The sequence below is a fragment of the Pacificoceanicola niger genome, from assembly GCF_048553275.1.
Lineage (GTDB): Bacteria > Pseudomonadota > Alphaproteobacteria > Rhodobacterales > Rhodobacteraceae > Pacificoceanicola.
On sequence record NZ_JBLZMW010000015.1, the window covers coordinates 1 to 56,417 of the forward strand.

General features: G+C 62.0%; 55 protein-coding genes and 2 tRNA genes (1 of these 57 running past the window's edge). 28 read left to right on the forward strand and 29 right to left on the reverse strand.

Annotation, left to right across the window (positions count from 1 at the left end; genetic code table 11):
* The first annotated feature begins 230 nt into the window (after window positions 1-230).
* The 12 genes from ACN2XU_RS17290 to ACN2XU_RS17345 all read left to right on the forward strand — a co-directional run bounded on the left by ACN2XU_RS17290 (window position 231) and on the right by ACN2XU_RS17345 (window position 9,149).
* On the forward strand, window positions 231-824 hold the full coding sequence (locus ACN2XU_RS17290) for a hypothetical protein (RefSeq protein ID WP_419411712.1): 594 nt from the start codon (window positions 231-233) through the stop codon (window positions 822-824).
* Between the two features lie 88 nt (window positions 825-912).
* A complete protein-coding gene (locus ACN2XU_RS17295) occupies window positions 913-1,122 on the forward strand; it encodes a helix-turn-helix transcriptional regulator (RefSeq protein WP_419411713.1) in 210 nt (69 codons plus the stop codon).
* Window positions 1,123-1,267: 145 nt separating this feature from the next.
* Window positions 1,268-1,963 carry a bifunctional DNA primase/polymerase gene (locus ACN2XU_RS17300; RefSeq protein WP_419411714.1) on the forward strand — a complete coding sequence of 232 codons (696 nt, stop codon included), beginning with the start codon at window positions 1,268-1,270 and terminating at the stop codon, window positions 1,961-1,963.
* A 98-nt stretch (window positions 1,964-2,061) separates the two neighbouring features.
* Window positions 2,062-3,300, forward strand: a complete 1,239-nt coding sequence (locus ACN2XU_RS17305) for an AAA family ATPase (RefSeq protein ID WP_419411844.1) — start codon at window positions 2,062-2,064, stop codon at window positions 3,298-3,300.
* A gap of 231 nt (window positions 3,301-3,531) precedes the next feature.
* Window positions 3,532-4,461: a terminase large subunit domain-containing protein gene (locus tag ACN2XU_RS17310; protein WP_419411715.1), complete on the forward strand. Its 930-nt coding sequence runs from the start codon at window positions 3,532-3,534 to the stop codon at window positions 4,459-4,461.
* A 19-nt stretch (window positions 4,462-4,480) separates the two neighbouring features.
* The gene (locus tag ACN2XU_RS17315) at window positions 4,481-5,065 is read left to right on the forward strand and encodes a terminase TerL endonuclease subunit (RefSeq protein WP_419411716.1); all 585 of its coding nucleotides are present in this window, start codon (window positions 4,481-4,483) and stop codon (window positions 5,063-5,065) included.
* Window positions 5,066-5,123: 58 nt separating this feature from the next.
* On the forward strand, window positions 5,124-5,381 hold the full coding sequence (locus ACN2XU_RS17320; protein WP_419411717.1) for an HNH endonuclease: 258 nt from the start codon (window positions 5,124-5,126) through the stop codon (window positions 5,379-5,381).
* 4 nt (window positions 5,382-5,385) lie between these two features.
* Complete coding sequence (locus ACN2XU_RS17325; protein ID WP_419411718.1) at window positions 5,386-6,684, forward strand: phage major capsid protein; 1,299 nt, start codon at window positions 5,386-5,388, stop codon at window positions 6,682-6,684.
* Window positions 6,684-7,295, forward strand: a complete 612-nt coding sequence (locus tag ACN2XU_RS17330) for an HK97 family phage prohead protease (RefSeq protein WP_419411719.1) — start codon at window positions 6,684-6,686, stop codon at window positions 7,293-7,295. The genes ACN2XU_RS17325 and ACN2XU_RS17330 overlap by 1 nt, the downstream gene beginning before the upstream one ends.
* Before the next feature lies 1 nt (window position 7,296).
* Window positions 7,297-7,836: a hypothetical protein gene (locus ACN2XU_RS17335; protein ID WP_419411720.1), complete on the forward strand. Its 540-nt coding sequence runs from the start codon at window positions 7,297-7,299 to the stop codon at window positions 7,834-7,836.
* A 112-nt stretch (window positions 7,837-7,948) separates the two neighbouring features.
* Window positions 7,949-8,890 (forward strand): phage portal family protein, encoded by a 942-nt coding sequence (locus tag ACN2XU_RS17340; protein ID WP_419411721.1) that lies wholly within the window; start codon window positions 7,949-7,951, stop codon window positions 8,888-8,890.
* A 1-nt stretch (window position 8,891) separates the two neighbouring features.
* A complete protein-coding gene (locus tag ACN2XU_RS17345) occupies window positions 8,892-9,149 on the forward strand; it encodes a hypothetical protein (protein WP_419411722.1) in 258 nt (85 codons plus the stop codon).
* An 87-nt stretch (window positions 9,150-9,236) separates the two neighbouring features.
* Here the strand turns inward: ACN2XU_RS17345 and ACN2XU_RS17350 are convergent.
* Both ACN2XU_RS17350 and ACN2XU_RS17355 read right to left on the reverse strand, forming a co-directional pair.
* Window positions 9,237-9,311, reverse strand: a tRNA-Asn gene (locus ACN2XU_RS17350).
* Between the two features lie 80 nt (window positions 9,312-9,391).
* Window positions 9,392-10,306 (reverse strand): MBL fold metallo-hydrolase, encoded by a 915-nt coding sequence (locus ACN2XU_RS17355; RefSeq protein ID WP_419411723.1) that lies wholly within the window; start codon window positions 10,304-10,306, stop codon window positions 9,392-9,394.
* Between the two features lie 157 nt (window positions 10,307-10,463).
* Here ACN2XU_RS17355 and ACN2XU_RS17360 point away from each other — a divergent pair, with 157 nt between their 5' ends.
* Both ACN2XU_RS17360 and ACN2XU_RS17365 read left to right on the forward strand, forming a co-directional pair.
* Window positions 10,464-11,756, forward strand: a complete 1,293-nt coding sequence (locus ACN2XU_RS17360) for an ATP-binding protein (protein WP_419411724.1) — start codon at window positions 10,464-10,466, stop codon at window positions 11,754-11,756.
* Between the two features lie 225 nt (window positions 11,757-11,981).
* Complete coding sequence (locus ACN2XU_RS17365) at window positions 11,982-12,260, forward strand: hypothetical protein (protein WP_419411725.1); 279 nt, start codon at window positions 11,982-11,984, stop codon at window positions 12,258-12,260.
* A 30-nt stretch (window positions 12,261-12,290) separates the two neighbouring features.
* Here ACN2XU_RS17365 and ACN2XU_RS17370 read toward each other — a convergent pair whose 3' ends face one another.
* The 5 genes from ACN2XU_RS17370 to ACN2XU_RS17390 form a co-directional block, all read right to left on the reverse strand.
* Complete coding sequence (locus ACN2XU_RS17370) at window positions 12,291-14,498, reverse strand: hybrid sensor histidine kinase/response regulator (protein WP_419411726.1); 2,208 nt, start codon at window positions 14,496-14,498, stop codon at window positions 12,291-12,293.
* A 3-nt stretch (window positions 14,499-14,501) separates the two neighbouring features.
* Window positions 14,502-15,677, reverse strand: coding sequence for an FIST N-terminal domain-containing protein (locus ACN2XU_RS17375; protein WP_419411727.1), 1,176 nt, complete (start codon window positions 15,675-15,677; stop codon window positions 14,502-14,504).
* A 36-nt stretch (window positions 15,678-15,713) separates the two neighbouring features.
* Entirely contained in the window at window positions 15,714-16,415 is a 702-nt protein-coding gene (locus ACN2XU_RS17380) for a response regulator (RefSeq protein WP_419411728.1), read from the reverse strand.
* 164 nt (window positions 16,416-16,579) lie between these two features.
* Entirely contained in the window at window positions 16,580-16,696 is a 117-nt protein-coding gene (locus tag ACN2XU_RS17385) for an entericidin EcnA/B family protein (protein ID WP_419411729.1), read from the reverse strand.
* Window positions 16,697-16,731: 35 nt separating this feature from the next.
* Window positions 16,732-18,561: an extracellular solute-binding protein gene (locus ACN2XU_RS17390; RefSeq protein ID WP_419411730.1), complete on the reverse strand. Its 1,830-nt coding sequence runs from the start codon at window positions 18,559-18,561 to the stop codon at window positions 16,732-16,734.
* Between the two features lie 327 nt (window positions 18,562-18,888).
* Here ACN2XU_RS17390 and ACN2XU_RS17395 point away from each other — a divergent pair, with 327 nt between their 5' ends.
* Window positions 18,889-19,662 (forward strand): 3-hydroxybutyrate dehydrogenase, encoded by a 774-nt coding sequence (locus ACN2XU_RS17395; protein WP_419411731.1) that lies wholly within the window; start codon window positions 18,889-18,891, stop codon window positions 19,660-19,662.
* 69 nt (window positions 19,663-19,731) lie between these two features.
* Window positions 19,732-20,772 (forward strand): patatin-like phospholipase family protein, encoded by a 1,041-nt coding sequence (locus ACN2XU_RS17400; protein WP_419411732.1) that lies wholly within the window; start codon window positions 19,732-19,734, stop codon window positions 20,770-20,772.
* A gap of 72 nt (window positions 20,773-20,844) precedes the next feature.
* On the opposite strand, the gene ACN2XU_RS17405 is transcribed toward ACN2XU_RS17400, so the two are convergent.
* The 10 genes from ACN2XU_RS17405 to ACN2XU_RS17450 form a co-directional block, all read right to left on the reverse strand.
* A complete protein-coding gene (locus ACN2XU_RS17405) occupies window positions 20,845-21,543 on the reverse strand; it encodes a DUF502 domain-containing protein (RefSeq protein ID WP_419411733.1) in 699 nt (232 codons plus the stop codon).
* Between the two features lie 68 nt (window positions 21,544-21,611).
* Window positions 21,612-22,544 (reverse strand): pseudouridine-5'-phosphate glycosidase, encoded by a 933-nt coding sequence (locus ACN2XU_RS17410; protein WP_419411734.1) that lies wholly within the window; start codon window positions 22,542-22,544, stop codon window positions 21,612-21,614.
* Entirely contained in the window at window positions 22,541-23,434 is an 894-nt protein-coding gene (locus ACN2XU_RS17415; RefSeq protein ID WP_419411735.1) for a PfkB family carbohydrate kinase, read from the reverse strand. Before ACN2XU_RS17415 ends, ACN2XU_RS17410 begins: the two co-directional genes overlap by 4 nt.
* Before the next feature lie 107 nt (window positions 23,435-23,541).
* Complete coding sequence (locus ACN2XU_RS17420; RefSeq protein ID WP_419411736.1) at window positions 23,542-24,417, reverse strand: FAD:protein FMN transferase; 876 nt, start codon at window positions 24,415-24,417, stop codon at window positions 23,542-23,544.
* Window positions 24,414-26,522, reverse strand: coding sequence for a 4Fe-4S binding protein (locus ACN2XU_RS17425; RefSeq protein WP_419411737.1), 2,109 nt, complete (start codon window positions 26,520-26,522; stop codon window positions 24,414-24,416). The genes ACN2XU_RS17420 and ACN2XU_RS17425 overlap by 4 nt, the downstream gene beginning before the upstream one ends.
* Window positions 26,523-26,607: 85 nt before the next feature.
* Complete coding sequence (locus tag ACN2XU_RS17430; protein WP_419411738.1) at window positions 26,608-27,642, reverse strand: TonB family protein; 1,035 nt, start codon at window positions 27,640-27,642, stop codon at window positions 26,608-26,610.
* Window positions 27,639-28,025 carry an ExbD/TolR family protein gene (locus ACN2XU_RS17435; protein ID WP_419411739.1) on the reverse strand — a complete coding sequence of 129 codons (387 nt, stop codon included), beginning with the start codon at window positions 28,023-28,025 and terminating at the stop codon, window positions 27,639-27,641. The genes ACN2XU_RS17430 and ACN2XU_RS17435 overlap by 4 nt, the downstream gene beginning before the upstream one ends.
* Window positions 28,022-28,411: an ExbD/TolR family protein gene (locus ACN2XU_RS17440; RefSeq protein ID WP_419411740.1), complete on the reverse strand. Its 390-nt coding sequence runs from the start codon at window positions 28,409-28,411 to the stop codon at window positions 28,022-28,024. Before ACN2XU_RS17440 ends, ACN2XU_RS17435 begins: the two co-directional genes overlap by 4 nt.
* Window positions 28,404-29,063, reverse strand: coding sequence for a MotA/TolQ/ExbB proton channel family protein (locus tag ACN2XU_RS17445; RefSeq protein ID WP_419411741.1), 660 nt, complete (start codon window positions 29,061-29,063; stop codon window positions 28,404-28,406). The genes ACN2XU_RS17440 and ACN2XU_RS17445 overlap by 8 nt, the downstream gene beginning before the upstream one ends.
* Entirely contained in the window at window positions 29,060-29,476 is a 417-nt protein-coding gene (locus ACN2XU_RS17450; RefSeq protein WP_419411742.1) for a hypothetical protein, read from the reverse strand. The genes ACN2XU_RS17445 and ACN2XU_RS17450 overlap by 4 nt, the downstream gene beginning before the upstream one ends.
* 448 nt (window positions 29,477-29,924) lie before the next feature.
* On the opposite strand from ACN2XU_RS17450, the gene ACN2XU_RS17455 reads away from it, so the two are divergent.
* Window positions 29,925-30,461, forward strand: a complete 537-nt coding sequence (locus ACN2XU_RS17455) for a hypothetical protein (RefSeq protein ID WP_419411743.1) — start codon at window positions 29,925-29,927, stop codon at window positions 30,459-30,461.
* 369 nt (window positions 30,462-30,830) lie between these two features.
* Here ACN2XU_RS17455 and ACN2XU_RS17460 read toward each other — a convergent pair.
* Window positions 30,831-30,907 (reverse strand) — tRNA-Ile (locus ACN2XU_RS17460).
* Between the two features lie 221 nt (window positions 30,908-31,128).
* Between ACN2XU_RS17460 and purM the strand changes: the two genes are divergently transcribed.
* Window positions 31,129-32,175: a phosphoribosylformylglycinamidine cyclo-ligase gene (gene purM, locus ACN2XU_RS17465; RefSeq protein WP_419411744.1), complete on the forward strand. Its 1,047-nt coding sequence runs from the start codon at window positions 31,129-31,131 to the stop codon at window positions 32,173-32,175.
* On the forward strand, window positions 32,172-32,759 hold the full coding sequence (gene purN / locus ACN2XU_RS17470) for a phosphoribosylglycinamide formyltransferase (protein ID WP_419411745.1): 588 nt from the start codon (window positions 32,172-32,174) through the stop codon (window positions 32,757-32,759). The genes purM and purN overlap by 4 nt, the downstream gene beginning before the upstream one ends.
* On the opposite strand, the gene ACN2XU_RS17475 is transcribed toward purN, so the two are convergent.
* Window positions 32,742-32,936 carry a hypothetical protein gene (locus ACN2XU_RS17475; RefSeq protein ID WP_419411746.1) on the reverse strand — a complete coding sequence of 65 codons (195 nt, stop codon included), beginning with the start codon at window positions 32,934-32,936 and terminating at the stop codon, window positions 32,742-32,744. The genes purN and ACN2XU_RS17475 overlap by 18 nt on opposite strands.
* A gap of 233 nt (window positions 32,937-33,169) precedes the next feature.
* On the opposite strand from ACN2XU_RS17475, the gene rnd reads away from it, so the two are divergent.
* The 5 genes from rnd (at window position 33,170) to ACN2XU_RS17500 (ending at window position 38,924) form a co-directional block, all read left to right on the forward strand.
* Entirely contained in the window at window positions 33,170-34,327 is a 1,158-nt protein-coding gene (gene rnd, locus ACN2XU_RS17480) for a ribonuclease D (protein ID WP_419411747.1), read from the forward strand.
* An 83-nt stretch (window positions 34,328-34,410) separates the two neighbouring features.
* A complete protein-coding gene (locus tag ACN2XU_RS17485; protein ID WP_419411748.1) occupies window positions 34,411-35,709 on the forward strand; it encodes a HupE/UreJ family protein in 1,299 nt (432 codons plus the stop codon).
* Between the two features lie 236 nt (window positions 35,710-35,945).
* A complete protein-coding gene (rpsB, locus tag ACN2XU_RS17490; protein WP_419411749.1) occupies window positions 35,946-36,713 on the forward strand; it encodes a 30S ribosomal protein S2 in 768 nt (255 codons plus the stop codon).
* A 94-nt stretch (window positions 36,714-36,807) separates the two neighbouring features.
* Window positions 36,808-37,683: a translation elongation factor Ts gene (gene tsf, locus ACN2XU_RS17495; RefSeq protein ID WP_419411750.1), complete on the forward strand. Its 876-nt coding sequence runs from the start codon at window positions 36,808-36,810 to the stop codon at window positions 37,681-37,683.
* Window positions 37,684-38,411: 728 nt separating this feature from the next.
* Window positions 38,412-38,924: a GNAT family N-acetyltransferase gene (locus ACN2XU_RS17500; RefSeq protein WP_419411751.1), complete on the forward strand. Its 513-nt coding sequence runs from the start codon at window positions 38,412-38,414 to the stop codon at window positions 38,922-38,924.
* A gap of 60 nt (window positions 38,925-38,984) precedes the next feature.
* On the opposite strand, the gene ACN2XU_RS17505 is transcribed toward ACN2XU_RS17500, so the two are convergent.
* Both ACN2XU_RS17505 and ACN2XU_RS17510 read right to left on the reverse strand, forming a co-directional pair.
* The gene (locus ACN2XU_RS17505; RefSeq protein ID WP_419411752.1) at window positions 38,985-39,749 is read right to left on the reverse strand and encodes a LuxR family transcriptional regulator; all 765 of its coding nucleotides are present in this window, start codon (window positions 39,747-39,749) and stop codon (window positions 38,985-38,987) included.
* Between the two features lie 300 nt (window positions 39,750-40,049).
* Window positions 40,050-41,009 carry a Hint domain-containing protein gene (locus ACN2XU_RS17510; protein ID WP_419411753.1) on the reverse strand — a complete coding sequence of 320 codons (960 nt, stop codon included), beginning with the start codon at window positions 41,007-41,009 and terminating at the stop codon, window positions 40,050-40,052.
* Between the two features lie 570 nt (window positions 41,010-41,579).
* Here ACN2XU_RS17510 and ACN2XU_RS17515 point away from each other — a divergent pair.
* Window positions 41,580-42,920, forward strand: a complete 1,341-nt coding sequence (locus tag ACN2XU_RS17515; RefSeq protein ID WP_419411754.1) for a hypothetical protein — start codon at window positions 41,580-41,582, stop codon at window positions 42,918-42,920.
* Window positions 42,921-43,188: 268 nt separating this feature from the next.
* Here the strand turns inward: ACN2XU_RS17515 and ACN2XU_RS17520 are convergent, their stop codons facing one another.
* On the reverse strand, window positions 43,189-44,106 hold the full coding sequence (locus ACN2XU_RS17520; RefSeq protein ID WP_419411755.1) for a LysR family transcriptional regulator: 918 nt from the start codon (window positions 44,104-44,106) through the stop codon (window positions 43,189-43,191).
* A gap of 145 nt (window positions 44,107-44,251) precedes the next feature.
* On the opposite strand from ACN2XU_RS17520, the gene chvE reads away from it, so the two are divergent.
* From chvE to mmsB, 3 genes are all read left to right on the forward strand, one after another.
* Window positions 44,252-45,304: a multiple monosaccharide ABC transporter substrate-binding protein gene (gene chvE, locus ACN2XU_RS17525; protein WP_419411756.1), complete on the forward strand. Its 1,053-nt coding sequence runs from the start codon at window positions 44,252-44,254 to the stop codon at window positions 45,302-45,304.
* A 185-nt stretch (window positions 45,305-45,489) separates the two neighbouring features.
* Window positions 45,490-47,010, forward strand: a complete 1,521-nt coding sequence (gene mmsA / locus ACN2XU_RS17530; RefSeq protein WP_419411757.1) for a multiple monosaccharide ABC transporter ATP-binding protein — start codon at window positions 45,490-45,492, stop codon at window positions 47,008-47,010.
* Window positions 47,011-47,022: 12 nt separating this feature from the next.
* The gene (gene mmsB / locus ACN2XU_RS17535) at window positions 47,023-48,243 is read left to right on the forward strand and encodes a multiple monosaccharide ABC transporter permease (protein WP_419411758.1); all 1,221 of its coding nucleotides are present in this window, start codon (window positions 47,023-47,025) and stop codon (window positions 48,241-48,243) included.
* Window positions 48,244-48,348: 105 nt separating this feature from the next.
* Here mmsB and ACN2XU_RS17540 read toward each other — a convergent pair whose 3' ends face one another.
* The 7 genes from ACN2XU_RS17540 to ACN2XU_RS17570 form a co-directional block, all read right to left on the reverse strand.
* Window positions 48,349-49,692: an NAD(P)H-dependent oxidoreductase gene (locus ACN2XU_RS17540; RefSeq protein WP_419411759.1), complete on the reverse strand. Its 1,344-nt coding sequence runs from the start codon at window positions 49,690-49,692 to the stop codon at window positions 48,349-48,351.
* 101 nt (window positions 49,693-49,793) lie between these two features.
* On the reverse strand, window positions 49,794-51,026 hold the full coding sequence (locus tag ACN2XU_RS17545) for an acyl-CoA dehydrogenase (RefSeq protein WP_419411760.1): 1,233 nt from the start codon (window positions 51,024-51,026) through the stop codon (window positions 49,794-49,796).
* A gap of 135 nt (window positions 51,027-51,161) precedes the next feature.
* The gene (locus tag ACN2XU_RS17550; protein ID WP_419411761.1) at window positions 51,162-51,953 is read right to left on the reverse strand and encodes an FAD binding domain-containing protein; all 792 of its coding nucleotides are present in this window, start codon (window positions 51,951-51,953) and stop codon (window positions 51,162-51,164) included.
* A gap of 104 nt (window positions 51,954-52,057) precedes the next feature.
* Window positions 52,058-54,418: a xanthine dehydrogenase family protein molybdopterin-binding subunit gene (locus ACN2XU_RS17555; protein ID WP_419411762.1), complete on the reverse strand. Its 2,361-nt coding sequence runs from the start codon at window positions 54,416-54,418 to the stop codon at window positions 52,058-52,060.
* A gap of 94 nt (window positions 54,419-54,512) precedes the next feature.
* Window positions 54,513-54,998 carry a (2Fe-2S)-binding protein gene (locus ACN2XU_RS17560; RefSeq protein ID WP_419411763.1) on the reverse strand — a complete coding sequence of 162 codons (486 nt, stop codon included), beginning with the start codon at window positions 54,996-54,998 and terminating at the stop codon, window positions 54,513-54,515.
* Between the two features lie 62 nt (window positions 54,999-55,060).
* On the reverse strand, window positions 55,061-55,582 hold the full coding sequence (locus ACN2XU_RS17565) for an SRPBCC family protein (protein ID WP_419411764.1): 522 nt from the start codon (window positions 55,580-55,582) through the stop codon (window positions 55,061-55,063).
* An 87-nt stretch (window positions 55,583-55,669) separates the two neighbouring features.
* On the reverse strand, window positions 55,670-56,417 hold the 3' portion of the coding sequence (locus tag ACN2XU_RS17570; RefSeq protein WP_419411765.1) for a transporter substrate-binding domain-containing protein. It continues 161 nt past the right edge of the window; only the last 748 of its 909 coding nucleotides appear in the window; its start codon lies beyond the right edge, outside the window; its stop codon occupies window positions 55,670-55,672.

Sequence of the window (56,417 nt, forward strand, 5' to 3'; positions counted from 1 at the left end):
GTGGCGACACGCTATGATCGTTGTCCCAGGGTCTTCCTCTCAGCCATCGCTCTGGCCGCAACCGTCATCTATTGGTTTTGAATCCTGACCCTAGCGGGACCGGCGGTGGGATCGTGGGCGTTTATCAGCGACATGATTATGCAGATGAAAAGCGGCGGGCGCTTGAGGCATGGGCGCAGTTTGTCCTGTCCGAAAGAAATGACAACGTGGTGAGTATAGGGGCTTAGAAAGTGAAATCGCATACGCAAATGATCAGGATTGTGGCCGCTATGCTGGAGGAAAAAGAGGCCCTTGACCTGATAATGTCTGAACACCCGGCGGACACACTTGGCGCGGACTCATATGCCTTTCATAAAGTTATGGGGTTTAGCGATAGTCTGGATTTGAACGAAGCAACGGGGACGCACCTCGACGCCAAAGCGCAAGTGTTAGTGGGATATGCACAAAACTACGGTGGCGCTTATGACTTGGCCGTAAAAGTGTGCAGCACTTATCTTCACAATGATTGGCCTATGCCTGAGGCGCTAAGGTATTTTTCGGCAAGTGTTATGAACGGCGACGTCGAAAGGCCGAAAACTAGAATTTTTAATTCGGCGAAAGATCCGCTTTGGATGAGGAACGAGATTTTTGTTCGATACATGCGATTTCTTATAGAGAAATGCGAATACAAAGCCCAAAGCAATCCGGCTTCTGGCACGACAAGTGCCGCTGACGTTCTCGCGGCGGCGTTTAATGAAAATGGTTATCACATGGTAACATCCGACATGGTTTTGAATGTCTGGAAGAATAAGAAGCTACGCTCGGAAATGGATGCGTTGATGTAGGTTTTTCGTCGGCAGGTTTTACCTGCGACGGGGTATGTTTGTCGCGATTATCTGAGGCCACCAAACGTTCAAGCACGAGGTGGCCCAAATGACTACACAAGGCAGCGCACATCCGCACAAGCGGATCAATGCGGCTCAAGTCTGCGAACTCTGCGGCGGCGTTTCCGATATGTCGCTGCACCGCTGGCTCAATAATCCCGAACTGGCTTTCCCCAAACCCATTTACATCGCTCGACGCCGCTACTGGCGCGAGGCTGATATTATCGAATGGCTGGACGCCCGCGAGGTGGTGGCATGATACAGAAGTCGACCCAAAAGACAAACGAAAACCCCGGCGCGACGGCAATCGCAACCGGGGCTAAAGACGTTGTGCAAGGCGTCTGTTCGTTGCCCGAGTATACCGCACTTTTCCCGATCTTGGCAATGCATTGGGGGGCGCTGGTATGAACGCTCTGCCCCCCCAAGCGATGCTTTCCGCGCCGTGGCCCTACCTGGGCACCCCTGAGGAACGCGCGGCGCTCTTTCGCAAGGAACTGTTGAGCGCGGCCCTGGGCTACGTTGCCAAGGGCTATCCCGTGTTCCCGGCTATGATGATTGACGGGCAGAAAAAGCCGCTTGTCAAATGGGGCAAGGGCGAGGATGGCCACCCGGACCTGACCAAGCGGCGGGCCACGACTGACCCCGAGACGGTCAAGGCGTGGTGGGCGCGCTGGCCGCTTGCTATGATCGGAATGCCCACGGGCAAGCCGTCTGGCGTGGTGGTGCTGGACATTGACCGCAAGAACGGGGTGGACGGGCTGGCCAATCTGCGGGCGGTCGGGATCGACCCCTATTCATTGTCCCCGGTCATTTCCATCACCCCGAGCGGCGGCTTGCATGTGTTCATGCGCCACAACGGTCCGCTCAAGAACTCTGCGGGCCTCTTGGCGGCAGGCGTCGATATGCGGCTATGTCGTCCTGCCCCCGTCTCTACCTTCCATCACCCGCGACGAATACCAATGGGAAGGGGGCAACTATGGGTGCCTGTAACCTTCCCGAGTATCCCCCCGATCTGCGGGTGCTTGAGGATACCAAGCGCGGCGAGAAATTGGCGCGGCGGGCGCTGGACGCTGAGGCGGCGATTGTGGCGGGCGCGATGAACGGCACTCGCAACACGACGCTGAACAACGCGGCGCTCAAGCTGGGCCACAAGGTCGCGACGGGATACCTGCAAGCGGCTGAGGTCGAGGCGGCGCTAATGGAAGCGGCGCAACGGTCGGACCTTGCTCAAGAGGACGGCCCCGAGGCGGTGCGCGCCACGATCAGGAGCGGCTTGACGGCTGGACTGCAAGAACCTGAGCACCCGCAAGACCGGCCCGACTATAGGTCGGCACCGCGCGGCCCGACGATCATTCAACCGGCCCCGGCGCGTGAAAGCCAATTCTATTCGGCGGCATCACTCAAGGGGAAAGCCGTCCCGCCCCGGGAATGGCTGGTGCACGGGCTGGTGCCCCAAAAGACTGTCACGCTTTTCAGCGGCGACGGCGGCACGGGCAAGAGCCTCTTGGCGCTGCAACTGGCGGTCGCGGTCGCGGCGCAAACGGCATGGATAGGCAAGACGGCGAATACCGGGCGCGTGATCTTCCTGAGTGCCGAGGATGACGACGACGAATTGCACCGGCGCTTGGATGACATTCTGAGGGCCGAGCATCGGGACTATGACGATCTGTCGGGCCTCACCCTGCGGTCACTGGCAGGCGAGGATGCGTTGCTGGCGGTCGAGACGCAAATTGCCCTGATGCAATCCGCGCTATTCGAGGAACTGGACAAGCGGGCGGCTGAGGAAGCCCCGGCGCTGATCGTCATTGACACCCTGGCGGACGTGTATCCGGCCAATGAGAACGACCGGGCCAAGGTGCGGAAATTCGTGGGCATCCTGCGCGGTCTGGCGATCAAGCGGAAATGCGCGGTCATGTTGCTGGGCCACCCGTCCCTGACCGGCCTCAATAGCGGCACGGGAACGTCAGGATCGACGGCATGGAACAATTCTGTCCGGTCGCGGCTCTACCTGTCACGGATCACCGACAACGGCTTTGAGCCTGACCCTGACGCGCGGGTGCTGTCCACCAAGAAAGCCAACTATGGGCGCACAGGTGGCGAGATCAACCTCAAGTGGGAAGCGGGCGTATTCGTCGCCGAGGCACAGCCCACGGGGCTTGATGCGCTGGCGGCGGGGGCACGGGGCGAACGGGTATTCCTCAAGCTGCTGGACACCCTGACTGCGCAAGGTCGCTACGTTTCTGCCAGCCCCGGCCCGACAAACGCCCCAACACAATTCGCCAGCCACCCCGAGGCAGAGGGCTGCACAAAGCGGGCGCTCAAGAGCGCGATGGATGCGCTTTTCGGGCGTGGCGAGATCGTCATTGCCAGCCACGGCAGCGGCGCGAAAGCCCGGTCACACATTGCCAGAAAGGGGGCCGATCATGGTCAAGAGTGAGGGTGCAACCCCCGGTGCAATACTTAGTGCAACCCCCCGCCAACGCCCGGTAAACGGGGGTGCGACACATACCCCTTATACCCCGAGCGTTGCACCCGCCCTTGGCGGCTGGGTGCACGCCGAACTTGGCGGGCGAAATCTGGTCCCAATGCCCCCGTCTTGGGAGGGGGGTGTGGTCGCGGGGCGGGATCTTTCTTTCTCTCTCCCAAAAAAATCCGGGTTGTGCTGCTGATGGCAAGAGCATCCAAAGAGGCGGCGGCGGCGCTGCGGTTCCTTCCCAAGCTGATCGTTCCCGAGGGACGCACGGCGGGCAAGCCGCTCAAACTCGCCAGCTATCAAAAGGACTTTGTGCGCGGGGCCTATGCCAAGGACGTTGCGGTGGGCCTGTTGTCCATCGGGCGCGGCAACGCCAAGACCGCGCTTTCTGCGGGCATCGCATTGGGGCATCTGATGGGCGAGATTGCACCCCAGCCCAAGCGCGAGATCATCTTTGCGGCACGGAACCGGGATCAGGCAAAGACCGCATTCGGGTTCCTTGTCGGGTTCATCGAGGGGTTGCCCGAGGACGAGCAGGAGCAATTCACGATCCGGCGCGGCTCCAAGCTGGAAGTCGAGACGGCAGAGAACGGCGGCGGGCTGGCGCGAGTTATCGCGGCGGATGGCAAGTCTATCCTGGGCGGCGCGCCTACGCTGGCAATTCTGGACGAATGCGCGGCTTGGGAGCGTGAGAAGGGCGACAATCTCGAAAACGCTATCCTGTCCGGTCTGGGCAAGCGTGATGGGCGGGCGCTGATTATCAGCACCAGCGCGCCCGACGATACGAACACATTCAGCCGGTGGTTGGATGAACCGCCCCCCGGCACCTACGTGCAAGAGCATCGACCCGAACCGGGCTTGCCGCCCGACGATCTGGAAAGCCTATTGGTGGCAAATCCCGGCGCGGTGGATGGCATTGGCTCAACCCCGGAATGTTGGTGGCACAGGCGCGGCGGGCGATTGCGCGCGGTGGATCTGCGCTGTCGTCGTTCCGCAACCTCAACCGCAATGAGCGTGTCGCGGCGGATGATCGGTCGGTTCTGGTCACGGTGGACGAGTGGCTGGGGGCCGAGGTCGCACCCGACGATATGCCCGAACGCGGGGGCCGGTGGTTCTTGGCGTTGACCTGGGCGGCTCCCGTAGCATGAGCGCGGCGGCGCTCTACTGGCCTGAGACGGGCCGTCTTGAGGCTGTCGGGGCCTTCCCTTGCAAACCTGGGCTTGCGGATCGTGGCGCGGCGGATGGCGTCTCCGGGCGCTATTCCGAAATGCACGAGCGCGGCGAACTGGTGACCATGGGCGAAACGACCGTTCCGGTGGGCCGGTTCATCGGTGACGTTGTGGCAATGCTGGACGGGCAAGCCCCGGCGGCAATCGTGGGCGACAGGTTCCGCCATGCCGAGTTTCTGGAAGCCTTGCGGGACGCGGGCCTGGACCGTGTGCCGTTCATCTGGCGCGGGTTTGGATGGAAAGACGGCTCCGAGGACGTGGAGCGATTCCGGCGGGCATTGTTCGAACAGAAGATCCGAACCGTGCCGTCCCTGCTGCTGCGCTCTGCCTTCGCGGATGCAATCACGCTGGTTGACCCGGCGGGCAATCACAAGCTGGCGAAAGCCCGGTCAACGGGCCGGATCGACCCGGCGGCGGCAACCGTCCTGGCGGTGGCGCAAGGCGTCCGAATGACGAGCGCGCCAAGGGGCAACGGGGGCGCATCGCATGGGGTTGATTAACGAATACAAACGCCATTCTGCGCGCATCACGCGCGGGCCACGGTGGAAGGCGCTGCGAATGCAGGCGCTGGACCGTGACGGCTGGCAATGCGTCCAGTGTGGCGAGCGGCGGCGGCTGGAAGTGGACCACGTTCTGCCCGTCCGTGATCGGCCTGACCTCGCCTATGCGTTGGCAAATTTGCAGTGCCTTTGCGGGCGCTGTCACTCCCGAAAAACACGGATCGAGATCGGCTTGGGCCGACCCGACCCCAAGCGTGATGCTTGGAAAAAGCTGGTCCGAGACACGAGCCAAAACACAGTCGAGCACAAAGGATAGCGACATGTTGACATCGAAAAAGCTGGAGTTGCGCCGCTCCGAAATCCGGCAGTCTCTTGCCGAACTTGCGAGCATCGAAACCCCGTCTGACGACGAGGTGCGCAAGATGGGCGCTCTGGATATGGAATACCGCGCCAAGGAAACCCAATATCGCGCGGCCTTGATTGCCGAGGATGAGGAACGCCGGGACGCCGGGGCCGAACTGGAAACCCGTTCCGGACGTGAGTGGTCCGAGATCATGGCAGGCTTTGAGGTGCGCCAAGTCGCGGCTGCGCTGGATCACGGGGCGCAACTGACCGGCAAGACGGCGGAAATTGTGACCGAACTGCGCGACAAGGGCGCATACCAGGGCATCCCGGTGCCGTGGGAAGCGCTGGAAATCCGGGCGGGTGAGACCATTGCCAGCGGGACGCCTGACCCGATCCAGACGCGCCCGATCATTGACCGGCTGTTCCCGGAAAGCGTTGCCGCCAAGATGGGTGCGCAAATGATCAATATCGGCGTCGGTGAAGCCGAATGGCCGGTGACTACGCAAGGCGCGTCGGTGGGTTGGCAATCCAGTGAAACCGGCAGTGTCGGTGCTGCGCAGGCGTTCCAGACCTCGGACAAGGCGCTTGCCCCGGATCATACCTTGGGCGTTCAAATGAAGATCACGCGCAAGAGCCTGAAACAGTCGGGTTCTGCCATGGAACAGGCAGTCCGCCGCGACATGCAATCCGCAATGGCGCAGGAGATTGATCGGGTGGTGTTCCTTGGCTCTGGATCCAGTGGTGAGCCGCTGGGCATTGTCGCTGGCGCTGCAACCTACGGGATCACGGCAACGGATGTTTCTGATGAACCGACCTATCAGAACTTTCTCGATGAGATCGTCGCCTTCATGACAGCGAACGCGATCAGCAATCCCGGCCAGGTTCGCGCGCTGATGCGCCCGGAACTGTTCGGAAAGCTGGAAGGCACACTGAACAGTGTGACCCAGACGACCGAGTATTATCGCTTGGCCTTTCTGCTGGCTGGTCGTGATGCAACCGGCACTTTCCCGGCGAATATCAATGTGTCTGCAAACTCTCTCGCAGCCCCGACCGGCAGTCCGCTTGCAACGTCCATGGTTCTGAGCACCAGCACTGGCGGGGTTGCACCCGTCTTTGTCGGGACTTGGGGCGCTGTTGATATGATCCGCGACCCGTACAGTGATGCGGCTTCGGGTGGTCTGAGGATAACGGCGCTTTCGACAATGGATGTTACCGTCGCGCGACCGGCTCAAACCCGCATTCTCAATGACATTCAGTTGGCGGCGGGTGCCTGATGCTTTGGGGCGGTCATAGCGGCGGGCTGGAACTCCGCAAGCGGGCATCCGGCGCTTTGGCGCTGCATGGCCGTTTTCCCTATAACAAACGTGCGGTCCTCAGTGATGGGGGCCGCACCGGCAGGCCGCGCAAGGAAGTCATTGCATCGCGGGCCTTTGCCTATCGGGTGGAGCGTCCCGAGGAGGGTATTCACTTTCTTGTCGGGCATTCCTATGATCGGCCTCTTGCATCGCGCGGTGCTGGTACGCTGGACCTGACGGATACCGACGACGCGCTGTCGATTGTCGCCACGATCACGCCAGAAATGCAGGAAGTGAGTTACGTGGCCGACTTTCTGCGTGGCTTTACGGCGGGCTTGATCATTGGTCTTTCGCCGGGGTTCCGCATTCCGCCTCCGCGAACGGTGCCGGATGCAGAGGAAGTGACCGAGGAAGATCCGGCAGAGGGTAACGCTCTCATTCGGACGATCTTTCAGGCGCTCTTGTACGAAATCAGCGTCGTGACGCGGCCAGCGTACGACGAAACGCAGCTAGAGGCGCGTGATTGGAAATTGACCGGCGACGGGCTGGTCATGCCCAAAATGCGACCTGCGCAGCGATGGAGGCTCTGAAATGGCTCATGTTCTGAAACAGACTGAGGAAATCCCGGCGAGTTATCCGTCAGCGACCGGCCTTTCGACGGCGGCGGCGGCGCTGGATGGTGACGTGCTTTGGCAACGGATCGAGGCATATACGGCGCGGCGCTGGACGGCGCGCAATGTGGTGTGGATCGTGGAAGCGAAAGGTGGCGAATGCTGGGAGCCTCCGCTGTCGCCTGTCGTGTCGCTCTCTGGCGCTTGCTGGAACGAGAACACGTTGGAATGGGAAGCCGTGACCGTGGTTGACCATGCTTTAGGGTACATCCTCACCTTTGACGCAACCTACAAGATCACCGCGAGCGTGGGCGGCGGTGATCTTCCGGCGGCTGTGGCTGAGGCATTCCGGCGCTTGGCTGAATATTCGACGGCGCATGAGGACCGCGCCGGGGTATCGCAATCGACTGTGACCGTTGGCCCGATTCAAACCAGCTATTCCCGCAACCCGGCCTTCATGGCGAAGGCGCTTATCAATTCCGGCGCGGCGGATCTTCTGCGCCCATATCGGAGGGCCTGATATGTTCGGATGGTTCAAAAGAAAGCCCGAAACTGAAACCCGATCCAGCGGCACCAACTACACGGCGCAAATTGTGGCGGCGCGGTCTGACTACATCGCCGGGACTAGCGGATTGGCTGAACTGACAAGCACGGTGCAAAGCAGTGTGAGCCTCTGGGAAAGCGGTCTGAGTGTCGCGGACGTTGACGGCACCGACCTGCTGACCAAGCGCGCCTTGGCCCTCGCGGGCCGCGCTTTGGCGCTGCGTGGCGAGGCTGTTTTTGTGATCGAGGAAAACGGGCTGTTGCCCTCTTCCGATTGGGACATGACAACCCGCTTTTCCAAGCCGACCGCCTATCGCGTCGGCATCCCGGGTGCAGGCGGCGGGACCACGCGAACGGTGCTGGCGGCGGAGGTGCTGCACTTTCGCACCGGGGCAGACATGAACATGCCCTACCTGGGCCAATCGCCTTTGCGCCGATCCGGCTTGACGGCGGGCTTGCTGCATCACGGCGAAAGCGCGCTTTCCGAGGTCTACAGGGACGGGCCGATTGGCTCCAGCGTCGTGCCATTCCCTGAAAGCCCGGATACGGACATGGGCGCGATTGCACGGGCGTTCCGGGGGTATCGCGGCAAGGTACAGGTGCGGGATTCAGTCAACGTCACGGCGGCGGGCGGGCCTGCGCCGCAAACCGATTGGAAGCCGCAAAACGTATCGCCTGACATTCAGGGGGCCATGCCTAAAGAAGCTTTGGACGCGGCGCGCTCTAGCGTCCTGATGGCCTTTGGCGTCCTGCCGGGGCTGGCGTCGGCAGCGACCACGGGGCCGCTTGTACGCGAGGCTCAGAGGCACCTTGCTCAATGGGCGCTGCAACCGCTGGCCGAAGGCATAGCCGAGGAATGCGCGGACAAGCTGGGAACGGTGGTCACGCTGGACGTGATGCGACCCCTTCAAGCCTTCGATGCAGGCGGAAGGGCGCGGGCCATGACGGGCGTCATTCAGGCTTTGGCGATGGCGAAAGAGGCGGGCGTTGATCCTGCCGCTGCACTGAAACTGGTAGACTGGGATGGTTGATATGGAACTCGATGTGAAATGCGTTGACTGGACCTTCAAGGTGCAACCGGACAAGACCCGTTCCGGTTTCGAGGTTCACGCAGGGTTCAAACTGTTGAGTTTTCCGCTGCGGATCGAGGATTGCAAGCTGGTGAAGACCCCGAAAGGCACCTGGACGATTTGGACGCCAGACGCGCGGCTCAAGATCAATAAGCGGTCACTGCACGATCTGACCGCCTTTGTGTTCGAGGAATACGAAAAGGCGCGACAGTTGCTTTGAGCGTTCCCCCAGCGTTCCCCCGATCCAAAACGAGAAAAGCCCCCTTGCGGGGGCTTGCTCTTAAATCCCTGTATTTTCAGGGATTTTTGGCTCCGGCGGTAGGGATCGAACCTACGACCAATTGATTAACAGTCAACTGCTCTACCGCTGAGCTACGCCGGAACATGGGGGCCGTATAGCAATCTCGATTCCGGGCGTCCAGAGGCTTTTGTAACAAAATTGGCAATTTTCGACATTCTGTTTCAGCGTAGCGAAAAAACACTCTCGGCGGACAGCTCTCCAATCGGTGTGACGGAGTTTTTTGACGTAAGATCAATTAGGTGGCTCAGGACGTTGCGCTCTGCGGCGGGGAGAAGCGCTGTGGGAGTTTGGGTATAGATCCGGGCTGCCAGGCTGGCGGCCGTGGCGGGGCCGGATTCCAAAGCGGTCAGGATGGCGCGCTCGCGTCCGAGACGATGCGCGAGCAGGTCCGACAGGCGGGCTTCGGGGGTGTCGATCGGGGCGCCGTGGCCGGGATGGAATCGGCGCCATGGCCGACTTTGCAGGCGGCGCAGCGAAGTCATGAAGTCGGTCAGGTCACCGTCCGGCGGCGAGACAAGCGACGTGGCCCACCCCATGACGAGATCACCGGAAAAGAGCACATCCCCAAGGGCGAAACTGAGATGGTTGGCCATGTGTCCCGGTGTGTGAACCGCCTTGAGGGACCAGCCGTCGCCGTCGACACTCTGTTCATCAGCCACTAATACATCCGGCGTGAAAGCATGATCGACACCTTCGCCGCCGCCGACCAGCCCCTGCGACGCCAATCTGTGCATGACCTGCGACCTCCCGGCGGTTGCCGGTCCAAAACCCAGAATCGGCGCGCCGGTGCGCGCGGCCAGTGGGCGTGCGAGGGGAGAGTGGTCCAGGTGTGCGTGGGTGACGAAGATGTGGCTGACGTGCTGGCCCGGTTCCAACGCCGCGAGAATGCGATCAAGATGTCCGCTGTCGTCCGGGCCGGGGTCGATCACCGCAATACCGCGCGTCCCGACAAGATAGGTATTGGTGCCGCGAAAGGTCATTGGCGATGGATTGGGCGCCAGAATGCGGCGCACTCCGGGTTCAAGCGGGTCCGCGACGCCGGGCGCCGGGGTGAAGTCGGGTTGCGGATCAATCACGGGTCGGCTCCTTTGCAAGACGCCCACGGCGGCGGCACAAGACATAGGGTTTCGCGGATTGCCAGAAAGTTCAACCATTCGAAGGGAGCAAGGCCAGTGGATTGCCTGCCCGTCATTTGCGATTCAGTTCCGGTTTGAAAGACGATAGGCTCCGCACATGGATTTCGATTGGCTCAAACGCTACATGCCGCGCAGCCTGTATGGCCGCGCCGCGCTCATTCTGGTGCTGCCGGTGGTGACACTGCAGCTCGTTGTTTCTATTGTCTTTGTTCAAAGACATTTCGAGGGGGTCTCCGTTCAGCTCAGCCGGGATCTGGCGCGCTCTGTGAACCTCGCGGTTTATGAGGCGGCGCGCGGAGAGGATGTGGCGGCGGCGCTTGATCTTCGGATCGTGCCGGTGCCGCGCGACAGCCTGCCCGCCATGGATCAGCGGCGTTGGTTCGATTTCACCGGGATTGCCGTATTGCGCACCCTGCGCGCCCGGGTGACAGGGGTGGAGCAGATCGCCCTGCCGAATGATGAGGATGTCGTGATCTACGTCTCCGACGGCGACAGCACGTACCGGGTCACCGCGGCGCGGGGGCGGGTTTCGGCCAGCAACCCGCACCAATTGCTGGTGAATATGTTGGTGTTCGGTATGTTGATGACCGTGATCGCCTTCCTTTACCTGCGCAATCAACTGCGACCGATCACCCGCCTTGCGCAGGCAGCGGAGGCCTTCGGGCGTGGACGCAACGTGCCGTATTCGCCCTCCGGAGCGATAGAGGTGCGCGCCGCCGGTCATGCATTCCTCGACATGCGGGCGCGGATCGAGCGACAGATCGAGCAGCGCACGATGATGCTGTCGGGGGTCAGCCATGACCTGCGCACGCCGCTCACGCGCATGCGGCTGGGGCTGTCCTTGCTCGACGACGAGGATCGCGAACCGCTTGAGCGCGATGTCGACGATATGCAGCAACTGATTGATGCCTTTCTGGAATTTGCCCGTGGCGACGCGGAATCGGCGGCAGTTGAGCCAACGGATCCCGTGGTGTTGGCCGAAGAGATCGTCGCCAGCGCGCAGCGGACCGGGCAGGCGGTTGCACTGGCAGAGGTCTCGGGCGAGGGCAGTTTTCCCCTGCGGCCCCGCGCCCTCAGACGGGCCATCGAAAATCTGGTGAGCAATGCGCGCCGGTACGGGACGCGGTGCGAGGTCTCCGTGATGATCACGGGCAAATCCCTACGGATCCGGGTAGAGGACGACGGGCCGGGCATTTCGGCGGAAGATCGCGACGATGCGCTGCGCCCCTTTTTCCGGCTCGATCCGGCGCGCAATCAGGACAAGGGAACCGGTGTGGGCCTTGGTCTCGCGATCGCGGCGGATATCGCGCGGGCACATGGCGGCGTGCTGCGTCTGGGCGAAAGCGAGCGGTTGGGCGGGCTCAGGGCCGATATCGTGATTGCGATCTGATCGCCGCGCCGACCGAACGTCTGCCTTGGTTGCAGGACGGGGGCGGTGTCGCGGATACTCTGTGTTTTTGCTGAAAAACCCTTTCGAATTGAACCGGAAGTTCACGTTTCTGCCGTTTACAGGTCACGGTTTCACAATGCGCGACTGCGATTGATATCTCATCAGGTCGCCAATCGGATGACCGTCTCGTGTGCCGAATGCCGGCCCGTTCACAGGAGAGATATCATGAGCCTTACCGCCCTTGTCGCCACTGCGGCCATCGGACTTGTTTCCCTGCCTCCGATCGACACACCCGCGCCGAAGGGGGTGACCCTGACGCAGGCGGCGCCGTTCATCAGCACCCAGGGCATGATCGTACCGAAGGGCGATTACCGCACCATGTCCAATGGCTGCACCTATCGCCGCACACAGGCACCGGGTTATCCGCCGCGCTGGATTCTGGTGATCAACCCCACGCGCATCGGCCTGCCGGCGCCGCGCGGGCGCTGCAGCGGCATGATGTAATCCGCACAGGTGCGACAGGCGGCGGCGTGGTCAGCTCATCTGACCGGCGGCCGCCTCAAGCAGGTTGCTCAGTTTTTGCCGGTCGATCGGCTTTTGCAGGAATGCGGCACCGACGTCTTCGCAGGTCTTCGCCAGCTCGGGTGTGCGGTCTGCAGAGATGATCGCGCAGGGCAGGGGGCCGAGGGTCTCTGAAATTTCCCGATACAGGTCGAGACCGGACGGCCCGGCCCCCAACTGATAATCCAGCAACAGCGCATCGGGCGTGATTTCAAGGTCTTCCAACAGCGACAGTGCCGAGTCGGCATCCTCTGCTTCGATCACATGCACGCCCCAGCTTTCCATCAGAACCGTGATCGCCCGCCGCATTTGTGGATCGTTTTCCACCAGCAGCGTGATCAACCCGGCCTGGGCCAATGAAATCGGGCGGGTCATGCGCGGGGCCTTGGCGCCGCGCGGCACCGGCTGCCCGGCAAGCGGCAGGCTGACCATGAAACAGCTGCCGTGCTCAGGCTGGGACCACAGGCCCAGCGGATGACCAAGCCGCGCACAGGCGCGCTCCACGATGGCAAGCCCGAGGCCAAGTCCGTCATTGTCCGAGGCATTGGCGTCCAGTCGTTTGAACTCCTCGAAAATCGTGTTCTGATCCTCTTCGGCAATCCCCGGCCCGGTGTCCCAGACCTCGACCCGCGCGGTGCCGCCTCGCCGACGCACCCCGACCAGCACGCGCCCGCGCTCGGTATAGCGGATCGCATTGGCCAAAAGGTTCTGCACGATCCGGCGCAAATAGGACGGATCGCTTTCGACGCTGAGCGAACACTCGACCAGCCGCAGCTCCAGACCCTTTTTCTGGGCGAGCACTTCCATCTCGTCGATCAAAGGGCGCAAAATATCGTGCAACGAAACGGCGCCGATGTCGAAACTCACCCCCTCGCCATCCAGCTTGGAAATATCGAGCAGCGCGTCGATGATCGCCTCGGCACTGGTCAGCGCGCTTTCCGTTTTCGCCAGAACCGTGCTGTCCTGGGCATTGCTGGCGCGATCGGCGAGCGAGGCGATATAGAGTTTGGCGGCGGAGAGCGGCTGCAGGAGATCATGGCTCGCGGCGGCAACAAAGCGCGATTTGGACGCATTGGCCCGCTCCGCAGCCGACAGAGCATCCTCAAGCTCCAGCGTGCGCTCCATCACGCGTTGCTCAAGGATCTCATTGAGTTCATGCAGTTTCTGCGCCGCTTCACGCTCGGCGGTGACGTCGGTGACCGAGATGACAAAGCCGCCGTCCGGCATGCCGCGACCAAAGATCTGCAAGGTCATACTGTCGCTGCGGCGGATTTCGAAGCTGATCTGCGCGCGCGGTCCGTCAAGCCGGGCCCAATAGGCAAACCCCTCGCGTGTCAGTCCGCGGGTAAAGACAATTTCCTCGCCAAGCAGGTCCAGCAGGGCAAAGAAGGACGTGCCAAGCTGCATACGCCGCGCGGGCAGGGCAAGCAGGGTTCCGATTTTCTCGTTCCAACCGACAAGGCGGGATTTTTCATCGAAAATACACACCCCCTGGTTCAGGTGATCAAGCGTGGCACGGATCATCCGGGTCTGCTTGTCCTGCAGTTTTGTGCGCTCTTGCCGCTCCAGACGGATGATGTCCGTGACATCGGTCTGCAAGACTACGGTGCCGCCGTTGGCCGTGCGGTGCTCGGACACCTGAAGCCAACGATCATTTGACAGCTGCACGTTGAACATGACGTGCCGATCCTTGTGGCGGCGCATGCGTTTTTCGGCCCAATCCTCCGGCGATTGGTCGGGGGGCAGGGCGAGATAGCGCGAGCGACTGATGCGATCAACATAGTCTTTGAACGCCAGCCCGGCGCGCAGGTCCAGCACGGTGTCGCGAAAATCGCGGCAGAAGCGGGAGTTGCACATCACCAGCACTTCGTTTTTGTCGAAGAGGGCAAACCCCTCGGACACCGTCTCGATGGCATCGGCGAGGTTGCGCCGCGCGGCCTCGGTTTCCTGATTGGCCTGCGCCAGCTGGGCGTTGGAATCGTGCAGCAGGTTGAGCGTGCGTTCGAGTTCCAGAGTACGTTCGCGCACCCGCTTTTCGAGAAGCGCCGCGCGCTCGAATTGCTCATAGGCTGCGCCGGAGGGGGCACCGCCGTATTCGACGCGCTTCATAAGCGATTCAGCGATCTTGATCAGCTTGGCATTCTGGCGCTCAAGCGGATCGTCCGGATTGATCAAAGACACGGCTCAATCGTCCTCGACAGGGGGATAAAAGGCAACGCCGGTCAGAGTCTGATTGACGTGCAGCGCGCCGATTTGTTCGCCATAGGTGGAAAAGCCGAACACCTTGTGCCGCACGAGAATATCGGACACCTCACGGCCTTTTTGATGCTGGGTGCTTTCGATCCGGCGCAGCAGGCAATCGCAGGCCAGGATATGATCCGGCGGGCCATCGGCGCTCAGCGCGGCAAGACGGTTTTCCAGGTGATCGGCGATATCGCTGTGATTGGCGAGGCTCAGCACCATGCCTTCGTCGATGGCGGAGAAAAACACCAGATCGCCGTTCTCGTCGACGCGCTGAATCGACCGCACATGATGGCTGTCGCCAAGGCGCACCACCACCGGATGCGCCGCGAAAGTGAAGGGGGACAACTGATCCGGGTCCTTGCCGAGCAGACGGGCGTATTCCTTGGCTGCGGGCTCGGCGTTCAGCTCCTGCACGAGGCGGCGGTCGGGGTCGGCGGCGGTGACAACCATGCGGGTCTCGCTCGGCACCATGTGATCGAGACTGAACACCCGCACCGGACAGCGCGAGCGGACAAGCGCAAGAAGCGCCGCATTCTGCCGGATCGTGCCATTGCGCGACAGCCAAGTGGCATGGAAATTCTCGCCATCCCCCGCAGAGCCGCCGAAAAGCGGCGCGGGTCCAAGGCCGGAGGTGAGCACGGATGTCAGGTGTTCTTCCTTCAGGGACAGCCCGTCGACCATGAGGAATGCAAATTCTGAGGGCATCTCCGGCGCCCGCTGGTTCAGTTCCATCCGGCTCTGGATCAACCGGTCGATCAAGGCCTGTTCATCGAGGTTGGCAAGATCGTCGATCACAATCGTATTGGCGGAAAAGTGGGTTTCGGGAAACCCGATGGCAATGATCTGGCCATCCTCATAGCCGTCTTTGCCCAACTCGCCCGCAGTCGTACAGGCCAGGACATCCGCGCCGCCAAAGGCGCGATGACTGTTTCGGGTCAGGCCCGAGAAATCCGCATCGGGAGACGCAAACAGACACACAAGAGCATAGGGCCCCGGTCCAAGGCGCATTGCGAGCGTTCCGGCCCTGTCGGGTCCTGTGCATGAGACCTGTGCGACGCGCAACGTCGACGGGGTCCCGGTCTCCTCCCGAGCGGAGCGAGGTTGCGCTCCGTCCAATTGCCCGCCCTTCGAGTGGTTTCGGTGCACCGCAGCTTATTGCGCGGGATCGCCGCTTGGCAAGACCCGGTTGAACCGCGCTTCCTGTGCGACCAGCACAGCCTGTGTCCGGCTGTGCACGCCCAGCTTGCGCATGATGGCTGTGACATGCGCTTTGACCGTGGTTTCGGCAATCGACAGATCATAGGCGATCTGCTTGTTCAGCTTGCCCTCGCAGATCAGGTGCAGGATGCGCGCCTGCTGATTGGTCAGACTGGCCAGCCGTGCGAGGGCGTCATCACGGGCCGGTTCCTTGCCGGCCTGCGGATCAATGTAGCCATCGGGCACGAAGGCCTGTCCTTTGGCCACCGCCTCGAAGGCGCGGCGAAAAACCGAACGCTGCGAATGTTTGGGCACGAAGGCGTCCGCTCCGGCCTTCAGCGCGTGGCTGATCATGGCATTGTCGGCCATTGAGGAGGCGATGATGATCGGCGATTTCGGGGCGGCGTTGCGCAGACGGACCAGACCATCCAGCCCATTCACATCCGGCAGGTTCAGGTCGAGCACGATCAGCCCGATTCCCGTGTCCTGCGCGATGACGTCCAGCGCCTTTTCCAGTGTGCCAGCGCTGCGGATTTCCTCGAAATCCGCGATGGATTGCAACGTCAGAGTGAGGGCATCGCAAAACAGCGGATGGTCGTCCACAACCAAGGCCGTGGTTCGTCCGTTCTCCAAAAGTCGTTCGGCCGCTTCGCTCATGACGGTGCCCTTCCTCCGCATGGGTCCAGCATAGGCGCGTTGCGGCCCGAGGGAACTAGGCGAAAAGTACTACGGGACTGCGCTTGCGCCTGTCTCGGTACGCGAACTGAAAGGGCCGCGGACCCTCGATCCACGGCGCAAGGCTATCACCGATAATGCCGCCCTCAGAACCAGCCGGATACGCGCCGGGCGCCGCCGGAAATATCCTCGCCGACACCTTCTATGGTGGCACAGCCAGCCATCGTCATGGCCAGCGCAATCATCAGCACTGCTCGTTTCATCTCTGCCTCAAGGTCTTTTGACTGTTATGGCGGGCCTATTTGCCCTCCCACCACCATACATCAGGCTGGAACCCGATCCAATCGCCATAGGCGGGAATGACCTCCGGGTAGTGCAGCTCTGCCGCATGGGCGATGTAGCTCACGTCGAACTTGTCCTGGAACGGGATCGCATAGCGCCCCGCCATAAGCAGCCGATCAAGCGCGCGAACCGACGCGACATAATCCTCGCGGCTCGTTGAATTGAGCATGCTGGCGATCATCGCATCCACGGCCGGATCGCAGATGCCGGCCCAATTGCGCCCGCCTTCGACATCCACCGTCTCGCACGACCAATAGCTCAGCTGTTCATTGCCCGGGCTGAGCGACAGGCCGCGCCGAAACGGCGTCATGTCAAAGTCGTAGGTGCCTGTGCGCGCACGGTATTGCGCATCATCGGTCGTGGTGACCACCGCCTCGATGCCAAGGCGTTTAAGCCCTTCGACATAGGTGTCAGCCATGGCGCTTTCCTCCACAGAGCCCTGGCTCAGCAGGATTTCAAGCGTGAAGGGCTCGCCATCAGTGCTTGTCAGAATGCCGTCCACGACCGTCCAACCGGCCTGCTCCAGCAGGGATGCCGCCTTGCGGATGTTCGCCCGGTTGCGGGCCGAGCCATCGGAGACGGGCAGGGTATAGCCCTCCAGCGTGCCGGGCAGCAGGTCGTTTGAATAGGGTTGCAACAGCTCTGCGACCCGTCCCTGTGCCGCGCCCGGCTCCAGCCCAAGAACCGAATTGCCAAAATAGCTCTCAATCCGGTCCTTGCGGCTGCCAACGACGCTTTCGTTGATGTATTCGAAGTTGTAGGCGGTGATCAGCGCCTCGCGCACGCGCCAGTCCGACAGCTTGCCGCGGCGCGTGTTCATCACAAAGCCCGACATGCCGGTGGGACGTGCGTTCGGGATCTCGGATTTCACCACGTCGCCGGACTGGATTGCCGGAAAGGCGTATTGCTCGTCCCATTTGACCGGGTTGTTTTCGCGGTTGGAATTGAGAATGCCCGCCTTGAAGGCTTCGAACTGTGCCGTGCCTTCGAGGAAAAACTCCATGCGGATGGTGTCGAGGTTCATCTGCCCTTTCATGAAGGGCACATCCTTGCCCCAGTAATCGGGATTGCGGGTCAGCTCCACGTACCGGCCCGCTTCGAAATCGCTGACACCGTAGGGGGCCGAACTCATCGGGATCGTGTCGAGCCCGCTTTCGGTGAAATCCTTGTCCGTCCACTGCGCCTGTTTGAGGATCGGCCACATGCCGATCACCAGAGCCAGCTCGCGGTTATCCTCCTCGAATGAGAACCGAACCGAGCGCTCGCCGGTTTTCTCCATTTTCTCGACCTGAGCCCAAACGCCGGTGTAGCGGGTCACGCCGTCGGCCCCGAGGGTGCCGAGCATTTCATAGGTCCACATCACGTCTTCGATGGTCACCGGAGAGCCGTCGGCGAATCTGGCTTCCGGACGCAGGGTGAATTCCGCCCACTCGCGATTCGGCCCGACCTCGATGGATTCGGCCAAAACCCCGTACAGCGCGAACGGTTCATCGTAGCTGCGGCCCATAAGAGACTCGAAGGCAAGAAAGCGGAGCTGCCAAGGTGTTTTGCCTTTGCGGATGAAAGGATTGAGGCTGTCGAAGGTGCCAATCTCACCTGTGATGATGGCGCCGCCCTTGGGTGCGTTCGGGTTGGCATAGGGCAGGGACACAAAATCCGGTGGCAATTGCGGCTCGCCATACATAGCTATGCCATGTTGCGGGTCGGCACTGACGGATGTCGCGCAGAGAATCAGCGCAAGCGCGGTGGCGCCGGACTGCCTTTTCCGGAATAAGTTTAGAAGCATTTCGAAGACAATCCTTTACCGCCCTTTGTTTATTGGCGCCGACCGTAGCGGGGCTTTTACGCCTTTTCAAACTTTTACCTTGGACTCAGGCGCGGATTTGCTTATAACCAAGTTACTGCTCGATAGGTTTCTTGCCTGTATGAAACCTGCCTCAATGACTTAACCCCGGCTTCGGCCGGGGTTTTTTTTGGCCTGATCACGCGGAAGTTCACGGGCGCCGGCATCAGCCGAAATGGGCCGGAACGCCTTCACTTATTGGTGCTTTCGCTTTTCCTTTCGGTCTTGTGCCCTTACGTTCGCTGCACAGCAGCATCAAAGGACTCTGCCATGACACTCAAAGGCAAAACCGCAATCGTCACGGGTTCCAACTCGGGAATCGGTCTGGGAATCGCGCATGAATTGGCCCGTGCGGGTGCCTCCGTGGTGATCAATTCCTTCACCGACCGCGACGAAGACCATGCGCTGGCTGAAGAGATTGCGAAGGAACACGGCACCGACGCGCGCTACATCAAGGCCGACATGTCCAAAGGCGAGGAATGCCGCGCGCTGATCGAGCAGGCCGGCGCCTGCGACATCCTGATCAATAATGCGGGCATCCAGCATGTGGCCCCCATTGACGAATTTCCGGTCGAAAAATGGGATGCGATCATCGCCATCAACCTAAATTCGACCTTCCACACAACGGCAGCGGCCCTGCCGATGATGCGCAAGGCCGGATGGGGCAGGGTGATCAATATCGCCTCGGCCCATGGTCTGACGGCATCGCCCTACAAATCGGCGTATGTTGCCGCCAAACATGGCATCGTCGGCATGACAAAGGTGATCGCGCTTGAAACCGCGCGCGAGCCGATCACGGCCAATGCGATCTGCCCCGGTTATGTTCTGACACCGCTGGTCGAGGCACAAATCCCTGACACCATGGAAAAATATGACATGGGCCGCGACGAGGTGATCGAAAAGGTCATGCTTGAGCGTCAGCCGTCAAAGGAATTCGCCACGGTCGAGCAGCTCGGCGGCACGGCGGTCTTCCTTTGTTCGGATGCGGCCGCGCAGATCACCGGTACGACACTCAGCGTCGACGGTGGCTGGACCGCGCTCTGATCCATTGACGAAACGATCGGGGATGCATCGTCCCCGGTCGGTTGCGCACACTCACGGAAGGGTTAGTCGATGGCACAGCCGATACGGATCAATCTCGCATTGCAGGGCGGCGGGGCCCATGGCGCCTTTACTTGGGGTGTGCTGGATCGCCTCCTTGAAGAAGACAAAGTTGAAGTCGCCGCGATTTCCGGCACCTCCGCCGGAGCGCTGAACGGCGCGGCCATCAAGACCGGGCTGCTCGATGGCGGACGACAGGGCGCGCGGGACAAGCTTGAATGGTTGTGGCAACAGATTGGTGCGCTTGACCACGTTGCAATGCCGGACTGGATGCAGGCGTTCCTGCCGGATCCGGGGATGGTCTCGAAAAGTCTCGAATATTCGCTGCCTTACGTCTGGGGCGAGGCGATGGTTCGCATAATGTCGCCCTATTCATCGGGACCGTTCTACCGCAATCCTCTGGAGCCGATCGTCGCTCAGTTCGACTTTTCCAAGGTCTGCAATGAACACGGACCGGCGCTGTTCGTTTGTGCCACGCAGGTGCGCAGCGGGAAGATTCGAATCTTCACCGAGGCCAACCTCTCCGGCGAGGCGATCATGGCCTCCGCCTGTCTGCCCACGCTCTTTCAGGCCGTCGAATTGCCGGACCCGGAGAGCGGCGAGATCGAGGCCTTCTGGGACGGCGGCTACACCGGCAACCCCGCGCTTTTCCCCTTCTTCGAACCGCGTTTTCCGGATGACATTCTCGTGGTCAACATCAATCCGCTTCACCGCGAGGCCATTCCAGTGACGCCGCCGGAAATCCAAAACCGGATCAATGAAATCAGCTTCAACTCATCGCTGCTGCGCGAGCTCAGAGCCGTCGACTTTGTTCAGCGGCTGATTGCGGACGGCAGCGTACAGCCCGGCAGGATGAAGGACGTGCGCGTCCACATGATCGCGGATGATCCGCTGATGAATGCTCTGTCAGTTGCGACCAAAACCGTGCCGGTGCCATCGGTCATTTCACAGCTCAAGGCGGCCGGACGCCGCGCCGCGGGTGAATTCCTGAATCGCCACCTGGACGATCTGGGAAAACGCCAGACCGCCGATCTGAGAAAGATGTTTGGCTGAAATCATGCAGGATTTGGCCGTGTACTCGGTTCAATCGTGCACATTTTGCCCGATTTCTTGCGCTCAATGCCCTCAGGAGGCTTTGCGCAGTTGCTCTTCGACGGCGATTTTCGCCTTTTCGCCGTTGGGATAAACCAACCCCGCCGAGATCACCAATTTGGCTGCATCTTCGATGGTCATATCGAGTTCGATCACGTCTTCTTCGGGGAAAAACAACAGGAACCCGGACGTGGGGTTCGGCGTGGTTGGGACAAAGACCGAGACAAGCCGCCCCATGGCGTGGGCCTTTTCGGCGACTTCGCCTTTGGTTTCGGTCGATATGAACGCCACGGCCCAGATGCCCTTGCGCGGGTATTCGATCAGGCAGGCCTTTTCAAAACTGCGCTCGCTCTGGGCAAACACGGTTTCCGCGATCTGTTTGATCCCTGAGTAGATTGACCGCACGACGGGCGTGCGCTCGACGAGGCTCTCGGCAAAGCGAATAAGAGAACGGCCGATCAGACCCTTTGCGATCCAACCGACGATAATCGTAAAGAGAAAGAGGAAAATAACACCGACACCACGCAGGTTGATACCGATGTATTCCTCGGGGTTGAGGTTGGCCGGCACCAACGGCAGCACAAAGCCGTCGATCCAGCCAAATACTTTCCAGATCAGCCAGATCGTCAGACCGACAGGCAGGATCACCACCAGCCCGGTCAGGAAGCTCGCCCGGAGGCTGGAGAACAATCCCGGGCGTTTGGGCTCCGGTTCAAAAGGCGAAGACGTCATTGATCTGGATACTCGGCTGGCTCACGTGCCTATTAGCTAAGCGTTGTGACGCCGGGTCACAATGTCTGTTAAGCGGGAAGTTTCATTTCCTCCCGCAATGCGCACAATTCGCAGGCAATTTTCGCCCCGAAACGAGCGTTGTTGAGTACGAGTGCGATGTTCGCGGTCAGCGAGCGGCCCTCGGTCAATTCATAGATCCGTTGCAGCAGGTAGGGCGTGACCTGCTTGCCACGAATGCCGTGGGCTTCGGCATCTGCGGTCGCCTGCGCGATGATCGGGGCCATGACGGCATGCGGGATCTCATCGGATTCCGGAATGGGATTGGCCACAAGCTGGCCGCCGGGCAGCCCGAGCGCCTGCCGCAAGAGCTGTGCTCTGGCGATGTCTTTAGCCTCATCCATGCGCAGCGGCGCCTTGTGTCCGGCCGAGCGCGACCAAAACGCGGGCAGGGCGTCCTGACCGACCGCGATGGTCGGCACGCCCAGAGTTTCGAGCACTTCAAGGGTTTTGGGAAGATCCAGAATCGCCTTGGCCCCGGCTGCGATTACGGTCACCGGGCTCTGGGCCAATTCCTGCAGATCGGCAGAGACATCAAAGCTCTCTTCCGCACCCTTATGCACACCGCCAATACCTCCCGTGGCGAAAACACCGATTCCGGCCAACCGGGCCGCGATCATCGTGGCTGCAACGGTGGTTGCACCGGTGCCGCCCTGCGCCATGCATACGGCCATATCGGCGCGGCTCAGTTTGGCTACATTTTTCGCCTGCGCGAGCGTGTGCAGTTGATCATCGGTCAAACCGATATGCAGCGTGCCGCCGATCACGGCGATGGTCGCCGGAGTCGCGCCGCCCTCGCGGATGGTGTCCTCGACCCTACGGGCCATTTCGAGGTTCTGCGGCCAGGGCATTCCGTGCGTGATAATGGTCGATTCAAGCGCGACGATAGGCGTGCCCGCGTCCAATGCTGCACGAACTTCGGGCGATGCGGTATAGAGGGTCATAGGGAGATTTCTCCTGAAACATGGGCGGCCGCTGTGTCCAGGGCAAATGTGAGCGCGTCTTCGCGATCGAGACCGCGTCGCTCGCCTGCCATGTGGGCGGCCATGAAGGTGTCGCCAGCCCCGGTAATCCGTGTCACGTTCACTTCCGGGGGGCGCTTTGTGATAAGAGCATCCGCGGTGGCATCGGCACAGCATTCGCGGCCGTTGGTGACCACGGCGCGACATGCGCCACGCTCGATCAACATGGCCGCCGCTTGCGGTGCGCTGGTAAATGTCGTCTCGCAGAGCAAGCCCGCTTCTTCGAGATTGACGTAAAGCGTGCCACGACGGTGCAAAAGAAACGGTCGCAGTCGCTCGGCCTTGCCCGGCGAAGCCGGGGCGATGCGCAGATCAGCCTCGGAAAAGGCATCATCTGCGACGATGTCCGCCAGCAACGTTTCGGTCAGATTGCCATCGAGCGCGATCTGTCCGGCATAGGGAGCGCCGACGCTGCCCAGGGTGCCATTGCGCAGCGGATCAAGAATGCGCGCGCCCGCCGCCTCAAGCGAATGGGCATCGGCAATCGCGGCGATCAGGCCGCTGGGCGCTTCGATGGCCATGTAAACATCCGTCGGCAGGTCTTCTGAGCGATAGACATGCGTCATGTCCAGCCCAAGTGCCGCGCAGCGCGCGATCAGTGCATCGCCTTCGGCGTCGTGGCCAATCGCGCTGAGCATCACGGGCTGCATGCCAAACCGACTGAGAGTCATGGCTATGTTGAGGGCAACGCCGCCCGGAATACGTGTGATGCGGCCGGGAACATCGTTCCCGGGACGCATTTCGCTGAAGGTGCGGCCGATCACGTCCCAGAGGGCGGAGCCGATACAAAGGATTTGCGGTGCAGTCGACATGGTGCTTCTTTTGACCTGCGCCGCGCCGAGGCGCAAGATGCACTGTCGCTGCGCCGAAAATCTCGCGCAAACCGCCATCAATCACTGAAGAACAGGCGCAAAATGCCCTAAATGCTGCGTAAGTTTCCCTGCTGATCAATGGCGATGATCCGGCGCAAGCCAGCCTGACGCTTCAATTGTCTCAGACGATCAAGCCGCATGAACACACCCGCGGTCGAAAGCGCATCCGCCAGCGCCGCGCTGTCTGCCTCGATCGAAAGCGTCGACCAGAGCGGCCGCTGGCCTTGCGGGCCGAGAATATGCCCATGTCCGCCAAGCAAGAGCGCACCGGGACTGGAGGTTGCGATTGCATGTCCGCTCAGCGTTACCTGACCGGCCATGCCAAATGCCGGATCGGACAGGCCCAGCCGGAACGGGCCGCCCAGCGCGGCATATTCGCCGATGTTAATCAATGCCTTGGTAAATCCGCGCTGATGGAGCGCGTCGCGGACCAGGTCCGTCGCATAGCCCTGGGCAACGCCGTTGAACGTGAGCTTCTGTCCCGGGGCCATCCGGATTTGCCCGAGAACATTGGATTGTACGCGGTCCCATCCGATCAAACTCCGCGCGGCACCGGGATTTTCGCCTTTGGCCAGCGCGTCCCAGAGCGGCTGCACGGTTGGATCGAACAGGCCGTCCGTCACGTCATGCGCCGCAGAAACCCGCTGCACCAGGTCCTCGAACAGGCCGCCGGGCGCGGACAGCCGTCCGTCTCGATTGAGTCGCGACAGCATCGACGCCGACCGATAGAGGCTGAACGTATCCTCAAAGGTTTCAAGCCAGCCGGACAATTCGGCGAGCGCGGCGGATATCTCGGACCGAGGTCCATTCAAGGTCAGGCTCACGTTTGCCCCGAGCGCCTGCCCCTGCCATGACTGTGCTTCAACGAAACGCGGTGCGCAGGCGAAAGCGGCGGCGACGGCGATAAAGCGACGGCGTTTCATTCGGCTGGCACCTCATTGGGATGGCCCGTGCGGCGTGGGCGGCGCTTTTCCTTGCGTGCTTCAAGGACCAAAGGCACGCACTGATCTGCATCATCGTGGATGCTCACGCAGTCAAGGCATTGGAAACACTCGTCATACTGGATCGCACCGGATTTCTCGATGGCCCCGTAATTGCATTTCACCCGGCACAGCTGGCAGGGCGCGCCGCAGTCCACCCGCCGGGGAATCCACTTGCGCAGGCGCAGCGCCCCGCCAATGGCCATAAGCGCGCCGAGCGGACAGAGGTAGCGGCAAAACCCCTTGAACACAAAAAGTCCCAGAACCAGCCACAGCGCTGCATAGGCGGCATAATACCATTCGCGCAGAAAGAAGGTGGTGATCGCAGTCTTGAAGGGCTCGATTTCGGCGGCCTTGTCCATGTGCTCCGGTTTCAGGACCGTCACAGTCACAAGGCCCGCCAGCGCGACGTATTTCACCGATTTCAGCCGGTCGTCCCAAAGCGCCGAGGGCTCGATCCGGGGCAGACGCAACAGCCGTCCAAGGTGGTGTGCGAACTCCTGCAGGGCGCCGAACGGACAAAGCCAGCCACAAAACAGCCCTCGCCCCCACAGCACGAAGCCAAGCAAGGCTGCGAGCCAGACCAGCAGGGAAAACGGATCATACAGCAGGAAGGCGAAGGCGCCGCCGGAGATGGCCGCCTGCAGCGCGGCGAGGGGCGTAACGATCGAAAGCTGCCCCTGTCCCCACCATCCAACAAAGCCCAGAACAAAGGCAAGAATGCCAAGCCGAACCGGCGTAAAGGCCCGCAGCCCGGCAAGGTGCGACTGGCCAAACAAGAGCAGCGGCAGGAGGGCCATAAGGAAACCCGCGAGAAGAATCAGATCGCTTTTTCGATTTTGGATCGCCTCTTCGAAGGGGGAGCGCCGCTGGATCTGTCCGGGACGGGTGAAAAACCGATCCGGGGTGGACAGCTCCCGGATCAAGGTGACGGCGCCGACCTCTGGCTGAAACATGCCGTGTTCGCGCAACGCCTTGACGGAGATCTCCCATGGGCTGGCCGGATCGAAGCCGAGCCGTCGATCGGTACGCAGGATCAGAGCGGTGCCATCGTGCAGGGCGTCCGGCACGTCGTCCGCCAGTTCGACAAAGATGTCCGCATCGCGCAGCGCGACGGGAAACCCGCCCTGCGACGCCCCGACAAGGTCTGGCGCGGTGTTGCGCACGAACGCGTCGGAGACAAGACCGTGCCGCGCGGTTTCGATCATCAGCACCGGCTCATCAAAGCCGGAAATCTCGACGAACCGATCGAGTTCGGTGAGCGTATCCTCCGACAGGATCGCGCGGGCGATGGACCGCGGCCCGAGATCGGCGACCCACAGATCGAGATAGGCATCATTGGGATAATCGAGCGCCTCCGGATCATCGTCTTCCCAGGTCGTGCCTTCGAACTGTGCCTGTACCTCCGCGTTGCTGACCTGAAACCGGGTGATCAGCCCCTGATCGACAAGGGCCTGCCAATCGAGGTCTTCGTCAACGGCCGGATCCGGGAAGGCCGGCGGCCCGGCCGCGATCCCACCAAGTTTTTCGCGCGCCACATGGAGCGCGGCAGCAAGGATCGATTCATGCGCGATGCGCACGCTCGCCGTCGCCTTCGTCACGCCGTCGAGATAGACCAGCCCCGATCCCGCACCGCCGTCGCCGTAGGGCGTGCCGACCACCAGAGTGTCGGAAATCGAATGGCCGCGATATTGTTCCATGAAGGCGTGGAAGGGCGCCTCGCCAAGGCCGGAGACAAAGATCGGTTCATTGTGGTCGAGCAGCTGCACATCGACGAATTGCCCTTCGAGATCAAGCACGACAAGCATGTTGATCGGCGCGCCGGAAAACCCGGGCAGGGCGGCCAGCGGTTCGGTCTGAAACACGTAACCGGCCTTGGCGCCGCCGGAATTGAGAAGATCGTAGACGCCGGTCTCCGGGTCCTGCTCGCCCAGCGCCATGGGCGCATAGATATACGCCGCGAGCACGTCGCGGGTTTTGACCTCGGCCAGTGCCGCCGTCAGGCTCAGCAGCCAGACGGCCAGCGCAATGAAAATACGTGCTCCCATTTCCGCGACACTAAGGGGGGCAAATCGTGCCGCCTATGCGACCTTGGTTTTAGAAATCTGGACCGGCATCACGGGCGCGGGCGGCCTATCGGGATTGGATGTTCACGGCGTGCGCCCTGTCCGCGCCGGGCGGCGGCGCCGGACAGGGACCGGCGCGCCGGATCATGCTCATCGCTGCCCGGTCAAGCGCCGGGTTGCCCGAGGGGCGCGACAGAACCACCGCCGTGATGCGCCCACTGTCCGTAATGCGAAACGACACGCGGGCGGTGCCGCCGCCGCGCACGCCTGGGCGGCCTGCTCGGGCGATACAGCGTGCAACGACGCCCCTGTAATTCGACGCGGCCGCGTTTCCGCTGGCCTTGGTCTTGCCACCGCTGCCGCTGGACCGGGCTTTTGCAGTCGTCTGTCCCGTGGCCGTTCCGGCGCGGGTGGTTTGCGCGGCATTTCCGGTGCTGCTCGGTTTCGGCGCGGGGTTGGTCTTGGGCGGCTTGGCCTGTGCGCGGGGCGCGGGATCGGGTTTGTGCGTCTGCTCGAACGCGGCGCTGCGCGGGTTGGGGCGAAGTGAGCGTGTGACGGCCCCGGTGGCCGGCGCGCTGCCTTCGAGGACCTGCAGCGCGGTGTCGGTCCTGCCTGGCTCGGGCGGGACCGGGGGGGCGGATGCGGGCGCTTGTCTGGCGGATGCAGGCGCCGGTGTGGCGGGAAGCGCGGTCAAGCCCGGGACCGCGGGCGCAGGCTCGCTCGTGGTTTGTGCAACCAGCGGTTCGAACGGTGAAGGGGCAGCGCCGGGCGCTCGCGGCGCTGTCGGAACAATGGTGGACGGTACGGGCGACACCGCCGATGCGGTCGAGGATGCGCTTTGCTGCACCGGGTCCGGTTTTGCGGCGCGCAGCGCGAGCGCGGGTTTTGCCGGGATCGGGCTGGCGACGGCCTGCGCGGCCTGTGGCTGCGTGACGCCCTGCACCATATCGGCAAAGCCGTTGCCAAGGCGGACGGTCGCGCCGCCCGTCGCCCCTTCGATGCGCGTGGTCTCATCCGGGAGCAGCACCACGGCCAATGCCACATGTGCGCCAGCGGCCACCGCCAGAGCGGCCAGCTTGATCGCGAGCGAACCCCGGATCACCGCAGCCCCCGTTCGGTGACGATCACAACGCTTTGCGCGCCAGCGATGCGCAGGGCCCGGCCAAGCGCGACCAGATCCGCCGCAGGCAGGGCACGGTCCGGGACCACGCGCACCCGCGCCCGCGCCGGAGTGTCGAGACTGTTGATAAAAGCCGCAGCATCGGCAACTGGCCCGCCGCGATAGCTTAGCCGACCGTCCCGATTCACGACAAGCGCATCCGGCGGGGCTTGCCCAGCGAGGGTCTCCGTGTTGACAAGTCTCAGGTCGCGATCCAAGGGAACCGCCAGCGTCCCGGCCACCAGAAAGAAGATCAGCATCAGAAAAACGATGTTGATCAGGGCAATGGTCGGCTCGCGCTCGGTCCTGGCACGGCGCACTCTCATCCGTTTTGCTCCAGCACGGTCACCTCGGCCTTTGGCACCGTGCGCAGGGCCACCAGCAGATCAGTCAGCCGCTGCGCATCCACCGCCCCGCGCAAGGAGACGAGAACCGATCCCGGGGCATCGCCAAGCAAGGGGGCCAGCCTGTCGGCAAGCGCGTCCAGAGACACGGCGCGGCCATTGAGGTCCAACGTCGCGACCCCAAGCCTGAGGAAGACCGGCGGCCTCTCGGAGGGCGGGGCCGTGCCCCCGGCGGCGCCCGCCGACAGGTCCACCTCGGCAAAGCGGGTGAAGGTCGAGCTGAGCATGAAGAACAGCAGCAGCAGGAAGATGACATCAATCAGCGATGTCATGGACAGCCTGCGCCGCCGTCGCTCGCGTCTAAGCATGGGTGGGTTCCGCTGTGGCCCCGGGCTGCGTCGCAGGGTCCGCATCCCCGGTCGGTGCAAGGATGGTGCGCAGGGCAGCCCCGGCCAGAACACGCTCGGCGTCGATCCGCGCCTCGAACCAGTTGAGCACGATGGTCGTCGGCATCGCCACCGCAAGCCCCACCGCCGTGGTCAGCAGCGCGACCCAGATCCCGCCCGCCAGCACGGAGGGGTCAACCTGACTGCCTGCGTCCTGCAGCGCCTGAAACGCGGAGATCATCCCAAGAACGGTGCCAAAGAGCCCGAGCAACGGGGCAAGCTGCGCCACGGTATCAAGCACGCGAAATCCGCGTTCGAGCGTTGCGAACCGGGTCTCGGCCTCTGCCTTGAGCCGCTCTGCGTCGGTCTGGCCGTCAATGGCCATTTCGATGACCGGACGCAGATAGCTCGTGGAGTTCTGCAAGTCGCTGCGGGCCTGCGCACGTGCGCCCGCGTCCCATGCCGCAACGGCCCGGCGCAGGGCCTTGTGTCGCCCGACACCCGCAGCCGTGAATTGCCACAGCTTGTAGAGCACGACCGCAAGCACCAGAACCGACAGCGCCCCGAGCAGCAGCACAACCGGCCCGCCAAGATCGAAAATCCGGCGCAGCGCATCGACCAATGCGGCACTCATCCGATCACCTCAACCGCGATGCGCGAGCGCAGCCTCAGGCCCTTGCCGCACAGAGCGCTCTCGGCCTCGCCGCTCTGACAACTTTGTACGCCGTTGATCAACACCTGGCCCAGCGCCTCGCAGCTCAGATCAGGGACCATAAATTGCCGCACCCGGGGGCGGCCCGCGGGCAGGGCGCCAAAATCAAAGAGCGTCAGACGATCCACCGTGCCGCCCTGATCAAACAAAACCGCCTCGAAGACGGCCTTGTCGATGTCGGCGTCATGGCCATTCTGGATCAGGAAACTCATGCGGCAGGCGGCTTCGACCGTCTCCACCGAGTTCAGCTCGATGCTGAGTGTGCCGGCGGCGTAGTCCTGGGCAAGGGCCTGCACCGGAACGAGAAAGGCAAGGCAGAGGGCAATCCGGCGCATGGCAGGCTCCTGTTATCGGTGGTGGAATGGCTGAGTATCAGACGCAAACCGCAATCCTCGTGTGCGTACCAAAGGTTGCATGGCCGCTCAAGAAGGCGCTTCAACCCTCGGGGCAGGGGGCCGGGCTTGGGCTGCATTCCGCCGCATCTGCCTGTGCCTCCCTGTGATGCGCGCTGGCAATGGAGCGAGCCTTTTCTCTTGTTCTGGCGCAGCAGTCCACCTGTCTTGTGCGCACGGGTCCTTTCTCCTGACGATGCGATCAATCGGAACGGCGGCATATCGCCATGGCTTGAACTTGGGGGGGCGATCCTGGCTGCCGCGTTGACACCGCGCCATGCCGCGCACCGTCAGACCGGAAAACTCTGGCTCCTTGTGCCACAGCGGGTTAAACGCGACCATCCCAACGTTCAGACCATGACCACCCCGACGCAGATCGGGCAGATGCTCATTGAATATACGTGCGAGCGCATCGGGGGGGCTTGGCTGTAACGACCGCCGCGATATTGGCTGCGGCCTGCGCTTTTCGGAGAGTTTTCTCGACCTTGGCCTGCCACCTGGCGGCCATGCCGGGATCGACGTCCACAAGGCGCTGGTTGCGTTTCTTCAGACCGCAGTCGACGAGCCACGGTTTGCCGATCATCACGGGAATGCGTCCAACGCCATAAACAACAAGACGGGCGAGGCCATGACGCCCCGCACGGCGTTGCCCTTCAGTGGCCCGATGTTCGACCTGATGCCGATGGTCCCGGTCATTCCCGATCGGAACCCGAACGCGGCGGGCGATTCCCTCGCATTCTCCCGCCGCATCATCCGCGATGGCGGGCCCCTGTTCTTTTCGGCCTTTGTTCAGGACGACGCAGAACAGGTCCGGCAACGGGTCCCGGAAAATCCGGGTCCGAAACCCGGCTACGCGGCGCATGGTATGAGCGATCTTCTGACGGAGGCCTGTTGGCGCATCGTATCCCGCGACAACTGCCGATCATGACGTCATACCGGTGCCGCCCGGTCCAAGCGCCAGTCAGAGACTGCGTCAGCGCGGCTCCTTCGAAGAATGCGAAACACCGGGCAGGGACTGATTCCGCAGGCGATCTGAATGCGCGCGTCCTTATACGTGGTTCGAGGATTCGACCGGGTGCGCAGCGTGACGGACCGCACCAATGAAACCGGCGCGGGGAGAGACCCGGCACCCGGTTGTGCCATGGACGGCCAAGGCGTTGCTCTTGCGCACCGGCGTTTGCGCATTCCCGAACGCATACACGAATGCCAGAGGAAGACAGGAGCCGTTTTTCCATCCCGGCGTCTCGGAGCGCGGTCCAGATCGGTCTTTTCTCACCTAATGAGGGAACGGCAGGTTTGGTAGGCCCGGAGGGACTCGAACCCCCAACCAAGGCGTTATGAGCGCCCTGCTCTAACCAATTGAGCTACAGGCCCACCGTGTGACTTTGAGTATGTCCGAGAATGCGCCGCGTCAAGACAGGGAACGTGCGGGTCGTCGCGGCGGAGGGCGGATTGTCCCGGCGCACGGCGCTGGGGTCCGGAAGACGCGCAACCCTGTCATAAAGCGGACCCGGGGCGCGCTGAAACGATACCCGTGACGTTGCGTGCGCAGCATGAATGGGCTATCGCGGCGGCATATTCTCAGGAGAGCCGAGATGAGCGACGCCAAGACACCAGTGACCTATGCCCAGGCGGGCGTTGATATCGACGCGGGCAATGCCCTTGTGGACCGGATCAAACCTGCCGCGAAAAAGACCAACCGCCCGGGCGTGATGTCCGGTCTTGGCGGCTTTGGCGCATTGTTTGACCTCAAGGGCGCGGGCTACAGCGATCCCATTCTGGTGGCGGCGACGGACGGGGTTGGCACCAAGCTGCGCATCGCGATCGACACCGGCCATGTGGACGGCGTGGGCATCGACCTTGTTGCCATGTGCGTCAATGATCTGGTGTGTCAGGGCGCGGAGCCGCTGTTTTTCCTGGACTATTTCGCGACAGGCAAGCTCGACACCGACACTGCGGCGCGGGTTGTCGAAGGCATCGCCGAGGGCTGCGCGCAGTCCGGCTGTGCCCTGATTGGCGGCGAGACGGCGGAAATGCCGGGGATGTATCCGGCGGGCGATTTCGATCTCGCGGGATTTGCCGTGGGGGCCATGGAGCGCGGCAGTGATCTGCCCAAGGGCGTCGCTGCGGGCGATGTGCTGATCGGTCTGGCCTCCGACGGGGTGCATTCGAACGGCTACAGCCTCGTGCGCAAGCTGGTGGAGATCTCCGGCCTTGGTTGGGATGCGGATTGCCCCTGGGGAGAGGGCACACTTGGCGCGGCGCTGCTGACCCCGACGCGGCTTTATGTGAAACCGGCGCTCGAAGCGGTCCGGGCGGGCGGCGTGCACGCGCTGGCGCATATCACCGGCGGCGGTCTGACCGAGAACCTGCCGCGCGTGCTGCCCGAGGGCATAGGCGCGGCGGTCAACCTGAACGCTTGGGATCTGCCCCCGGTCTTCAAATGGATGCAGGAGACCGGCAATATAGAGGCCGCCGAGATGCTCAAGACGTTCAACTGCGGTATCGGCATGGTGCTGGTGGTGGCCGCCGAACATGCGGATGTGCTGTTCGATACGTTGGCCGCAGCGGGCGAGACGCCCGTGCGCCTCGGCACGGTTACGGGCGAGAGCGGGATGGCCTACGAGGGCGCGCTTTCGTGAAACGGGTCGCGATTCTCGTGTCCGGCGGCGGGTCCAACATGGTCAGGCTGGTCGAAAGCATGACCGGCGATCATCCCGCGCGGCCTTGTCTCGTGGCCTCCAACGATCCCGACGCGGGCGGTTTGAAGAAAGCGGCGGACATGGGCATTGCCACCGCCGCGGTCGATCACCGGCCGTTCAAGGGCGACCGCGAAGCCTTCGAGGCGGCGCTGCGCGAGCACATTGATGCGTCGAACCCGGATATTCTCTGCCTTGCGGGCTTCATGCGGATTCTGACGCCTTCCTTTATCGCGGCCTACGAGGGGCGGATGTTGAACATTCACCCCTCGCTCCTGCCCAAGTACAAGGGCCTGCACACGCACCAAAGGGCGCTGGATGCGGGCGACAGCGAAGCGGGCTGCACCGTGCATGAGGTCACGCCCAAGCTGGACGATGGTCCCATCCTTGGACAGGCGCGGGTGCCGATTGAACCCGGCGACGATGCGGACACGCTCGCCGCGCGGGTTCTGGTTCAGGAACACAGGCTGTATCCGGCGGTGCTGCGCCGCTTTGCCGGTGGCGAGCGGTCACTGCTCACGTTGTAGGCGCTGCGCGCTGCCGCTGTTGCCATGCCAATCCGGCGAGGCAGGTGCGGGCGGTGCCATGAGAGCCGTCAGCCCGAGGCCAATCAGCAAGGCCGCCGCCGTCGCCAAAGCGGTAAGATCGCCGCGCGACAGCGCGGTTTGGGGCAGGGCAGGGTGTGTGATATCAAGCGACGCCATGGTCATTCCTCTTGTTAGCGGGTCATGCCGCCGAGATATCCGGTTGGGCAGCATTCTTGAAACGAATGATTGTTGCCAACGGCATCACAAAACGTGATTTCCGGAGCAGGGTGTCCTTTCCAACCCGATTGCATCTTCCGAAGCTGCACCGGGTGAATTGCTCTTTCCTGATGAATGAGGTTAGGGTGGTCAAACCGAGACGGAATAGTCGAGAAAGGACGAAACGGCGGCTCATGAGAACGATAACAACAACAGCAGACCTGTCCGAGTTCTGCAAACAGGCCGAGTCAGAGCCCTATGTCACCGTCGATACCGAATTTCTTCGCGAACGGACCTACTACTCCAAACTGTGCCTGATCCAGCTGGCGCTGCCCGGAACCGATGACAGCAATGCGGTTCTGGTCGATCCGCTGGTGGACGGGCTGTCGCTGGATCCGCTGATCGCGCTGTTTCGTAACGAAAATGTCGTGAAGGTGTTTCACGCGGCGCGGCAGGATCTCGAAATCTTTTTCATCGACAACAATGTCATCCCCAAACCGTTGTTCGACACGCAGGTCGCCGCCATGGTCTGCGGCTTTGGCGAACAGGTTGGCTATGAAACCCTGGTCAAGCGCATCGTGAAGGGCGCCGTGGACAAAAGCTCGCGCTTTACCGATTGGTCGCGCCGCCCATTGACCGATGCACAGAAAACCTATGCGCTGGCGGACGTCACGCACCTGCGTCAAATCTATGAATTTCTTGCGCGCAAGCTCGATGAGACCGGCCGGGCCCGCTGGGTGGCCGAGGAACTGAGCACGCTGACCGATCCCGAGACCTATATTTCGCGCCCCGAAGAGGCATGGCAGCGGGTGCGCACGCGCTCCAACGCGCCGAAATTCCTGGCCATCGTGCGCGAACTTGCCGCCTTCCGCGAGGAGTATGCCCAAAGCCGGAACATCCCGCGCAACCGGGTCTACAAGGACGACGCGCTGGTCGAGTTGGCCTCGACCAAGCCGCAGAATATGGGCGATCTCGGCCGTTCGCGCCTGCTCCTGCGCGAGGCCCGCAAGGGCGAAATCGCCGATGGGATCCTCAAGGCGGTCAAAGACGGGCTTGAGTGCCCCAAGGACAAGCTGCCCAAGGTCGACGAAAGCCGCGACAAGCTGCAGGTCAACCCGGCGCTTGCCGATCTGCTGCGCGTGCTTCTGAAGGCCCGCACCGAAAGCTCCGGTGTCGCCTCCAAGCTAATTGCACCGGCGGCGGATCTCGATGCCATTGCCGCCGGTCTGCGCGATGTTCCGGCGCTGTCCGGGTGGCGCCGGGAGGTTTTTGGGGAGGACGCGCTGCGCCTGTGCGATGGCAAGATCGCGCTGGCGGCCAAAGGGCGCAGCGTTCAGGTGATCGACCTTTGAAAAGTTGCGCACCGCGTGGCTTTTTCTCTTGAACTTCGGGGGCGGCGCGTCACTTTCACACCTTGAAAAACAAGGAGAAAGACATGCGCATCGTCCTCGCGGCTCTGGTCTGGCTGGCTTCGGTCTCATTTGCAGTTGCGCATGAGGTCAGACCCGCCATCGGCGATCTGACAGCCGCCGACGGCCAGATTTCCTTGAAAATCGAGATGAACGCCGAGGCAATCCTGGCCGGGGTCGATCTCGAAGGCGTCGCCGATACCAACGAAACCGAAGGCTCGGACGACGTTGACGCGCTGCGCGCCATGCCGCCAGAACAGATCGAAGAGCGCCTGCGGGAGCAGATCGGCGCGATTGTCTCAGCCCTTGCCGTGCAAGCCGATGGTGTACCGGTGGATCTCGCTCTTGATCAGATCACGGTGCCGCCGGTCGGTGATGTCTCGCTGCCGCGCGATACAAGTCTGGAGCTGTCGGCCCCGTTGCCCGAAGGGACCGAGGCCATCGAGGTTTCATGGCCCGCGCGCTATGGCACGCTGATCCTGCGCCAGCAGGGCGTCGAGGATGGCTATACCGGCTATCTTGCCGGCGGCAGCAGCGGGCCGATCACGGTGCAGGGTGGCGATGCCACGGGCGCTCTGGCCACCTTTGCGGGTTACGTGCCGGTTGGCTTTGATCACATCCTGCCCAAGGGGCTGGACCACATCCTTTTTGTGCTCGGGCTGTTCTTTCTGTCCACCCATCTGCGACCGCTGATCTGGCAGATTTCCGCCTTCACCTTGGCGCACACCGTCACCCTGGCGCTTGGCGCGCTTGGCTATGTCAACATCCCGGGTAGCATCGTCGAGCCGATCATCGCCGCATCCATCGTCTATGTTGCGGTCGAAAATATCGTTTCGGACAAGCTGCATCGCTGGCGGCCGCTGGTCATCTTTGTCTTTGGCCTGCTGCACGGTCTCGGTTTTGCCAGCGTTCTGGGCGAATTCGGCCTGCCGCAGGATCAGTTCGTCCCGGCGCTGATCGGCTTCAACGTCGGCGTCGAGGTGGGGCAGCTCACGGTGATCGCGCTGGCGTTTCTTCTGGTCGTGCTGGCGCAGCGCGTCGATATGGGCGAGGCCGACATTCGCACCGGTCAGGTCATCTACGGCGTTCTCACGCTTGGCTTCGTCGCACTCAGCTTTGTCGTCAACGGTCCGGCCTTTGTGGAGACCATGGGGGCGGGCGCGCCGATCTTCTTCTGGCCGCTGGCCGCGCTTTGCCTGCTGTGCTTCTTGTCGGTAACATTCCTCGACCGCCTGGACGCCTATCGCCGCTTTGTCGCCGTGCCGGCGTCCGTCGGGATCGCGTTGGTGGGCGGCTACTGGTTCGTGGAACGCGTGTTCCTCTGATCCCAGCCGCCGGGTGTGCGAAACGCGGCCCCGGCCCTGTGCCGGGGCCTCTTTGCCTTTGAAAACCGGTCTGTCCGACAACGGGGGTTGCGCCCTGCGCCAATCCCGTCTAAAGGCTCGCGCACGAACCCCGCAGGCGGGGGCGGGCCTTGGGACAGACATCCCCCAAAGTCCACCGGTTGAGGCAGATGCCTTGATCCCCCGCCGAGGATATTAAACCGGAAAGGATACAAGGCATGGCTCTTCCTGAGTTCACCATGCGTCAGCTGCTCGAAGCTGGCGTTCACTTTGGCCACCAGACGCAGCGCTGGAACCCCCGCATGGGCGAGTTCATCTATGGCGCGCGTAACGGCATCCACATCATGGACCTGACGCAGACCGTTCCGATGCTGGATCAGGCACTGACCGCCATCCGCGACACCGTCGCCAAGAATGGCCGCGTTCTCTTCGTAGGCACCAAGCGTCAGGCCGCTCAGCCGATCGCCGACGCCGCCGAGAAATGCGCTCAGTATTACATGAACCACCGCTGGCTCGGTGGCACGCTGACCAACTGGCAGACCGTTTCCCAGTCGATCAACCGCCTCAAGTCGATCGACGAGACAATGGCTCAGGGCGCCGAAGGCCTGACCAAGAAAGAGCGTCTCGGCATGGAGCGTGACCAGCAGAAGCTCGAAGCATCGCTCGGCGGGATCCGCGAAATGGGCGGCGTTCCGGACATGCTGTTCGTCATCGACGTCAAGAAAGAAGCGCTGGCCGTGGCCGAAGCCAACAAACTGGGCATTCCGGTTGTTGCCATCGTCGACACCAACTGCTCGCCCGACGGTGTGGACTACATCATCCCCGGCAACGATGACGCGGCCCGCGCCATCGCGCTGTACTGCGATCTCGTCTCCCGCGCGGCCCTCGATGGCATGACCGGCCAGATGGAAGCCGCAGGCGTGGACCTCGGAGCGCTCGAAGATGCGCCCGCGGAAGAGGTTCTGACCGAGGCGCAGGGCGAGTAAATCGCCCGCTGTCGCATGGGCGACACGAAACTGTGACAGACCGAGGCGGGCCACGACGGGCCTGCCTCAACAGCTTTATTCGAGGAGAGCCAACATGGCGATTTCTGCTAAGCAGGTTAAAGAACTGCGCGAGATGACCGGCGCAGGCATGATGGATGCCAAGAAGGCGCTGGTGGAAACCGACGGCGACATGGATGCGGCCGTGGATTGGCTGCGCACCAAGGGCCTCGCAAAGGCCGCCAAGAAATCCGGCCGCACCGCCGCTGAGGGCCTTGTTGCCGTCAAGGTCGACGGTGGCAAGGGCGTCGCCGTTGAGGTGAACTCCGAGACCGATTTCGTTGCCAAGAACGCCGATTTCCAGAACATGGTCGCAGGCATCGCAAACGCCGCGCTGACCGTGTCCGACGTCGAGGCCCTCAAGGCCGCCGACCTCAATGGCAAACCCGTTGCCGACGTAATCACCGACAAGATCGCAACCATCGGCGAAAACATGTCCGTGCGCCGCATGGAATCCGTGGAAGGCGACGTGGTTGCCTCTTACGTGCACAACGCGGCGACGGATGGCATGGGCCAGATCGGTGTTCTCGTGGCGCTCAAGGGCGGTGACGAAGCCTTTGGCAAACAGATCGCCATGCACATCGCAGCGGCCAACCCGCAGGCCCTCAACGAAGCCGAGCTCGACCCGGCGATCGTCGAGAAGGAAAAGCAGGTCCAGATGGACATCGCCCGCGAATCCGGCAAGCCGGAAGCCGTGATCGAAAAGATGATCGTCGGCCGCATGAAGAAGTTCCTCGCCGAAGTGACCCTGACCGGCCAGCAGTTCGTCATGGACACGGACAAGACCGTGGAGCAGGCCGCCAAGGATGCGGGCGCCGAGATCGTCGGCTTCGTGCGCATGCAGGTTGGCGAAGGCATCGAGAAAGTCGAAGAAGACTTCGCAGCAGAGGTGGCCAAGGCCGCCCAGGGCTAAGTCTACCCTGATATCAGACGTGAAACGGCGTGGTCTTTGCGGACCGCGCCGTTTTCTTTTGTCCGGGGCCATCCACTGGCGTAACCGGGGCAGGGCGGTCATAGCTGAAAGGGATCCGGGGCCCCCGCGATGAGACATTGGGGATGATGCGGGGCCCCCGGAAGTATGCCGGTCCGGCGAGGGCTGAAATTGCCCCGCCGAAACCAGCGCCGGACTGAACCGGCAAAGCCTCAGTGCCCGGAAATGACCGGGGTTGCGGCCTCTGCGTCCCATGGCATTAAAGCCACCACTCACGGAACAGTGACAGATTGCCAAATGACGTGAGGTAACGAAAGTCGGGATTTCCGGACCTCCGGTTTTCCCTACCGTTATTCACGTAGATTTTACGGTTGGACCGATCCCGAAAAATCCGGAGCAGGCGGTAAAGATCGAATGGGTGCCGAGCGTTACACAAACTTCACTTGTCCGGATGCCGTCTCCCGGATTAATGCGGGACATGCTGTATCGCGACATGACCTCTTTCGATTGCCATCACGACGGCCTTGCTATGAACGGCGCCGGGTAAACCAGTCGCCGCCCGGTGTCGCGAGATCTGGACTGCGACGACCACCATCATGACAATCCGCTCCTGTTTCATCACAAGGCCTCGCAGCGTGCCTTTGCATGTGTGTGGATCGGGTCCGGGAGAGGCCACGTCGAAGGCGTCGCCCCCGCAACGAGGTTTGACCATGACCAACACCCAAATCATACTGCGCCCCCATGATGAGGCGGAGACGGAAGACCTGCGCCAATTGGAGCGCGCGGCGCATCGGCGCTACCTGTCATTGAAAGACTTCGAGAAAATTGTTGCTGCCCCGGCGATCAACCCCGAACGTTTCAGGACGGGGACAACGCGGGTGGCCGAGTTTGCCGGACGCAGAGCGGGCTACATCATCGTCCAGCCGCTTGACGACGTCCTATACATCGCGAGCCTTATGGTCGACGACGGGATGTCCGGAAAAGGCATCGGGCAACGGTTGCTGGCATGGGCAGAAGACTGTGCAGCGGAGGCAGACGTGGCAGGGACATGTCTGGCGACATTCCGCACGCCGAGGTGGAATGCGCCATGGTACAGCAAGCTTGGATACACACGGATGCCGGAGGCGCGGATCGGCCCGGACCTGCGGGCCATCCTTGATCGCCATGCGACGTTCCTGGACATGACAACCCGGATCACCCTGTGGAAGCCTTGCCCGGCATGAGAGGCCGGGGATCATCGCACCGCGCAGAGAGACGCCGGGGCAGGGCGCGCCTACCCGCTGTCACCGGGCTTCGATGATGAACATCTGATTGTGGAAGGCTGCCTTGGCCACGGCCTGCGCGGTGGTCTCGACATTCAGCGTTTCGCGCGCAAGGCGCAGATGCTTTTCAATCGTCGCCTGCGTCAGCCCCATGATCTGTGCGATGTCCTGCATGGTCTTGCCATCACCGACCCATTCCAGCGCCTCGCGTTGCCGCGGCGTGAGTGTCTGGTTCTGCAGCGGCACCGGCAGGGTCAGGATCTTCAAGTGGACGATATTGTTCAGCAGAACGATATCCTTGCCGTCCTTTTCCCAGATCTCATCCGCCTGATCCTGGCTCAGCTCTGCGCGCGTGGTCAGCGAAATCGCGCCCTTGGCGCGGCTCGATACGGACTTGAAGCTGATGGTATACCCGGCATGAACCTTGTGCGAGAGGTTGAACTCAAGCACTTTGCGCTCTTGTTCGGTCAGATCACCGGCCGTCACACGCGGCGCCATCACACGCCAGCTGCAAAAGCCTTCATTGGACAGCGCCCAGCGAACCATCGGCGCATGACGATACAGACCACCCTCGACAAACCCTTTGCGATAGGCGGGCGTGTGATTGGTCAGAACCACGAAATCGTTGGGATCGCCGAGCGAGTTTTCCGTCCGGAAGTTGGTGAAGCCATAAATCAGCCGGTCGAAACCGTACAAGGCCATCCGTTCGCAATGCGCGTTCCAAAGCTCTTCGACGCTATCCTTGTTCGTCAATTCAATCAGATAGTCGCGCAGATCGGCGTTCATTGTTCCGGGCTCTCCATGACACGGCCGGCTGTGCCACACCGTGCGTTTCCAATGCGGCGCGGCAAGAGATCGACAAGCGGGCCAACACTGTACCCTTAGGTAAGCCTTTCGCGCTCACTCTGTCCAGCACGGGCATGTGCCACAAAGCGCGTTTGACGCAAAATAGTGACCATTCGGTCAGGAAACCGGTCCTCGGGCCGCCCGCGCGGGATCCGGTCCTTGCGTCAAAAAGCGTGCAGGCTCGGGGGCAGGGGCAGCTTAGACGGGCACTCTCTTGCTGTGTTTGCTGCCCCGGTTATCTCAGGCGCTCAGGCCAGGGTTCGAAACAAACCCCATCGCGCCGTCATCAATCCCGAGCCGCGTCTTCAGTTTATCGGGCAAAAGGCGCGCGGACGTGATGCGTGGGTGGTTCATTTCCGGAACGATGCGTTCGACCCCATACAGATCAAGATATTCCTGGTAATTGTCGAATTGTCTGCGGCCCACCGGATCAACAAAGGTTTCGGCTTCGGCGCCATTGGCAAGGATCACGTTATGATCCGCTGTCTCGATATGGAAATAGGTGACCTCATTGGCCAATTCGGACAGCGGCACCCAGTCGACGGTTGTCCCGTTGACCAGGGCCGAGGCGTTGATCACCAGACCGTCCAGCAGCATGCCGTGATCGCCAGTCACCATGAGGTCCGTATGCGGCAGGCCGTCGCCCAGAGAGCCGGCACGAAAGCGCACCGGTTGCGCCTTGTGACGCGCAAAGACACTGACCAACTTCTGGCGGCCGACCCATTTCACCGGCACAAAAGAGCCACCGTGGGTCGCGACCATGTCGCCGATCTCAAGCGTCTCGACCGTCTTGCTGCCGCACTGCGTGGCGATCTCGGTGCCGGTTGCAAAACAGGTCGGAAACGGATCCGTCTGCCGCGACGCATAGTCAATCGGGTTGGGAAAACTGAAATCCGACACGGACATACCGGCTGGCACGACAACCAAAACCTGGATCACCTCTGGCGGCGTATACCGTGCCGCCCCTTGAACCATCAGCAATTCCATTGATCCGCCACCAACCAAGTCAACCTGCATGTTGCCAAGGTAGTTGAGATCATTTCCGGCAACACTGCCAAGAACATCGCCGTTTTCAAAAGTTGTGTCGCCTTCGCCATCGTCGAAAGTGAAGTTCTGAACTTGCGTGCCCTGGAACAGGGACGCGTTGTTCGTCGTATCAACTTGATAATCGGCGTAGCCGGATATTTCATACGTTGGCATTTAGGATGTATCTCCGAAGGTAGGGCTGCGAGCTGCAGCGCGCGTGTTTACCGAAGGCAAAGGCCTTTTCCGCGATCTTTTATTGAAGAGATTGATTTCATTGCAGTAAACTTTTCATCTTTTTCAATACATAGACTGGCAGAGTTCGGAATCGCAAGGCGGTTTTCACCAGGAACCATCCGGCCAAGAAATACGGTATCGCACGCCCTTCACTCGGCTTGGCCGAATTCCAATCGGCCAAGCTGGGATGCCAGACCCGGTAGATCGTCCGGGGGCTGCGCCTTCTTTTTGGATTGCCGGGACGGCGCCGGGTTTTCCTGCTGTTCAGAATTTTTGGTACGACGAAGCACCAAAAACAGGGCCGTAACTGGACCCCACGAACGCGCCGTGACACCGCTCCGCGCGCCCCCCCGGGCGGCCAGCGCGGCTCTCGCTGGCATGCAATGATCAGCCTAAGCGGCAGGGCCGGGAGCCCCCCTTGCGGCCAAGGATAGGCTGGGACATGCTCAAGACGCGACGACAGACCCCTCAGGGATCTGACAATTACCCAACAATGACTTTGAGGTTTTCATGAAGACACGACCGCGTTTCACTCTCTTCGCCATGATCCTTGCCATGCCGCTTGGATCGATCGCTGTGACCGCGTCTGCGCAAAATAACGGCTATGCGCCGGCCGATATTCCGCCGGAGAACCATCTGCGTCTTGAGCAGATGCTGCGCATCGCGGGCTATCCGACCGGTCCGGTCGACGGCACGTTTGATGTGACGTCGAGCCGCGCGCTTTTCGCCTATGGCCGCGAAAACGGCTATTGGCGGACCAAAGCCAATTTTACAATGGAAATTTACGACGCCCTGGCCGACCATGTGGCAATGATCGAACGGGGGGAGGTCAGCCAAATTCGCCCCAATTGGGAGGTCGAGGGATGGGAGCTGACGGATGCGTTGCGAAAGATCGGGTGCTATGGACCGAACTTCGATGAGAGTCGGGACGTGGACCGCCAGGCCCGCCGCGAGGCACAAGCGGCGACAGCGTTGGATGACCCATCGCTAACCCGCCTGGACATTGATTTCTCCTCCGGGATGGACGGTCGCGCGTATGTGAAAAAGGACTGCGCAAAACCGGAGCTGCGCATCTACGCCGACCTGTCGCGAGAACCTTCGCGCGGCGGGCTTGAGAAATTGATCGACCAAATGGAGCGAAAGGCCGGGGTCTTTGATGAACCATGCGGTGACGTGCGGCAGGTAACGCTGACGACCTATGCGGAAGGCAATCGGATACTCGACTTTGAGTACAATCTCTACGACGGAAATAGCACGAGCAGAGTAAACCCCGAGCGACATTCTCTCGGGGCAACGCGCGTCTTCGCCGCATGGGAGGCCGCAAGAAACGGCGATTTCGAGAGCCTTTCGAATGGCCTTGATGAGACCGCCTTCTTCGGAACACTTCGCAATGCAGATCTGATGCGTTCCATTCAGGACGGGTCCTACATGTCCATTGGAGCGAGCTCAAATTTCAAGCAAGGCCTGATTTTCGCGTGGCAGTGGTATTTGGAAGATTACCAGGACATCTGCATTCAAGGCGGCCTTGATAATGTCACGGTCGAGGAGTTTACGGACGGCGGGATCCAGAAACTCACAAGTGGCTTGTCCCGATACCTTCAGACATCGACAAACACGCAAACCGGTGACGTGCGGGTGCAATACGCACTGACAATGAAAAACAAGTTTGCCGAGACTTACCTGGCTTCCGTCAATGGTGGGCTTCGTGTTGATTATGCCTATGCGATGAAGCCAGAGGTAAAGTCCATGCGGCAGGATCTGTCGGACATCATTCATTACTACCGGTGTTCGGGGAAGCTGGAAGCGTTCGAGGATCGCCTCACGGACGCTGCGCTCAAGCCGTTCAAATGATCGACCGTTGGTGGGTCCGGTTCAGAAGGAACCATGGCCGTTACCCAACAAACCAAGTTGATCAACGCTGGGACCCGATAGACTAAGCCGTATCGCTGCTGCCCTTGGCGCCTTGGGAAATCCGCGCCAAGGGCAGCAGCACATGGAAGACAAGGTCATTCGGGTTACTCAGGCATTACCATAATACCGATTATAGGATAAAGCATGCGTCCTTGAGCCATCATCGCCAACCTCCGCCCTCCGATCCCGCCGGGCCTGGTTTCGTGGGTCAGAGGCTGCGCAGAACCCGTTCGAAAACCATGGCTGCGGCCTGGTTCAATTCGCGTGTGTGATGGCGGATGACGAAATACGGTGAAACGGAAATCTCCTCCGCGACGTCGATTGTCGTCATGCTGCCCGCAAAGCCGTCGCCTTCGAGAAGATCCGCCACCTCGCGCGATTGCGGCGAGATCGTATCGCTTGCGCTGATGGATGACAGAACGATCAGCAAGGATGAGCTGTTGATCACGCGCGGCGGTGTCGGCTCCCCGGCGTTCAGAAAGGCCATCTCGACGGCCTGCCGGATCGGCGAGCCGCGTTCCTGAATCACCCAATCATAACTCAGCAGATCGCGCAGCCGAACGCCCGGGCGCCCGGCGAGTGGATGCCCCTTGCGCACCACAAGCCGCACTGTCTCGGCGCGCGCGGGATGAACGAGGAACTCGCGGCTGTCCTGCCATCCGGGAATGCGCGCCAGGATGAAATCGAACCGGCCTTCTTCCAATCCCCGGACCAGATCGCTCGACGGGCTCACGTCGATGCTGATCGCCATATCCGGAGCGGCGTCTCGGATCTGCTGAATCACCGGCATCAATATGCCCACCGCCGGGCCCGTCACCGCGCCGATCCGCACCTCACCCGCCTGCCCTTTGATCAGACCTTGCACTTCGGCTTCGAGGCTGTCGAGCTCGGACAAGACGACGCGCGCATGGCGCAGAAAGGCGCTGCCCACCGGGGTCACTTCCATACCCTTGGGCGTGCGCGTAAAGAGCGGCGCGGCCACGTCCCGTTCGATATCCGCAAGAATGCGCGACGCGGCGGGCTGTGACATGTTAAGCGCGCCGGCCGCGATCTGAATTTGACCGACCTCTGCAATCTTCAGGATCAGTTTCAGATGTGTCAGCTTGAGACGGCGCATCAGGTCCATATTTCATACCAATAAAGTTATACCCTGCGCGCGCAATAGCATTTTACAGGTATGCACTTGCACAATAGTCATACGAATGGGTTAACAATACCCAGAACACCATGGTGCAGCGGTCGGGAGCCCTGCGCCCTCCGGGAGGTAAATAATGAAACTCAAGACACTTCTGACCGCGGCCACCGCGGCCATCGCATTCGCATCCGCATCCTTTGCCGAAGGCAACGTGGGCATCGCCATGCCGACGAAATCCTCGGCCCGCTGGATCGCCGATGGCGACAACATGGTGAAAGAACTGGGAAAAGCCGGCTATGAAGCCGATCTTCAGTATGCCGAAGACGACATTCCGAACCAGCTCGCGCAGATCGAGAACATGATCACCAAGGGCGTCGACGTGCTCGTGATCGCCGCCATCGACGGCACCACGCTGTCGAACGCGCTGGAGAACGCAGCGGCCTCCGGCATTTACGTCATCGCCTATGACCGCCTGATCCGCGACAGCGGAAACGTCGACTACTACGCGACGTTCGACAACTTCAAGGTCGGCGTGCAGCAGGCGTCCAGCCTCGTCAGCGGTCTCAAGGAGCGTTTCGGCGAAGGCCCCTACAACGTTGAACTGTTCGGCGGCTCGCCCGACGACAACAACGCCTATTTCTTCTACAACGGCGCCATGTCCGTGCTCCAGCCGCTGATCGACGATGGCTCCATCAACATCGTGTCCGGCCAGATGGGCATGGATACGGTCGGCACCCTGCGTTGGGACGGTGCCGTGGCACAGGCCCGCATGGATAACCTGCTCTCCGCTCACTACACTGATCGGCGCGTGCATGGCGTTCTGTCGCCCTATGACGGCCTGTCTATCGGTATCCTGTCTTCGCTCAAGGGCGTTGGCTATGGCTCCGGCGATATGCCGATGCCCATCGTCTCCGGTCAGGACGCGGAAGTGCAGTCGGTCAAATCCATCCTCGCAGGCGAGCAGTACTCGACCGTCTTCAAGGACACCCGCGAACTGGCACGCGTGACCGTTGGCATGGTCGATGCCCTTCTGGCTGGCGGCGAGCCGGAAATCAACGACACGACCACCTACGACAATGGCGTCAAGGTTGTTCCCTCCTACCTGCTTGAGCCGGTTTCGGTCGATGCAAGCAACTGGGAAGAGATCCTGATCGGCTCCGGCTACTACACCGAAGACCAGATCAAGTAAGCCTTACCGCTTTCACTCCCTGCGTTTGACGGACTGCCGGAGAACACGCATCACGAAAGTCGCGGGAAAGCGACCGCTGGCCAGCGCTTTTGTGATCCCGGTCGTCCGCAAACGCATCCCAATGCCTGCCCCCTGCCCGCTCGTGCGGGATCGGGGCAGGCTCCTTTGCAAGTCAGGGGGCAAGCGTGACACCGCTTCTCGAAATGCGCGCCATCACCAAGACCTTTCCGGGCGTCAAAGCGCTCGATCAGGTCAATCTGCAGGTGATGGACGGCGAAATCCACGCCATCTGCGGCGAAAACGGCGCCGGGAAATCCACGCTGATGAAGGTGCTTTCGGGCGTCTATCCGGCGGGCGATTACGACGGCGAAATCCATTATTCGGGCGAATTGGCCCAATTCCGCGACATCACCGACAGCGAAGAGCGCGGCATCATCATCATTCACCAGGAACTGGCCCTTGTGCCGCTCCTGTCGATCGCGGAAAATCTTTTCCTCGGCAACGAACGCGCCAAGTCCGGCGTGATCGACTGGCGTGACACCTTCCGCCGCACCGAAGAGCTGTTGAAGAAGGTCGGCCTCAGGGAGGCCCCGGCCACCCGGATCGAACAGCTCGGCGTCGGCAAGCAACAGCTTGTGGAGATCGCCAAGGCGCTGTCCAAGGAAGTCCGCCTGCTCATCCTCGATGAGCCGACCGCCGCCCTGTCCGAGAGCGACAGCCAGGCCCTTCTGGATCTGATGCTGGAGCTCAAACAGCAGGGCGTCACCCAGATCATCATCAGCCACAAGCTTAACGAGGTGCGCCGCGTCGCCGACACCGTGACCGTCATCCGCGACGGCACGTCCGTCAGCACCATGACGGCGGCCGCGGGCGATATCACCGAGGACCGCATCGTGCGCGACATGGTGGGCCGCGACATGTCGGACCGCTATCCCGCGCGCCCGCGCAATCCCGGCGATGTGCTGATGGAGGTCCGGGACTGGAACGTCTGGCACCCCGATCACGCCGAAAGGCAGGTCATCACCGATGTCAATTTCACCGTCCGCAAGGGCGAGGTTGTCGGCATTGCGGGGCTTATGGGTGCGGGCCGCACCGAGCTGGCCATGTCGATCTTCGGACGCAGCTACGGGCGCAACATCTCCGGCTCCGTCACGCTCCGCGGGCAGCCTGCGGATGTCTCCGAAATCGACCGCGCCATCAAAGCGGGCCTCGCCTATGTCACCGAGGACCGCAAATCGCTCGGCCTGGTGCTGGATGAAGACATCCAGACAAACATCACGCTGGCCAACCTGCCCGGCGTGTCCTCGGCAGGTGTCATCAACGAGCGTGAGGAAACCACCGTCGCGGAAAAATATCGCAAGGCGATGAACATCCGCACACCTTCGGTGTTTCAGAAGGTCATCAACCTGTCCGGCGGCAACCAGCAAAAGGTGGTCCTGTCGAAATGGCTCTTTGCCGGGCCGGAGGTGCTGATCCTCGACGAGCCGACACGCGGCATCGACGTTGGCGCCAAATTCGAAATCTACAACATCATCAACGATCTGGCCGCACAGGAAAAAGGGGTCGTGATGATCTCTTCGGAAATGCCCGAACTCTTGGGCATGTGCGACCGGATTTATGTCATGAACGAAGGCGAACTTGTCGGCGAACTCACTGCCGACGAGGCCAGCCAGGAGCGCATCATGTCGCTCATTGTCACAGATTAAGGAGGGGCCGGGATGGACCAACAGACAGGCACCGCACAGGCCCGCGGTATGGGCTACTACTTCAAACACCACCTGCGGGAATACGGCCTTCTGATCGCTCTCATCGCGATCATGCTGTTTTTCCAGGTGGTCACGGACGGCACGCTGCTCAAGCCCGTGAACATCACCAACCTGTTCTTGCAGAACAGTTATATCATCATCATGGCGCTTGGCATGCTGGTGGTCATCGTCTCCGGCAATATCGACCTGTCCGTCGGGTCCGTGATGGGCTTCATCGGCGCCTTTGCCGCCGTTCTGATCGTCGATATGGAACAACCGGTCTGGCTCGCCATCATCGCATCGCTGATCATGGGGACGCTGATCGGCGCGGCACAGGGCTACTTTGTCGCCTATTGGAAGATCCCGTCGTTCATCGTCACCCTGGCTGGGATGCTGGTCTTCCGTGGCGCCTCGCTCTGGCTGCTCGAAGGCCAGTCGCTCGGCCCCTTCCCCCGCGACTTCCAGAGCCTGTCCACCGGGTTCGTCGGCGACATCTTCCCTGCCGCCATGACATCGCCACTGGCCGGGATCGCGGGCACCCGCAACTTCAACGGCCTCGCCATGGCGCTTGGTCTGATCGCTGTTGCGGTGATCGTGTACATCGGCCTGCGCGACCGGGCACGAAACAAGCAATACGGCATCGAGGGTGAGCCGCGCGCCTTCTTCGTGGCCCGCAACGTGGTGGTCGGCATCGCGCTGCTCTTCGTCACCTTCAAGCTGGCCACCTTCCGCGGCCTGCCGAACGTGCTGATTTCGATGGCCGTGCTGACCATCATCTATGCCTTTCTGACCGCCAACACGACCATCGGCCGCCGCATCTACGCCCTTGGCGGCAACGAAAAGGCCGCCAAATTGTCCGGCATCAAGACCGAACGGCTGACCTTTCTGGCGTTTGCGAACATGGGGCTCCTGGCTGCGCTTGCCGGGCTGATCTTTGCCGCGCGCCTCAACACCGCGACGCCCAAAGCCGGTTTCGCGGTCGAGCTTGACGTGATCGCGGCGGTGTTCATCGGCGGCGCGTCCATGTCCGGCGGATCTGGCAAGGTCGTCGGCGCGGTCGTTGGCGCGTTTATCATGGGGGTGATGAACAACGGCATGTCGATCGTCGGCATCGGCATCGACTATCAGCAGATGATCAAGGGCCTGGTGCTTCTGGCCGCCGTCTTCTTCGACGTCTACAACCGCTCGAAGTAAGGGCTGCAACCCTCTGAAACGCCAAGGCCCCGGAGCGATCCGGGGCCTTTTTGCGTCCTGCCTCGCAGCCCCGGACCTGATCCCGGGCCACGCTCTGGAGCGCGCTCAGCGCGGCCCCATCTCCGCCACCTGCCGCTTGCGCAGGTCGACCACGTCGAGGTCGTCGGTAAACGTCACATCCGACATCCGCACAACAGTATCGCGCGGCACGTCCCGGATCAGTTTCACATGATGCGCCAGCCCCATGGGCAGCGCGTCCACCGCCACCGATTGCGCCGCCGGGATCGCCTTGGCCCAGGTGGCAAAGCCGCCCTCCCCGTCCAGGTAGCTGCCCGCCGTCAGATCGCTCTTTGCCGTCGCCACCGCATCGCCCCGGAACTCTCTCGACGATCCTGTCGGCTCGCCGCGCAGCACGGCCGACAGCACGGACACAGAGGTCTCAAGGCCGATCAAATGGAAGGGCCGCCACATCGAGCCATACCAGCCGCTGTCATCGGTCAGCAGGCCGTATTGCTCGAAACAGCCGCGCGTGTACTCATCCGGCGCGCGGAAGGTCACGAACATGCCGTACTGGATGTTGTTGAAAACCTTGCGCCCGTCCGGCTCCACACTTGCGGCGATATCCACCAACCCGCTCTTGGGCAGACGCCCGCCCTCGGACGCCGGTTTGAACACACCGGCAAGGTCGTGCAGCCCCGTGGGATAGAACGCCAGACCGTCATCGGGACAATCAAGGCCCGTACCATTGGCCACCGCTGCCATCTCGATGGCCGCCTTCGTGCCATCGGTGAAACTGTTGTACATCTTGGGGTTGAAGTCGCCCTTGGCGACAAACTCCTCGGACCAGCCGAAATAGCCCCAGACCGTATCCGGCGTGCTGTAACGGAATTCAGGGCGGAAATTCATGCCCTTACCGGCGGATGTTAATTCAAAGCCGCAAGAGCGGCACCAATCCACCAACTCGCAGATGAAGGCCGGTTGATCGCCATAGGCCATGGAATAGACAAGGCCCTTTTCCCGGGCCATCCGCCCCAGGATGGGCCCGACCATGACATCCGCCTCGACATTGACCATGACGATGTGCTTGTTGCCTTCGATCGCCATCAGCGCGTGCCGTGTCCCGGCCAGCGGATGCCCCGTCGCCTCGATGATGCACTCGATCCCGTCGAAGGCACACAGATCGGCGGCGCTGTCGGTGACAAAGGTCTTGCCCGTGTCCATCGCGTCGCCAAGCGACGTTGCCGAATACTCATCCTCTTCCCAGCCGGTCCGCTTCAGCGAGCCGCGCACCTTGCCAACGTCCAGATCCGCAACGCCCACAACATGATAGCCCGCGATCTTGCGCGCCTGCGCCAGCACCATGGAGCCGAACTTTCCCGCCCCGATCAGACCAACGCGAACGGGTTTCCCCGCCGCTGCGCGTTCGGCCAGCATCGCATGCAAATTCATTGAATCTCTCCTCCAGATCTCTGCGCAACTACACCCCCGCGCAGCAAAAAGGGCAAGGTCCGCACCCTGCCCTTTTGCTTAACCTAACCCAAAGCCTGGCTTCAGAAAAATGCCTGCAATCCCGTCTGCGCCCGGCCAAGGATCAGCGCATGCACATCATGAGTGCCCTCATAGGTGTTCACGGTCTCAAGGTTCACCATGTGCCGGATGACCTGGAATTCGCCGGAAATCCCGTTGCCGCCGTGCATGTCCCGCGCCATCCGCGCGATATCCAGCGCCTTGCCACAGTTGTTGCGTTTGAGAATGCTGATCATCTCCGGCGCGGCCTGTGCCTCGTCCATCAAACGTCCCACCCGCAGGCAGCCCTGAAGCCCGAGGCTGATCTCGGTCTGCATATCGGCCAGTTTCTTCTGGAACAACTGTGTCTGGGCGATCGGCCTGCCGAATTGCACCCGGTCGAGGCCATATTGCCGCGCCGCATGCCAGCAGAACTCCGCCGCGCCAAGCACGCCCCAGCTGATGCCATAGCGCGCGCGGTTGAGACAGCCAAACGGCCCTTTCAGCCCCTCGACATGCGGCAAGAGCGCCTCCTCGCCCACTTCGACGCCATCCATGACAATCTCGCCGGTGACGCTCGCGCGCAGGCTCAGCTTCTTGCCGATCTTCGGCGCGGACAGACCCTTTGCGCCCTTCTCAAGAACGAATCCCCGGATCTTGCCGCCATGCGCTTCGGACTTGGCCCAGACCACGAAGACGTCGGCAATCGGCGCGTTGGAAATCCACATCTTCGCGCCATTGAGCACATAGCCGCCGTCCGTCTTCCTGGCCGTGGTCTTCATGCCGCCGGGATCGCTGCCCGCGTCCGGCTCCGTCAGGCCGAAACAGCCGATCCACGCGCCGCTGGCCAGCTTCGGCAGATATTTCTGACGCTGCGCCTCGGAGCCATAGGCATAGATCGGATACATCACGAGGCTCGATTGCACACTCATCATCGAGCGATAGCCGGAATCGACCCGCTCGACCTCCCGCGCCACGAGGCCGTAGGACACATAAGACGCGCCAATGCCGCCATATTCCTCCGGAACCGTCACCCCAAGCAGGCCCATGCCGCCCATCTCGGCAAAGATCTCCGGATCGACGGTCTCTTCCTCGAAAGCCTGGATCACCCGTGGCGCGAGCTTTTCCTGCGCGAAGGCGCGCGCGCCCTCGGACAGCATCCGCTCTTCCTCGCTCAGCTGGTCATTGAGGCGGAAGGCATCCTCCCAATCGAACCGCCCAAGTTCAGGCGCGTCCTTGGGTTTCAGTTTCGGGGCATTGGGGCTTTGATCGTTCATGGCATCCTCCAGATTATTGACGCGCAGCATACCGCTCCGCGTCCCGAGACACAGCCCCACAGCGCCCCCCACACATAAAAAAGCCCCGGTCCCGCAATCGCGCGGAACCGGGGCTGGTCTTCGAACCCGAAAGGCTCAGCCGTTGGCGGCCGTCACCGCCCGTTTGGTGATCACACCGACGAGGTGCGCGCGATAGGCGGCAGAGCCGTGCAGGTCGCTGATCATGTCATCGGCCGGTGCCGTCAGACCGTCCAGCGCCTCGGCGGAGAAATTGCCGCTCAGCGCCGCTTCGGCCTCTGTCCAGCGGAACACACCGTTGTTGCTCGCCCCGGTCACCGCCACGCGCACGTCGTCGCCGGTCTTGGTCACAAAGACCCCAACCAGAGAGAAGCGCGACGCAGGCTGCTCGAACTTCACATAAGCGGCCTTTTCCGGCACCGGAAAGCTGACGGAGGTGACAATTTCGCCCTCTTCCAGCGCGGTGGTGAACATTCCCTGGAAGTAGTCATCCGCCGCGATATCGCGGGAGTTGGTGGTGATCGTCGCGCCCGAGCCAAGCGCCGCCGCCGGATAGCAGGCGGAGGGGTCATTGTTGGCAAGGCTGCCACCGATGGTGCCCCGGTTGCGCACCGCCGGATCGCCGATATTGCCCGCCAGCGCCGCCAGCGCCGGAAACTGGGCCCCGGCTTCTGCCGCCACAACCGCATGCGTCGTCGCGCCGCCGATGACGACAGAGCCGCCCCGGTGGCTCACGCCCTTCAGATCATCAATCGCCGTCAGACTGACCAGCTTGGACGGCATCGCCAGACGCTGCTTCAGCGTCGGGATCAGGGTCTGACCACCGCTCAGCGCCTGCGCGTCTTCATCGCCAAGCGCCGCGAGGGCCTCATCAAGGCTCTTGGGGCGCACTACGTCAAATGCATACATTCTTCATCCTCCCGGACCACGTCGCGGGGCGCGCGCCCCTGCTTCGTTCTGGTCCAACATACTTCGGGGGTCCGGGGGCCGCGCCCCCGGACGTCTCTTCAGTCTCAGCCGTTGATCGCCGACCAGACACGCGACGGGCTCAGCGGCATGTCGATATGCGCCACATCATGACCGCCCGCGTTCAGCGCGTCCAGCACCGCGTTCACCAGCGCCGGCGGAGAGCCGATGGCCCCGGCCTCGCCGCAGCCCTTCACACCCAGCGGGTTGTGCGTACAGGGCGTCGCGTTGGAGTGATCGACCTTGTAGAACGGCACGTCATCGGCGCGCGGCATGGCGTAATCCATGTAGGACGCGCTCACCAACTGGCCGTTCTCGTCATAGGCACAGTTCTCAAGCAGCGCCTGACCGATGCCCTGCGCCAGACCGCCGTGCACCTGGCCTTCGACGATCATCGGGTTGACCACGTTGCCGAAGTCATCCGCTGCCGCGAATTCCAGAACGGTCACCTTGCCGGTTTCCGGATCAACCTCGACCTCGCAGGCATAGGCGCCCGACGGGTAGGTGAAGTTGGCCGGATCGTAGAAGGCCGTCTCTTCAAGGCCCGGCTCGATGTCTTCGAGCGGGTAGTTGTGCGGCACATAGGCGGCAAGGGTCACATCACCCCAGGCCACGGATTTGTCCGTACCGGCAACCGAGAACTGCCCGTCCTTCAGCTCGATGTCGGCATCCGACGCCTCGAGCAGGTGGGCGGCAATCTTCTTGGCCTTGTTGATGATCTTCTCGGTCGCACGCACCATGGCAGAGCCACAAACCGCCAGCGAGCGCGAGCCATAGGTGCCCATCCCGAAGGGGATCTTCGACGTGTCGCCGTGCACGATGTCGATCATGCTCTCGTCGATGCCTAGCATCTCGGCGACAACCTGCGGGAAGACCGTTTCGTGCCCCTGACCGTGGGAATGCGCCCCGACCATGACGGAGATGGAGCCGGTCGCATTGACCCGCACGGTGGCGGCGTCATACAGACCGGCGCGCGCGCCAAGCTGCCCCACGAGGTTCGACGGCGCGATGCCGCAGGCCTCGATGTAGCAGTTGATGCCAAGCCCGCGCAGCTTGCCGTTCTTGGCACTCTCGGCGCGGCGCGCCTCGAACCCTTCGCGGTCGATCATCTTCTCCAGCGTGTCCATGGTCGCATGGTAATCGCCGGTGTCGTACTCCACAGCCACGGGCGTGGCATAAGGGAACTCGGTGATGAAGTTCTGCCGGCGCAGCGCGATCGGATCGGCACCCAGCTCGCGCGCCGCCTTGTCCACGAGACGCTCCAGCTGATAGGTCGCCTCGGGGCGGCCCGCGCCGCGATAGGCATCCACCGGAACGGTGTTGGTAAAGACCGCCTTGACGTTCACCTGAACCGCCGGGGTCTTGTAGTTGCCGGCCATCAGCGTGCCATGCAGCCAGGTCGGCACCGACGACGAGAAGGTCGACAGATAGGCGCCCATGTTGGCGTAGGTGTCGGTGCGCAGCGCGGTAAAGTTGTTGTCCGCATCCAGCGCCAGCTCGATCTTGGTCACGTGGTCGCGGCCATGGGCGTCGGACATGAAGGCCTCGGAGCGGGTCGATGTCCACTTCACCGGACGGTTGATCTGCCGCGAGGCAAAGGTCACGAAGGCTTCCTCGGCATAGTGGAAGATCTTCGTGCCAAAGCCGCCGCCGACATCCGGGGCCACCACCCGCAGCTTGTGCTCCGGAATGCCCAGCACGAAGGCCCCCATCAACAGGCGGATCACATGCGGGTTCTGCGAGGTGGTGTAGAGCGTGCTCTCGTCATTGGCGCGGGCATAGTCGCCCACGGCCACGCGCGGCTCCATCGGGTTGGCAACCAGGCGGTTGTTGATCAGCTCAAGCGTGGTGACATGCGCCGCCTCGGCAAAGGCCTTGTCGACGGTCTCGGTGTCGGTGCCGAACTGCCAGTCATAACACAGGTTGTCCGACAGATCGTCGTGCACCTTGGTGGCGCCCGGCTCCAGCGCGGCCTTCATGTTGACCACGGCGGGCAGCTCGGTAAGGTCCACCTCGATGGCCTCGGCGGCATTGCGCGCCTCTTCCAGGCTCTCGGCGACAACGGCGGCGATGGGATCCCCCACATGGCGCACCTTGCCCTGCGCCAGCACCGGGTGCGGCGGCTCCTTCATCACCTCGCCGTGCTTGTCGGTCACCTGCCAGCCGCAGGGCAGACCGCCAATGCCTTCGAAATCCGCACCGGTGAAGATGCGCACCACGCCGGGCATGCCCTCTGCGGCGCTGGTGTCGATGCTGTTGATCGTGCCATGCGCCATGTCGGAGCGCAGGAAGTGTACATACGTCTGTCCGTACACGCTGATGTCGTCGGTGTAATTGCCTGCGCCAGTCAGGAAACGGACGTCCTCACGCCGCTTCGGGCTTGCGCCGATGCCATGATCTTTGGGCATGGTGTATTCCTCCCTTGGGGGTTGCGGGGCACAGCCCCGCCCTACTTTCTGTCGGCCGGTCAGGCGGGGCGGCGCCCCGCCCCGTCACGTCCGATTATTCCGCAGCGATGGCTGAAACGTCCTGGCCAGAGGCCGCCATGATCGCCTTGACGATGTTGTGGTAGCCCGTGCAACGGCAGATGTTGCCTTCCAGGTAATCCCGGATTTCCGCTTCGGTCGGCTTGGGATTGTCCTTGAGCAGGGCCGTCGCGGTCATCACCATGCCGGGGGTGCAAAAGCCGCACTGCAGGCCGTGGTGGTCCTGAAACGCCTGCTGAACCGCGCTCAGCGAGCCGTCGGCATTGGCGATGCCCTCGATCGTGGCAACCTCGGCGCCATCGGCCTCGGCGGCGAACATGGTGCAGGACTTCACGTCCTTGCCATCCACATGCACGACACAGGCGCCGCACTGGGAGGTGTCACAGCCAACATGCGTGCCAGTCAGCCGCAGCTCTTCGCGCAGGAATTCGACCAACAGAGTGTTGCCCTTGACCGACTTGGTGACGGACTTTCCATTCACCGTCATTGTTACTTCTGCCATCATTTCCTCCCTGGAATGTGTCTGTTCTCGATATGTGGCGTATCGGGTCTGGCGTGCGGCGGTCAGGAGACCATCCGCTTGAACCAGCCCTTCTTCTTGGCTTCGGTGCCATGGCCCTCTTCGGCCTCGGCCTCGTCGGACGGGCCTTCGACGGCCTCCTGGAAATTGTTGAAGAACTGGTCGGCCATCTTCTTGGCAAAGCCGTCGATGATCCGGCTGCCCAGCTGCGCCAGCTTGCCGCCGACCTTCGCCTCGACATCATAGGTCAGCAGCGTGCCGCCGTTCTCGCCCGGGGCCAGCGTCACAACCGCGCCGCCCTTGGCAAAGCCGGCCGCGCCGCCCTTGCCCTCGCCCGACAGGGTCACCTTGTTCGGCGGGTCCATCTCGGACAACGTCACCTGGCCCTTGAACGTCGCCTTCACGGGGCCGACCTTCTGCACGACCGTGGCCTCGAAGCCCTCTTCGGGGCTGCCGCTCATCTCGGTGCAACCGGGCACGCATTCCTTCAGAACTTCGGGATTCAGAATGGCAGCAAAGACCACGTCCTGTGGGGCGTTGATCTGGCGGGAATCGCTCATCTGCATTTGGGTGTTCCTTTTCTTCGTGGCCAGCCTAGGCAGGATTGCCGCGTCTGGCATATTAGACCAATGGCTTAGACCCGGGCCGTCATCTCACCATTCCGGCGGTTGATGGGTCAAACCGTATTTTTCATAAATTCCGGCGATCCGCCCGTCCGCAAGGGCCGCCGCGATGGCGTCCTCCACCGTGTAGGACAAACCGCGATAGGAGAAATGCACCGCCGTTCCCAGCGGCCATCGGCTCTTGGCCAGACCGGGCAAGGGCGGCTGGTGCACCGCCACGCCATCGCCGCGGAAAAACTCCAGCTGTGCCAAAGGGCCCATGGCGGCCATGGTCTCCCCAGCGTTCAGTGCCTCCATGGCCGCGTCCATCGTCGGATACCGTCGCACACCCGCTGCGGTCTGACCACCGGCAAAGCTCGTCAGGTAGAAATCGGACAGCGAGTCATTTTCCACCGCGACACTGTCGAAGCGAAAATAGGCCGGCACCGGCCCGCCATCGGGATAATCCGAGACGCGATAGGCGATCGCGATCGACTCCTCCTGGTACAGCCCGCCAAACACCACCTGTTCGACCCGGCACCTGAACGTCGAGTCGTAGGGCACCCGCATCATCACGTTCGACACCGCGCCCCCGACAACCGGCCCCTTCCAGATGGCATGCCGCAGGTCCGCTTCGAGGTTCTCCCCCGCCGCGATCAGGCTCACCCGCAAATCCACGCCCATGTCCTCGGCAATCAGCTGCGCAATGTCCACGTCGATGCCGCGCGGCTGGCCGGCCTCTTCCCAACTGTAGGGCGGGTAATCTTCATAGACCGCAACCGTGAGATAGCCGCGCTCG

Coding starts and splice junctions, on each gene's coding strand:
- ACN2XU_RS17295 (WP_419411713.1), top strand. CDS start 913: ATGACTACACAAGGCAGCGCACATCCGCACAAGCGGATCAATGCGGCT.
- ACN2XU_RS17300 (WP_419411714.1), top strand. CDS start 1,268: ATGAACGCTCTGCCCCCCCAAGCGATGCTTTCCGCGCCGTGGCCCTAC.
- ACN2XU_RS17305 (WP_419411844.1), top strand. CDS start 2,062: ATGGAAGCGGCGCAACGGTCGGACCTTGCTCAAGAGGACGGCCCCGAG.
- ACN2XU_RS17310 (WP_419411715.1), top strand. CDS start 3,532: ATGGCAAGAGCATCCAAAGAGGCGGCGGCGGCGCTGCGGTTCCTTCCC.
- ACN2XU_RS17315 (WP_419411716.1), top strand. CDS start 4,481: ATGAGCGCGGCGGCGCTCTACTGGCCTGAGACGGGCCGTCTTGAGGCT.
- ACN2XU_RS17320 (WP_419411717.1), top strand. CDS start 5,124: ATGCAGGCGCTGGACCGTGACGGCTGGCAATGCGTCCAGTGTGGCGAG.
- ACN2XU_RS17325 (WP_419411718.1), top strand. CDS start 5,386: ATGTTGACATCGAAAAAGCTGGAGTTGCGCCGCTCCGAAATCCGGCAG.
- ACN2XU_RS17330 (WP_419411719.1), top strand. CDS start 6,684: ATGCTTTGGGGCGGTCATAGCGGCGGGCTGGAACTCCGCAAGCGGGCA.
- ACN2XU_RS17335 (WP_419411720.1), top strand. CDS start 7,297: ATGGCTCATGTTCTGAAACAGACTGAGGAAATCCCGGCGAGTTATCCG.
- ACN2XU_RS17345 (WP_419411722.1), top strand. CDS start 8,892: ATGGAACTCGATGTGAAATGCGTTGACTGGACCTTCAAGGTGCAACCG.
- ACN2XU_RS17360 (WP_419411724.1), top strand. CDS start 10,464: ATGGATTTCGATTGGCTCAAACGCTACATGCCGCGCAGCCTGTATGGC.
- ACN2XU_RS17365 (WP_419411725.1), top strand. CDS start 11,982: ATGAGCCTTACCGCCCTTGTCGCCACTGCGGCCATCGGACTTGTTTCC.
- ACN2XU_RS17380 (WP_419411728.1), bottom strand. CDS start 16,415: ATGAGCGAAGCGGCCGAACGACTTTTGGAGAACGGACGAACCACGGCC.
- ACN2XU_RS17385 (WP_419411729.1), bottom strand. CDS start 16,696: ATGAAACGAGCAGTGCTGATGATTGCGCTGGCCATGACGATGGCTGGC.
- ACN2XU_RS17390 (WP_419411730.1), bottom strand. CDS start 18,561: ATGCTTCTAAACTTATTCCGGAAAAGGCAGTCCGGCGCCACCGCGCTT.
- ACN2XU_RS17395 (WP_419411731.1), top strand. CDS start 18,889: ATGACACTCAAAGGCAAAACCGCAATCGTCACGGGTTCCAACTCGGGA.
- ACN2XU_RS17400 (WP_419411732.1), top strand. CDS start 19,732: ATGGCACAGCCGATACGGATCAATCTCGCATTGCAGGGCGGCGGGGCC.
- ACN2XU_RS17405 (WP_419411733.1), bottom strand. CDS start 21,543: ATGACGTCTTCGCCTTTTGAACCGGAGCCCAAACGCCCGGGATTGTTC.
- ACN2XU_RS17410 (WP_419411734.1), bottom strand. CDS start 22,544: ATGACCCTCTATACCGCATCGCCCGAAGTTCGTGCAGCATTGGACGCG.
- ACN2XU_RS17415 (WP_419411735.1), bottom strand. CDS start 23,434: ATGTCGACTGCACCGCAAATCCTTTGTATCGGCTCCGCCCTCTGGGAC.
- ACN2XU_RS17420 (WP_419411736.1), bottom strand. CDS start 24,417: ATGAAACGCCGTCGCTTTATCGCCGTCGCCGCCGCTTTCGCCTGCGCA.
- ACN2XU_RS17425 (WP_419411737.1), bottom strand. CDS start 26,522: ATGGGAGCACGTATTTTCATTGCGCTGGCCGTCTGGCTGCTGAGCCTG.
- ACN2XU_RS17435 (WP_419411739.1), bottom strand. CDS start 28,025: ATGAGAGTGCGCCGTGCCAGGACCGAGCGCGAGCCGACCATTGCCCTG.
- ACN2XU_RS17440 (WP_419411740.1), bottom strand. CDS start 28,411: ATGCTTAGACGCGAGCGACGGCGGCGCAGGCTGTCCATGACATCGCTG.
- ACN2XU_RS17445 (WP_419411741.1), bottom strand. CDS start 29,063: ATGAGTGCCGCATTGGTCGATGCGCTGCGCCGGATTTTCGATCTTGGC.
- ACN2XU_RS17450 (WP_419411742.1), bottom strand. CDS start 29,476: ATGCGCCGGATTGCCCTCTGCCTTGCCTTTCTCGTTCCGGTGCAGGCC.
- purM (WP_419411744.1), top strand. CDS start 31,129: ATGAGCGACGCCAAGACACCAGTGACCTATGCCCAGGCGGGCGTTGAT.
- ACN2XU_RS17475 (WP_419411746.1), bottom strand. CDS start 32,936: ATGGCGTCGCTTGATATCACACACCCTGCCCTGCCCCAAACCGCGCTG.
- rnd (WP_419411747.1), top strand. CDS start 33,170: ATGAGAACGATAACAACAACAGCAGACCTGTCCGAGTTCTGCAAACAG.
- ACN2XU_RS17485 (WP_419411748.1), top strand. CDS start 34,411: ATGCGCATCGTCCTCGCGGCTCTGGTCTGGCTGGCTTCGGTCTCATTT.
- rpsB (WP_419411749.1), top strand. CDS start 35,946: ATGGCTCTTCCTGAGTTCACCATGCGTCAGCTGCTCGAAGCTGGCGTT.
- tsf (WP_419411750.1), top strand. CDS start 36,808: ATGGCGATTTCTGCTAAGCAGGTTAAAGAACTGCGCGAGATGACCGGC.
- ACN2XU_RS17500 (WP_419411751.1), top strand. CDS start 38,412: ATGACCAACACCCAAATCATACTGCGCCCCCATGATGAGGCGGAGACG.
- ACN2XU_RS17505 (WP_419411752.1), bottom strand. CDS start 39,749: ATGAACGCCGATCTGCGCGACTATCTGATTGAATTGACGAACAAGGAT.
- ACN2XU_RS17510 (WP_419411753.1), bottom strand. CDS start 41,009: ATGCCAACGTATGAAATATCCGGCTACGCCGATTATCAAGTTGATACG.
- ACN2XU_RS17515 (WP_419411754.1), top strand. CDS start 41,580: ATGAAGACACGACCGCGTTTCACTCTCTTCGCCATGATCCTTGCCATG.
- ACN2XU_RS17520 (WP_419411755.1), bottom strand. CDS start 44,106: ATGGACCTGATGCGCCGTCTCAAGCTGACACATCTGAAACTGATCCTG.
- chvE (WP_419411756.1), top strand. CDS start 44,252: ATGAAACTCAAGACACTTCTGACCGCGGCCACCGCGGCCATCGCATTC.
- mmsB (WP_419411758.1), top strand. CDS start 47,023: ATGGACCAACAGACAGGCACCGCACAGGCCCGCGGTATGGGCTACTAC.
- ACN2XU_RS17540 (WP_419411759.1), bottom strand. CDS start 49,692: ATGAATTTGCATGCGATGCTGGCCGAACGCGCAGCGGCGGGGAAACCC.
- ACN2XU_RS17545 (WP_419411760.1), bottom strand. CDS start 51,026: ATGAACGATCAAAGCCCCAATGCCCCGAAACTGAAACCCAAGGACGCG.
- ACN2XU_RS17550 (WP_419411761.1), bottom strand. CDS start 51,953: ATGTATGCATTTGACGTAGTGCGCCCCAAGAGCCTTGATGAGGCCCTC.
- ACN2XU_RS17555 (WP_419411762.1), bottom strand. CDS start 54,418: ATGCCCAAAGATCATGGCATCGGCGCAAGCCCGAAGCGGCGTGAGGAC.
- ACN2XU_RS17560 (WP_419411763.1), bottom strand. CDS start 54,998: ATGGCAGAAGTAACAATGACGGTGAATGGAAAGTCCGTCACCAAGTCG.
- ACN2XU_RS17565 (WP_419411764.1), bottom strand. CDS start 55,582: ATGCAGATGAGCGATTCCCGCCAGATCAACGCCCCACAGGACGTGGTC.